The organism is Rhodococcus sp. NPDC003382, from assembly GCF_053589135.1.
Map to the genome: position 1 here is coordinate 57,385 of NZ_JBSFRH010000012.1, position 57,305 is coordinate 114,689.

The 57,305-nt window shown below is 70.1% G+C and carries 54 protein-coding genes (2 of these 54 only partly in view); 38 read left to right on the top strand and 16 right to left on the bottom strand.

Going from position 1 to position 57,305, the window contains the following annotated elements; translation table 11 throughout:
* The 9 genes from ACWDUD_RS10910 to ACWDUD_RS10950 all read left to right on the top strand — a co-directional run.
* Window positions 1–881 carry the 3' portion of a type VII secretion-associated protein gene (locus ACWDUD_RS10910; protein WP_450109314.1) on the top strand. The gene continues 580 nt to the left of window position 1, outside the view, so the window shows 881 of its 1,461 coding nt (coding positions 581–1,461); its start codon lies off the left edge, out of view; the stop codon is at window positions 879–881.
* A gap of 149 nt (window positions 882–1,030) precedes the next feature.
* Window positions 1,031–1,381, top strand: coding sequence for a WXG100 family type VII secretion target (locus ACWDUD_RS10915; protein ID WP_248676422.1), 351 nt, complete (start codon window positions 1,031–1,033; stop codon window positions 1,379–1,381).
* Window positions 1,382–1,449: 68 nt separating this feature from the next.
* Window positions 1,450–1,746, top strand: coding sequence for a WXG100 family type VII secretion target (locus tag ACWDUD_RS10920; protein WP_450109315.1), 297 nt, complete (start codon window positions 1,450–1,452; stop codon window positions 1,744–1,746).
* Window positions 1,747–2,008: 262 nt separating this feature from the next.
* Window positions 2,009–2,452 carry a 50S ribosomal protein L13 gene (gene rplM, locus ACWDUD_RS10925; RefSeq protein ID WP_197252551.1) on the top strand — a complete coding sequence of 148 codons (444 nt, stop codon included), beginning with the start codon at window positions 2,009–2,011 and terminating at the stop codon, window positions 2,450–2,452.
* 11 nt (window positions 2,453–2,463) lie between these two features.
* Window positions 2,464–2,943, top strand: coding sequence for a 30S ribosomal protein S9 (rpsI, locus tag ACWDUD_RS10930; protein WP_374068702.1), 480 nt, complete (start codon window positions 2,464–2,466; stop codon window positions 2,941–2,943).
* 169 nt (window positions 2,944–3,112) lie between these two features.
* Window positions 3,113–4,450: a phosphoglucosamine mutase gene (glmM, locus tag ACWDUD_RS10935; protein WP_450109316.1), complete on the top strand. Its 1,338-nt coding sequence runs from the start codon at window positions 3,113–3,115 to the stop codon at window positions 4,448–4,450.
* A gap of 94 nt (window positions 4,451–4,544) precedes the next feature.
* Window positions 4,545–4,892: a hypothetical protein gene (locus tag ACWDUD_RS10940; protein ID WP_450109317.1), complete on the top strand. Its 348-nt coding sequence runs from the start codon at window positions 4,545–4,547 to the stop codon at window positions 4,890–4,892.
* Window positions 4,889–6,244 carry a hypothetical protein gene (locus tag ACWDUD_RS10945; protein ID WP_450109318.1) on the top strand — a complete coding sequence of 452 codons (1,356 nt, stop codon included), beginning with the start codon at window positions 4,889–4,891 and terminating at the stop codon, window positions 6,242–6,244. Before ACWDUD_RS10940 ends, ACWDUD_RS10945 begins: the two co-directional genes overlap by 4 nt.
* Entirely contained in the window at window positions 6,241–6,423 is a 183-nt protein-coding gene (locus tag ACWDUD_RS10950) for a hypothetical protein (RefSeq protein ID WP_450109319.1), read from the top strand. Before ACWDUD_RS10945 ends, ACWDUD_RS10950 begins: the two co-directional genes overlap by 4 nt.
* On the opposite strand, the gene ACWDUD_RS10955 is transcribed toward ACWDUD_RS10950, so the two are convergent.
* Window positions 6,396–7,241, bottom strand: a complete 846-nt coding sequence (locus ACWDUD_RS10955; protein WP_248676420.1) for a dienelactone hydrolase family protein — start codon at window positions 7,239–7,241, stop codon at window positions 6,396–6,398. The two genes, ACWDUD_RS10950 and ACWDUD_RS10955, sit on opposite strands and share 28 nt — an antisense overlap.
* Window positions 7,242–7,355: 114 nt before the next feature.
* Here ACWDUD_RS10955 and glmS point away from each other — a divergent pair, with 114 nt between their 5' ends.
* The 8 genes from glmS (at window position 7,356) to tsaD (ending at window position 15,781) form a co-directional block, all read left to right on the top strand.
* Window positions 7,356–9,221 (top strand): glutamine--fructose-6-phosphate transaminase (isomerizing), encoded by a 1,866-nt coding sequence (gene glmS, locus ACWDUD_RS10960; RefSeq protein WP_197250656.1) that lies wholly within the window; start codon window positions 7,356–7,358, stop codon window positions 9,219–9,221.
* A 24-nt stretch (window positions 9,222–9,245) separates the two neighbouring features.
* Window positions 9,246–10,679 (top strand): NAD(P)H-hydrate dehydratase, encoded by a 1,434-nt coding sequence (locus tag ACWDUD_RS10965; RefSeq protein WP_450109320.1) that lies wholly within the window; start codon window positions 9,246–9,248, stop codon window positions 10,677–10,679.
* Between the two features lie 98 nt (window positions 10,680–10,777).
* Window positions 10,778–11,959, top strand: coding sequence for an alanine racemase (alr, locus tag ACWDUD_RS10970; protein WP_450109321.1), 1,182 nt, complete (start codon window positions 10,778–10,780; stop codon window positions 11,957–11,959).
* On the top strand, window positions 11,956–13,014 hold the full coding sequence (locus ACWDUD_RS10975; protein ID WP_450109322.1) for an alpha/beta fold hydrolase: 1,059 nt from the start codon (window positions 11,956–11,958) through the stop codon (window positions 13,012–13,014). Before alr ends, ACWDUD_RS10975 begins: the two co-directional genes overlap by 4 nt.
* Before the next feature lie 19 nt (window positions 13,015–13,033).
* Entirely contained in the window at window positions 13,034–13,519 is a 486-nt protein-coding gene (tsaE, locus tag ACWDUD_RS10980) for a tRNA (adenosine(37)-N6)-threonylcarbamoyltransferase complex ATPase subunit type 1 TsaE (RefSeq protein ID WP_248676417.1), read from the top strand.
* Window positions 13,520–13,548: 29 nt separating this feature from the next.
* Complete coding sequence (tsaB, locus tag ACWDUD_RS10985; RefSeq protein ID WP_450109323.1) at window positions 13,549–14,274, top strand: tRNA (adenosine(37)-N6)-threonylcarbamoyltransferase complex dimerization subunit type 1 TsaB; 726 nt, start codon at window positions 13,549–13,551, stop codon at window positions 14,272–14,274.
* On the top strand, window positions 14,271–14,750 hold the full coding sequence (gene rimI / locus ACWDUD_RS10990) for a ribosomal protein S18-alanine N-acetyltransferase (protein ID WP_248676415.1): 480 nt from the start codon (window positions 14,271–14,273) through the stop codon (window positions 14,748–14,750). Before tsaB ends, rimI begins: the two co-directional genes overlap by 4 nt.
* Window positions 14,747–15,781, top strand: coding sequence for a tRNA (adenosine(37)-N6)-threonylcarbamoyltransferase complex transferase subunit TsaD (gene tsaD, locus ACWDUD_RS10995; protein WP_450109324.1), 1,035 nt, complete (start codon window positions 14,747–14,749; stop codon window positions 15,779–15,781). The genes rimI and tsaD overlap by 4 nt, the downstream gene beginning before the upstream one ends.
* Window positions 15,782–15,788: 7 nt before the next feature.
* On the opposite strand, the gene ACWDUD_RS11000 is transcribed toward tsaD, so the two are convergent.
* A complete protein-coding gene (locus tag ACWDUD_RS11000) occupies window positions 15,789–17,378 on the bottom strand; it encodes an Hsp70 family protein (RefSeq protein WP_450109325.1) in 1,590 nt (529 codons plus the stop codon).
* A 307-nt stretch (window positions 17,379–17,685) separates the two neighbouring features.
* Between ACWDUD_RS11000 and groES the strand changes: the two genes are divergently transcribed.
* Together groES and groL are read left to right on the top strand one after the other, a co-directional pair.
* Window positions 17,686–17,988 (top strand): co-chaperone GroES, encoded by a 303-nt coding sequence (gene groES, locus ACWDUD_RS11005; protein WP_068154369.1) that lies wholly within the window; start codon window positions 17,686–17,688, stop codon window positions 17,986–17,988.
* A gap of 85 nt (window positions 17,989–18,073) precedes the next feature.
* The gene (gene groL / locus ACWDUD_RS11010; protein ID WP_450109326.1) at window positions 18,074–19,690 is read left to right on the top strand and encodes a chaperonin GroEL; all 1,617 of its coding nucleotides are present in this window, start codon (window positions 18,074–18,076) and stop codon (window positions 19,688–19,690) included.
* 83 nt (window positions 19,691–19,773) lie between these two features.
* Here groL and ACWDUD_RS11015 read toward each other — a convergent pair whose 3' ends face one another.
* Window positions 19,774–20,067, bottom strand: a complete 294-nt coding sequence (locus ACWDUD_RS11015; RefSeq protein ID WP_197250868.1) for a WhiB family transcriptional regulator — start codon at window positions 20,065–20,067, stop codon at window positions 19,774–19,776.
* 585 nt (window positions 20,068–20,652) lie between these two features.
* Here ACWDUD_RS11015 and ACWDUD_RS11020 point away from each other — a divergent pair.
* The 3 genes from ACWDUD_RS11020 (at window position 20,653) to ACWDUD_RS11030 (ending at window position 23,253) form a co-directional block, all read left to right on the top strand.
* Window positions 20,653–21,471: a hypothetical protein gene (locus ACWDUD_RS11020; RefSeq protein WP_450109364.1), complete on the top strand. Its 819-nt coding sequence runs from the start codon at window positions 20,653–20,655 to the stop codon at window positions 21,469–21,471.
* Window positions 21,472–21,590: 119 nt separating this feature from the next.
* Window positions 21,591–22,169: a sigma-70 family RNA polymerase sigma factor gene (locus tag ACWDUD_RS11025; protein WP_197250872.1), complete on the top strand. Its 579-nt coding sequence runs from the start codon at window positions 21,591–21,593 to the stop codon at window positions 22,167–22,169.
* Window positions 22,162–23,253, top strand: a complete 1,092-nt coding sequence (locus tag ACWDUD_RS11030) for an anti-sigma-D factor RsdA (protein ID WP_450109327.1) — start codon at window positions 22,162–22,164, stop codon at window positions 23,251–23,253. The genes ACWDUD_RS11025 and ACWDUD_RS11030 overlap by 8 nt, the downstream gene beginning before the upstream one ends.
* Before the next feature lie 81 nt (window positions 23,254–23,334).
* Here ACWDUD_RS11030 and ACWDUD_RS11035 read toward each other — a convergent pair whose 3' ends face one another.
* On the bottom strand, window positions 23,335–23,745 hold the full coding sequence (locus tag ACWDUD_RS11035; protein WP_197250866.1) for a DUF5319 domain-containing protein: 411 nt from the start codon (window positions 23,743–23,745) through the stop codon (window positions 23,335–23,337).
* A 361-nt stretch (window positions 23,746–24,106) separates the two neighbouring features.
* Between ACWDUD_RS11035 and guaB the strand changes: the two genes are divergently transcribed.
* From guaB to guaA, 4 genes are all read left to right on the top strand, one after another.
* Window positions 24,107–25,630 carry an IMP dehydrogenase gene (gene guaB / locus ACWDUD_RS11040; protein WP_197250865.1) on the top strand — a complete coding sequence of 508 codons (1,524 nt, stop codon included), beginning with the start codon at window positions 24,107–24,109 and terminating at the stop codon, window positions 25,628–25,630.
* An 81-nt stretch (window positions 25,631–25,711) separates the two neighbouring features.
* Window positions 25,712–26,854 (top strand): GuaB3 family IMP dehydrogenase-related protein, encoded by a 1,143-nt coding sequence (locus ACWDUD_RS11045; protein WP_197250864.1) that lies wholly within the window; start codon window positions 25,712–25,714, stop codon window positions 26,852–26,854.
* A gap of 233 nt (window positions 26,855–27,087) precedes the next feature.
* Complete coding sequence (locus ACWDUD_RS11050) at window positions 27,088–28,821, top strand: FAD-dependent oxidoreductase (RefSeq protein ID WP_450109328.1); 1,734 nt, start codon at window positions 27,088–27,090, stop codon at window positions 28,819–28,821.
* A gap of 41 nt (window positions 28,822–28,862) precedes the next feature.
* Window positions 28,863–30,434, top strand: a complete 1,572-nt coding sequence (gene guaA, locus ACWDUD_RS11055) for a glutamine-hydrolyzing GMP synthase (RefSeq protein ID WP_197250863.1) — start codon at window positions 28,863–28,865, stop codon at window positions 30,432–30,434.
* 74 nt (window positions 30,435–30,508) lie between these two features.
* On the opposite strand, the gene ACWDUD_RS11060 is transcribed toward guaA, so the two are convergent.
* On the bottom strand, window positions 30,509–30,769 hold the full coding sequence (locus ACWDUD_RS11060) for a hypothetical protein (RefSeq protein ID WP_197250862.1): 261 nt from the start codon (window positions 30,767–30,769) through the stop codon (window positions 30,509–30,511).
* The gene (locus ACWDUD_RS11065) at window positions 30,762–32,138 is read right to left on the bottom strand and encodes a PspC domain-containing protein (RefSeq protein ID WP_450109329.1); all 1,377 of its coding nucleotides are present in this window, start codon (window positions 32,136–32,138) and stop codon (window positions 30,762–30,764) included. The genes ACWDUD_RS11060 and ACWDUD_RS11065 overlap by 8 nt, the downstream gene beginning before the upstream one ends.
* Window positions 32,139–32,233: 95 nt before the next feature.
* On the opposite strand from ACWDUD_RS11065, the gene ACWDUD_RS11070 reads away from it, so the two are divergent.
* Window positions 32,234–33,541: an ATP-binding protein gene (locus ACWDUD_RS11070; protein WP_197250860.1), complete on the top strand. Its 1,308-nt coding sequence runs from the start codon at window positions 32,234–32,236 to the stop codon at window positions 33,539–33,541.
* Complete coding sequence (locus ACWDUD_RS11075; protein ID WP_197250859.1) at window positions 33,538–34,206, top strand: response regulator; 669 nt, start codon at window positions 33,538–33,540, stop codon at window positions 34,204–34,206. The genes ACWDUD_RS11070 and ACWDUD_RS11075 overlap by 4 nt, the downstream gene beginning before the upstream one ends.
* A gap of 7 nt (window positions 34,207–34,213) precedes the next feature.
* Here the strand turns inward: ACWDUD_RS11075 and ACWDUD_RS11080 are convergent, their stop codons facing one another.
* The gene (locus tag ACWDUD_RS11080; protein ID WP_248675425.1) at window positions 34,214–35,404 is read right to left on the bottom strand and encodes a serine/threonine-protein kinase; all 1,191 of its coding nucleotides are present in this window, start codon (window positions 35,402–35,404) and stop codon (window positions 34,214–34,216) included.
* Between the two features lie 172 nt (window positions 35,405–35,576).
* Here ACWDUD_RS11080 and ACWDUD_RS11085 point away from each other — a divergent pair, with 172 nt between their 5' ends.
* The 8 genes from ACWDUD_RS11085 to ACWDUD_RS11120 all read left to right on the top strand — a co-directional run bounded on the left by ACWDUD_RS11085 (window position 35,577) and on the right by ACWDUD_RS11120 (window position 43,624).
* Window positions 35,577–36,323: a hypothetical protein gene (locus ACWDUD_RS11085; protein ID WP_450109330.1), complete on the top strand. Its 747-nt coding sequence runs from the start codon at window positions 35,577–35,579 to the stop codon at window positions 36,321–36,323.
* Complete coding sequence (locus tag ACWDUD_RS11090; protein ID WP_450109331.1) at window positions 36,272–37,888, top strand: DNA polymerase Y family protein; 1,617 nt, start codon at window positions 36,272–36,274, stop codon at window positions 37,886–37,888. Before ACWDUD_RS11085 ends, ACWDUD_RS11090 begins: the two co-directional genes overlap by 52 nt.
* A gap of 9 nt (window positions 37,889–37,897) precedes the next feature.
* A complete protein-coding gene (locus ACWDUD_RS11095; RefSeq protein ID WP_450109332.1) occupies window positions 37,898–38,662 on the top strand; it encodes an alpha/beta fold hydrolase in 765 nt (254 codons plus the stop codon).
* Between the two features lie 2 nt (window positions 38,663–38,664).
* Window positions 38,665–39,579 (top strand): exodeoxyribonuclease III, encoded by a 915-nt coding sequence (locus ACWDUD_RS11100; protein ID WP_450109333.1) that lies wholly within the window; start codon window positions 38,665–38,667, stop codon window positions 39,577–39,579.
* Window positions 39,580–39,663: 84 nt separating this feature from the next.
* Window positions 39,664–40,383: an alpha/beta fold hydrolase gene (locus ACWDUD_RS11105; protein WP_450109334.1), complete on the top strand. Its 720-nt coding sequence runs from the start codon at window positions 39,664–39,666 to the stop codon at window positions 40,381–40,383.
* Window positions 40,384–40,503: 120 nt separating this feature from the next.
* Window positions 40,504–41,034, top strand: a complete 531-nt coding sequence (locus ACWDUD_RS11110) for a hypothetical protein (RefSeq protein WP_450109335.1) — start codon at window positions 40,504–40,506, stop codon at window positions 41,032–41,034.
* A 68-nt stretch (window positions 41,035–41,102) separates the two neighbouring features.
* A complete protein-coding gene (locus tag ACWDUD_RS11115; RefSeq protein WP_450109336.1) occupies window positions 41,103–41,993 on the top strand; it encodes a sucrase ferredoxin in 891 nt (296 codons plus the stop codon).
* Window positions 41,994–42,115: 122 nt separating this feature from the next.
* Window positions 42,116–43,624: an FUSC family protein gene (locus ACWDUD_RS11120; RefSeq protein WP_450109365.1), complete on the top strand. Its 1,509-nt coding sequence runs from the start codon at window positions 42,116–42,118 to the stop codon at window positions 43,622–43,624.
* Between the two features lie 10 nt (window positions 43,625–43,634).
* Here ACWDUD_RS11120 and ACWDUD_RS11125 read toward each other — a convergent pair whose 3' ends face one another.
* Window positions 43,635–44,882, bottom strand: a complete 1,248-nt coding sequence (locus ACWDUD_RS11125) for a low temperature requirement protein A (RefSeq protein ID WP_450109337.1) — start codon at window positions 44,880–44,882, stop codon at window positions 43,635–43,637.
* Between the two features lie 67 nt (window positions 44,883–44,949).
* Window positions 44,950–47,073 (bottom strand): MMPL family transporter, encoded by a 2,124-nt coding sequence (locus ACWDUD_RS11130; RefSeq protein ID WP_450109338.1) that lies wholly within the window; start codon window positions 47,071–47,073, stop codon window positions 44,950–44,952.
* Window positions 47,074–47,365: 292 nt separating this feature from the next.
* Between ACWDUD_RS11130 and ACWDUD_RS11135 the strand changes: the two genes are divergently transcribed.
* Window positions 47,366–48,286 carry a D-isomer specific 2-hydroxyacid dehydrogenase family protein gene (locus tag ACWDUD_RS11135; protein WP_197252666.1) on the top strand — a complete coding sequence of 307 codons (921 nt, stop codon included), beginning with the start codon at window positions 47,366–47,368 and terminating at the stop codon, window positions 48,284–48,286.
* Window positions 48,287–48,296: 10 nt separating this feature from the next.
* Here ACWDUD_RS11135 and ACWDUD_RS11140 read toward each other — a convergent pair whose 3' ends face one another.
* The 3 genes from ACWDUD_RS11140 to helR form a co-directional block, all read right to left on the bottom strand.
* On the bottom strand, window positions 48,297–49,808 hold the full coding sequence (locus ACWDUD_RS11140; RefSeq protein ID WP_450109339.1) for a DUF222 domain-containing protein: 1,512 nt from the start codon (window positions 49,806–49,808) through the stop codon (window positions 48,297–48,299).
* Between the two features lie 36 nt (window positions 49,809–49,844).
* The gene (locus ACWDUD_RS11145) at window positions 49,845–50,144 is read right to left on the bottom strand and encodes a DUF6191 domain-containing protein (protein WP_197252664.1); all 300 of its coding nucleotides are present in this window, start codon (window positions 50,142–50,144) and stop codon (window positions 49,845–49,847) included.
* Between the two features lie 61 nt (window positions 50,145–50,205).
* Window positions 50,206–52,425 (bottom strand): RNA polymerase recycling motor ATPase HelR, encoded by a 2,220-nt coding sequence (gene helR / locus ACWDUD_RS11150; RefSeq protein WP_450109340.1) that lies wholly within the window; start codon window positions 52,423–52,425, stop codon window positions 50,206–50,208.
* Window positions 52,426–52,609: 184 nt separating this feature from the next.
* Here helR and ACWDUD_RS11155 point away from each other — a divergent pair, with 184 nt between their 5' ends.
* Window positions 52,610–53,233 (top strand): class I SAM-dependent methyltransferase, encoded by a 624-nt coding sequence (locus ACWDUD_RS11155; protein WP_450109341.1) that lies wholly within the window; start codon window positions 52,610–52,612, stop codon window positions 53,231–53,233.
* 11 nt (window positions 53,234–53,244) lie between these two features.
* Here ACWDUD_RS11155 and ACWDUD_RS11160 read toward each other — a convergent pair whose 3' ends face one another.
* From ACWDUD_RS11160 to ACWDUD_RS11175, 4 genes are all read right to left on the bottom strand, one after another.
* Complete coding sequence (locus tag ACWDUD_RS11160; protein WP_450109342.1) at window positions 53,245–54,213, bottom strand: TIGR00341 family protein; 969 nt, start codon at window positions 54,211–54,213, stop codon at window positions 53,245–53,247.
* Window positions 54,214–55,125: a hypothetical protein gene (locus tag ACWDUD_RS11165; protein WP_197252662.1), complete on the bottom strand. Its 912-nt coding sequence runs from the start codon at window positions 55,123–55,125 to the stop codon at window positions 54,214–54,216.
* 95 nt (window positions 55,126–55,220) lie between these two features.
* Window positions 55,221–56,795, bottom strand: a complete 1,575-nt coding sequence (locus tag ACWDUD_RS11170) for a flotillin family protein (protein WP_450109343.1) — start codon at window positions 56,793–56,795, stop codon at window positions 55,221–55,223.
* 10 nt (window positions 56,796–56,805) lie between these two features.
* Window positions 56,806–57,305 carry the 3' portion of an NfeD family protein gene (locus ACWDUD_RS11175; protein WP_450109344.1) on the bottom strand. The gene runs 52 nt beyond the window's last position, so only the last 500 of its 552 coding nucleotides appear in the window; its start codon lies off the right edge, out of view; it ends in the stop codon at window positions 56,806–56,808.

Here is a 57,305-nt window from a genome sequence, read left to right on the forward strand (position 1 = left end):
AGGAACTGATCGGCTCCGTCGCCGGTCCCGTCGATCCGGACGTCCTGATCGTCGCGGGTGTTCCGGGTGAACCATCCGGCGCAGCGCTGTGCGAGCAGATCCGCGAGCGGCTCGGCCGCGGCATCCGGGTCGTGCCGGTCGCCGCGTCGGAGATGCTCGCCGCTCTCACGGCCCCGCCCGCCGCGACGGTCCCGGTGTGCACCGTCCCGACGACGGCGCAGTGGCTGGCCGATGTGCGCGCGGCGGAACCGCCACCGCGTCCGCCGGCGCGAGGGTGGTGGGTTCTCGCCGCCGTCGTCGCGACCGTCGCTGTGGCCTGTGGGGTGCTCCTCGGGCGCGACGCGGGAACGATCGCTCCACCGGAGACCGACGCGGTCGCGGAGGAGGCCGGGAGTGCGGTGCCGACCGCGGCGGTGCCGTCGACGCGCGCGCCGTCGACCCGATTCGAACTGGGTCCGGTGCGCATCGAGTTACCCGAGCAGTGGCGGCTCCGGGACATCGGCGACACCGGCGACACCGGCGGTGCACGCACCGGTGGCGGACGCAGCGAACTCGTTCCCGGCGGCGGTGAGGACCGGCGGATCGTGGTGGTGCACAGCCGACTCCGGGACGGCATGGACGAGGCCGCGGTCGCTGCCGTGCTCGAACGCCGGGCTGCCGAACGCGGCGGGATCATCCGCGACCTCGACGCCGACACCACCTTCGGGGACCGGTCGGTCATCGCCTACACCGAAGTGCCCGAAGAGTTCTCGACGGTGCGCTGGTTCGTGGTCGTCGACCGTGGATGGCAGGTCGCGGTGGGCTGCCAGTTCCTGGTGGGGGAGTGGGCCGGGATCGGCAAGGAATGCGAGCAGGCCGTCCACACACTCGCGGTCGAGTAGCGCCGGAACATCCGGCCCGACGAGTTTTCGGTTCGAGGGGAACCGATCGGACACAGGTGACGTCCAACCAGGTGTAGGGCGCAATCCGGCCCGGACCGCAGGGGAACCGGGTCCGGTCCCGGTGCGGAGAACGAGGAGGGGAAACGGAAATGTCCGATGTGCAGGACGGTGGGACGGGCGGTCAGCAGGTTGTCGCCGATGTCGCGGAGATGCTGGGCGCGGCCCAGCAGATCGACAACTCGCGCGAGGTGCTCGGCGACATTCTCGCCCAGCTCAAGACGATCGTCGGGCGGTCCGGCGACGTGTGGGGCGGCGACTCGCAGGAGATGTTCGGGATCGTGATGGCGGACTGGGACAAGGCTTCCCGGAACATGAACGATGCGCTCGAGGAGATCGCCGCCGGTATTCGGACCAACGGGCACTCGTACGAGCAGGCGGTCGAGGAGCAGGCACGCGCGATCGCCGACGTCGGCAGCACCCTCAAGGGCAGCTACACCTGATCGCCACCGCGCGCAGAGTTCGGATCGACAGGGCAGTTCGGATCAACTGAGGCAGGGAGAACAGGACCGTGGTCAAACAGATCAGGCAGGAATTCGCGGGTGTCCATCAGGTGTACAAGGACCTCACCGCGCTGCAGGGCGCGATGAACGACGAGCTCGACACCGTCGGCACGACGGCCGAGCGGTTCGTGCAGACCTGGGACGGCACCGCCCAGGAGGAGTACTACAAGTCGCAGACCAAGTGGAACACCGCTGCCTTCGAGCTGAACTTCATTTTCGGGCAGATCGGCGCGTCGGTCGCGACCGGCAACCGGAACATGGTCGATCTCGAAGACGGGCTCACCCGCCAGTGGGGTTCGAGGTGATGCCGCTGGCCGTGTGACACATCCGTGTGGGCTGCGACGTCCCGGTGGTGGAGAGGCCGCCGGGGCGTCGCGGTTCCGTGCGTCTGCCCGACGGGCTGTTTTGACCGCCCCGTGGCCGGACCGGTATCGTGTCCGTTTGGCGTGTCGTGCGCTGCCGTGGCCTCGTGCCCGGTGGACGTCGCTTCTCGGGTCTCAACTGGCCGCCGAGGGTGATCATCGGCGATGCGCGGGCCAGCAGCGAAACGATAGACGAGGAAGATCTGTGTCTACGTACACACCGAAGGCCGGCGACGTGACCCGCCAGTGGCACGTCATCGACGCCACTGACGTGGTGCTCGGCCGCCTCGCGGTGCAGGCGGCGAACCTGCTCCGCGGCAAGCACAAGCCCACTTTTGCTCCGCATGTCGACGGCGGTGACTTCGTCGTCATCATCAACGCCGACAAGGTTGCCATCTCCGGCAACAAGCGGACCGACAAGTTCCTCTACCACCACTCGGGCCACCCGGGTGGTCTCCGCGCGCGTTCGGTGGGCGAGGTTCTCGACAAGAACCCCGACCGCCTCGTGGAGAAGGCCGTCACCGGCATGCTCCCGAAGAACAAGCTCGGCCGCGCCATCGCGAAGAAGCTGAAGGTCTACGCGGGCCCGAACCACCCGCACGCCGCGCAGCAGCCGGTTCCGTTCGAGATCAAGCAGGTGGCCCAGTGACTGAGCAGAACGTGAACGAAGAGTACGGCGACGACTCGGTCGAGAACGTGGTCGAGGAGTACGCGGTCGACGAGGTCGCCGCTGCGCCCGCCCCGATCGTGCTCGACCGTCCGGTCCAGACCGTCGGCCGCCGCAAGGAGGCCGTCGTCCGCGTCCGCCTCGTGCCCGGCTCCGGCAACTTCGTGCTCAACGGCCGCACCATCGAGGACTACTTCCCGAACAAGGTGCACCAGCAGCTCGTGAAGTCCCCGCTGGTCACCGTCGAGCGCACCGAGTCGTTCGACATCCACGCGCGCCTCACCGGCGGCGGCCCGTCCGGCCAGGCCGGCGCGCTGCGTCTCGCCATCGCGCGTGCGCTGATCGAGGTCTCGCCCGAGGATCGTCCGGCTCTCAAGCGCGCCGGCTTCCTCACGCGTGACGCCCGCGCCACCGAGCGCAAGAAGTACGGCCTGAAGAAGGCCCGCAAGGCACCTCAGTACTCCAAGCGCTGATGTGTTGCCGACGCTGACCCCGTGGTCGGCCTCGGCACCTGTTCGACCACGAGAGCAGGCGCCGGTAGAGAACTCCTACCGGACGCCTGCTCTTGTGCATTCCCGCCCTGTTCGCTCGGGCGGTTCTCCCGGCGGGGGCTCGCCGGATCTACGACACGAGAGGTTGTCCATGGGGCGGTTGTTCGGTACCGACGGTGTTCGCGGTCTTGCGAACGCGAAGTTGACGGTGGAACTCGCCGTCCGGATCGCAGGTGCCGCGGCCGCGGTGCTCGCGGCCGGTACCGACGGGCGCAGACCGGTCGCGGTCGTGGGCCGGGACCCCCGCGCGAGCGGCGAGATGCTGGACGCGGCCGTGACCGCGGGCCTGACCGCCGCCGGTGTCGACGTGCTGTCGGTCGGGGTGCTGCCGACTCCCGCGGTCGCCTACCTGACGGACGCCTACGCCGCCGACCTCGGGGTGATGATCTCCGCGTCGCACAATCCCATGCCGGACAACGGCATCAAGATCTTCGCGGCCGGCGGCCACAAACTCGAAGACGCCGTCGAGGACCGTATCGAGGCGCTGCTGCACGGCGAGCAGACGCCCGAGCGGCCCACCGGTGCCGGCATCGGACGGGTCCGCGTCGCCACCGACGCGACCGCCCGCTACCTCGAGCATCTGGCCGGCGCGACCACGGCCCCGCTCGCGGGCCTGAAGGTCGTCGTCGACTGCGCCCACGGCGCGGCCTCCCGGGTCGCTCCTGCCGCCTACGCCGCCGCCGGTGCGACGGTCATCGCGATCGGTGCGGAACCGGACGGCCTCAACATCAACGACAACTGCGGATCCACGCACCTCGACGCGTTGCAGAAGGCCGTCGTCGAGCACGGCGCCGACCTCGGGCTCGCGCACGACGGGGACGCCGACCGCTGCCTGGCCGTCGACGCCGCCGGGTCGATCGTCGACGGTGACGCGATCATGGCGATCCTCGCGCTGGCGATGCGCGACAGCGGGGAACTGCACGAGAACACGCTGGTCGCGACGGTAATGAGCAACCTCGGTCTGCACCTGGCGATGCGGGAGGCCGGTATCACGGTCGTGACCGCCGGGGTCGGTGACCGTTACGTCCTCGAGGAACTGCGGCGCGGCTCGTTCAGCCTCGGCGGCGAACAGTCCGGCCACATCGTCTTCCCGTCCCACGGCACGACCGGTGACGGGGTGCTGACCGGTCTGCGTCTGATGGAGCGCATGGCGGTCACGGGCTCGGCCCTCACCGACCTCGCGTCGGTGATGCGGACCCTGCCTCAGGTGCTGATCAACGTGCCCGTCTCCGACAAGACGGCGGTCGCGGGCCACCCCGCCGTCGTCGAGGCTGTTGCCGCCGCCGAGCACGAACTCGGGGACACCGGCCGGGTGCTGCTGCGTCCGTCCGGTACCGAACAGCTCGTGCGCGTCATGGTCGAGGCGGCCGACGACACCGTGGCGCGGGTCCTCGCCGATCGTCTGGCCGACGCGGTCGCCGCAGTCTGAGTCGCTCCGGTCCGAGCGGAACCGACGACCCCGCGCCTGCGTCCAATCCCTACGACGGCCCTGCCACGGTGGCGGTGCCGCGGGGGAGGTGCGCGTGGGGCACGGGAGAACGAACGCCGACGGCGTGCGGGTGGACGTGTCGGAGGTACGTGCGATCGCGGCTGGTCTCGGTCGCGCGGTGGCCGGCACCGAGCGGCAGTGGCAGCGTGCGCTGGGGGGACTCTGCTTCGATGCGGGTGCCGCGGGCCCGGGTTATCGCGGTCGCGGGGATGCGGTGGACGCGGGCTACCGTCGGCTGCGCCGGGTGCTCGAGGCGTGGTCCGACGAAGCGACCGGCGTCGCCGACCTCCTGGGTCGTACCGCCGACGGCTACGGGTACGAGCTGGATCGGCAGGTGACTGCGCTCACCGGGATCGACGCCGACGTGCGAGGCCCGCGGTGAGCGGTCCCGCCGGTATCGACGACCTGCTCGACGCCGGTGCCGTCGGTCTCCGGTTCTTCGCCGAGTTCCTGCCGCGCGCACATCGGATCGGTGCGGCGTCGACCGTCACGATGTCCGATCTGACGGACCGATACGACGCGCAACGCGGACTCGACGTCACGCGGCTCGCGTCCGACGCCGACGCCGTGCGCACGGTGTGGTCGGTGCTCGGCACGGGCGTCGACGAGCAACGCGATCGGCTCGCGTCGGTGCCGGCGGTGTGGGAGGGCGGCGCGTCGTGCTCCGCGTCCGACCCCCTCGCCGCCCACCTCGAACGGTCACGACGGCTGCACGACACGGTCGGTGTCCTCGCGCATACGCTGGCCGCGGCGGCGAGCGCGATCGGCGCGATCGTCGACGAAAAATCGAGGGCTGCAGCGACATTCGCCGACCCGGTGATCGGTGGTCTGGGTCCGGCGGACGTCGACGCGGTTCTCGCCGGGTCATCGGGTGCGGGCACCGGCCCCACCGGCGAACAGCTCGCCCGCTGGTCCACCGGCCTCGCCGAAGGGGATTCCGCGGCGGTCGCGCAGTGGTGCAGCCGTTGGTTGCACGAGGTGTTCGTTCCGGGAGTCGAGACCGCGGCCGCCGTGTTCGGCGGCCTGTGCGACGACGCCGACCGCGCGATCGGTGCGGTGTTCGACGAACTGGCCCGCGCGTTCGACGATCTCGATGAGCACCGGTTCCCCGGAGTCGGCACGGACCTGTCGTCGGCCGGCCGCAGCGCCTCCGACGCCCGCGACGCCCACGAGACCCGCGACATCGTGCCTGCCTGGGGATCGCCCGGCGCTACACCGGCCGACATGCTGCGGGCCGGGGTGTCGCTGGTCGAATCGGGCCTCGAACTGGCCACGGCGGTCGGGGAGCTGACCGGGGCCGTCGTGGAGCTTGCAACGGCTGTCGTCGAGGCAGTGACAGAGAGGGCCGGGGCAGCGACCGACATGGTCGAGGCAGCTACGGGCGAAGTCCCGGACCACGCGGTGGTCGTGCCCGACCCGGCACCCGAACCGCAATCGGCAACAGTTCCGCCGACGGACCCCGCCCCGCCCGCCGAGGTGGTACCGCCGCCGGAACAGCCGACACCATCAGCGGTTCCTGCCACGCCCGCGGACGTCCTGCGCGCGGTCCCGGCCGCAGAAGAATCACCGGCGGCGACCACCGTCCCCGGACCCGGGGTGCCGGGTCGGGCCGGTGCCGTGGCCAGGGACGATCGTGAGGCTGCCGATCGTGAGGCTGCCGATCGCAGTCCCGCGGAATCCGCCGAGCAGGTGCCGGACGGCGGCGTGGTCCTTCCCGAGGCGGGTCCGCTGTGAACGCGGAGATCGAGCGGATCGTCGCCGCGTACCGCCGAGCGACCGGTCGTCGGCTCGGCGACCTCGAGGAGGTCCGCAGGCCACGGCAACTGCCGGCGCCACCGCCTCGGTCCCGAGAGGTGGAGCCGGAGCCGGAGAGCGAGGAGCCGTACTACCGCCCCAAGAGCTGGCTGATCTGAGTCACCGGATCGGATTCGATCAGCGACGGATCCGCGATCACTTCGGACCCCGGAATCTCCGCTTCCGGATCCGAGAAGCACGCGTAGGTCTTGTCGCCGGTCAGGCGATGCAGCAGGAAACCGGTGAGCAGCGCGCGGGTGCGTTGCTGCGTGCGGCGCTCACCTCCGCCGAGCCCGAGGAACGACAGCAGTTTGCGGCCCTCGACGAGGCCCTCGTCGGAGGCCTTGTGCACCGACCGCAACAGCACCTCGCCGCCCCATGCCTTCGCGACCGCGACCGCGTCGCTGTTCATCGATCCGAGGCTCTTCGCGCCGACGAGGACCAGACCGGGCGCATCGACCCGGGTCGCGACCGCCGCGGCGGACGGGGCGGTCGGGGCCGGGAACAGTGCCGCCACCGCCGCCACGTCACGACGGGACGCGGCCAGCACCGCCGCGCCCGCGCCCAGTCCGTGGCCCGCCAAGGCGACCCGGTCGGGGTGCACGCTGATCCGGCCCGTGCCCAGCCGGACGCTCGTGCAGATGTCGAGCACGGTGATGAGATCGGTGGACAGACCCAGCGCCGACGGAACCGGACCGCGCTCGGTGTTCGGTGCCGCGGCGACGATGCCCCACGACGCGAGATGTTCGAGCAGGCCCGAGTAGCTTGCGGTCCCGCTCAGCCAGCCGTGACCGAACGCCACCGCGGGCAGTCCGAATCCTTCGGCGGGGGTGTATACGACGCCTGGCTGACCCGCCAGCGCCAGGTCGCCACGCAGGACCGAATGGGGTCCGCGCCGGGAAAGCTGCTGAGCCAAGGATTTCGGGTTCGCCGCCACGGCGTGAACGTTAGCCGATCACCCGCCGACCCGGTACGGCACCGGCCGTGACCCGGGCCATTGCGTTCCCGACGAGTTGTCGGCGCCGGGTCGTCGACCAGTACCCTGCTAACCATGTGCGGAATCGTGGGTTATGTCGGGCACCGCAATGCTCTCGACGTCGTGGTGGAGGCACTGCGGCGTATGGAATACCGAGGTTACGACTCGGCGGGCATCGCAATCCTGGACGGTCGCGGCGGATTGGCCGTCGAACGGAAGGCCGGGCGGCTGGCGAACCTCGAAGCCGAGCTCGACGAGGTCGGCCGGGACCGCTTCGCGGGCACGGCCGGCATGGGCCACACCCGCTGGGCGACCCACGGACGCCCCACCGACCGCAACGCGCACCCGCACCGCGACAAGACCGGCTGCGTCGCGGTCGTCCACAACGGCATCATCGAGAACTTCGCGCCGCTGCGCGCCGAACTCGAGCACGCGGGCGTCGAACTGGCGTCCGACACCGACACCGAGGTCGCCGTGCACCTGGTGGCCCGCGCCTACGCCGAGGGGCCCACCGCCGGGGACTTCGTCGAGAGCGCCCGCAGCGTGCTGCGCCGGCTCGAGGGCGCCTTCACGCTCGTGTTCGCGCACGCCGATCAGCCCGGCACGATCGTCGCGGCCCGGCGATCCACGCCGCTGGTCGTCGGTGTCGGCGACGGCGAGATGTTCATCGCCTCCGACGTCGCGGCGTTCATCGAGTTCACCCGCGACGCCGTCGAGCTGGGCCAGGACCAGGTCGTCGTCATCACCAAGGACTCCTACGTGGTGACCGATTTCGACGGCAACACGGACGTGCCGACGCAGCCGTTCACGATCGACTGGGATCTCGCCGCCGCCGAGAAGGGCGGTCACGACTACTTCATGCTCAAGGAGATCGAGGAGCAGCCCGAAGCGGTCGCGGACACGCTGCGCGGGCACTTCGTCGACGGGCGCATCGTGCTCGACGAGCAGCGGCTGTCCGATCAGGAACTGCGTGAGATCGACAAGGTGTTCGTCGTCGCGTGCGGCAGTTCCTACCATTCCGGTCTCGTCGCCAAGTACGCCATCGAGCACTGGACCCGCCTGCCCGTGGAGGTGGAGCTGGCGTCCGAGTTCCGCTACCGCGACCCTGTGCTCGACCGATCGACGCTGGTCGTGGCGATCTCCCAGTCCGGTGAGACCGCCGACACCCTCGAAGCCGTCCGGCACGCGAAGGAGCAGAAGGCGCGGGTGCTCGCGGTGTGCAACACCAACGGCGCGCAGATCCCGCGGGAGGCCGACGCCGTGCTCTACACCCGCACCGGCCCGGAGATCGGCGTTGCGTCGACGAAGGCGTTTCTCGCGCAGATGGCGGCGAACCTGCTCGTCGGCCTGGCGCTGGCGCAGGCCCGCGGCACCAAGTACCCCGACGAGGTGGCCCGCGAGTACGAGGATCTCGCGGCGATGCCTCCGCGCATCGCGCAGCTGCTCACCACGATGGAACCGGTGCGTGAGCTCGCCCGGGAACTTTCGGCGTCTCCGGCGGTGCTGTTCCTGGGCCGTCACGTCGGCTATCCCGTCGCGCTCGAAGGTGCCCTCAAGCTCAAGGAACTCGCGTACATGCACGCGGAGGGCTTCGCGGCCGGTGAGCTCAAGCACGGCCCCATCGCGCTCATCGAGGACGGCCTGCCCGTCATCGTGGTGATGCCGTCCCCGAAGGGACGGGCCGTGCTGCACAGCAAGCTGCTCAGCAATATCCGGGAGATCCAGGCGCGCGGTGCCCGCACCGTCGTCATCGCCGAGGAGGGCGACGAAACCGTGCGCCCGTTCGCCGACCATCTCATCGAGATCCCGTCGTCGCCGTCGCTGCTGCAGCCGCTGCTGTCGACGGTTCCGTTGCAGGTCTTCGCCGCCGAGGTCGCGCAGGCACGCGGTTACGACGTGGACAAGCCCCGCAACCTGGCCAAGTCCGTGACGGTCGAATAGACCCGCGCTCCGATCGGAGGGGTGATGCGCAGCTACCACCCGTGTGACCGGGTCCGGGCCGCGGAGGCCCCGCTGCTCGCGTCGCTGCCCGAGGGCACGCTCATGCGCCGGGCCGCACACGGTCTCGCTCGCGTCGCCGCCGCGGAACTGCGGTCCCGCACCGGCGGGATCGCAGGGCGGCGCGTGGTCCTGCTCGTCGGGTCCGGCGACAACGGTGGTGACGCGCTGTGGGCGGGAACGTTCCTGCGCCGCCGCGGCGTCGCGGTGACCGCGCTGCTGCTCGCCCCCGACCGGGCCCACCCCGGCGGACTGTCCGCGTTGCGGACCGCCGGGGGACGTGTGGCCCCGGCGGTCCCGGAGTCCCTCGGCGACCCCGATCTGGTGCTCGACGGCATCGTCGGCATCTCCGGCCGCGGTCCGCTGCGTCCGGTGGCCGCGACGCTGGTCGACGCGATCACCGCCCCGATCGTCGCCGTCGACACCCCCAGTGGTGTCGACCCGGACACCGGCGCCGTCGACGGCCCGGCCGTCACCGCCGCGGTCACCGTCGCGTTCGGGGCCCTCAAACCGGTGCACTCGCTCGCCACGGCGCGGTGCGGCCGCGTCGAATTCGTCGACATCGGCCTGGACCTGCCGGTGTCGGACCTGGTCGCCGCCGAACCCTCCGAGATCGGCGCGATCTGGCCGGTGCCGGGGCCCGACGACGACAAGTACAGCCAGGGCGTCGTCGGCATCGTCGCAGGCAGCGCCACCTATCCGGGTGCCGGTGTGCTGTGCACCGGCGCCGCGGTCGCGGCGACCTCCGGCATGGTCCGGTACGCCGGGACCGCAGCGGATGCGGTCCTCGCCCGGTATCCCGAGGTCGTGGCGGCACCGTCGTTCGCCGCGGCCGGCCGCGCGCAGGCCTGGGTCGTCGGTCCGGGCGCCGGCACCGACGAGACGGCCGCGCGCACCCTGCGGGACGTGCTGGCCACCGACCTGCCCGTGCTCGTCGACGCGGACGGACTGACACTGATCGCGCGGGACCCCTCCGTGGTGCGCGACCGCCCGGCTCCGACCCTGCTCACCCCGCACGCGGGGGAGTTCGCCCGGCTGACCGGGTCGAGGCCGGAGCCGGACCGGGTGGCCGCTGTGCGAGCGCTCGCCGCGGACTGGCAGGTCCACGTGCTCCTCAAGGGCCGGGCCACGCTGATCGCCCGTCCGGACGGGCACGTGTTCGTCAACGACGCGGGTGGTTCGTGGGCGTCCACCGCGGGCGCAGGCGACGTGCTGTCCGGTCTGATCGGGGCACTCATGTCGGCGGGTATGGCACCGGATCTCGCCGCTGCGGCCGGTGCCCGGGCGCACTCGCTCGCCGCGAACCTCGCCGCCCGTGACGGAGTGGGCGCCGCCCCGGTGTCCGCGAGCGCGATCCTGTCGCAGGTCAGGGCCGCGGTGCGCACGCTGCGCCGGTATTGACGCCGGACCGGCGTGGTGGTCATATATGTCCGAATTGTGATCGGAACGCCACCACCAGCGCGCGGCGCGCGAATCGGGCAGTGGCAGGATCGAAGATCATGACCACCGCAGCACGCACCCAGGAACAGCACCGACACGCCCAGCCCCAGGCCGAGGCGGTGATCGACCTGGATGCGGTCGCGGACAACGTTCGCCTGCTGCGCGAATACGCGGGGAACGCCGCGGTGATGGCCGTGGTCAAGGCCGACGCCTACAACCACGGCGCTGTGCAGGTCGGGAAGGCGGCGCTCGCCGCCGGCGCGCGGGAACTCGGTGTCACGACCCTCGCCGAAGCTCTGGAGCTGCGCGCGGCGGGCATCGACGCGCCCATCCTGGCGTGGCTGCACACCGTCGACGCCGATTTCGCGCCCGCGATCGCCGCCGGCGTCGAGATCGGTGTGTCCTCGCCCCGTCATCTCGCCTCCGTCGCCGCCGCCGCCCGCGAGACCGGCATCACCGCGACGGTCACCGTCAAGATCGACACCGGACTCAACCGTGGTGGCGTCGCCCGCGACGAATGGCAGGACTTCCTGCGCGACCTCGGTCGCGTGCAGGCGGAAGGCGCGGTGCGGTTCCGGGGTGCGTTCTCCCATCTCGCACACGCCGACGAGCTCAACCACCCGGAGATCGACGCGCAGCGGGACCGGCTGATCGAGGCCGTCGCCGATCTGCGTCGGCAGGGCACCGCCCCGGAAGTGGTGCACCTGTCGAACTCCGCCGCCGCCGTCACCCGCCCCGACCTGCGATTCGACATGATTCGGCCCGGAATCGCGATGTACGGGTTGTCTCCGATTCCCGAGGTCGGTGACTACGGGTTCCGGCCCGTGATGACGCTGCGGACGAGGGTGGCGCTCGTGAAGAAGGTGACAGCAGGATCCGGGGTGTCCTACGGGCATCAATGGATCGCGCCGGTGGACACCACCGTGGCGGTGTTGCCCATGGGCTACGCGGACGGAATCCGGAGGAATCTCAGCGGCCGCTTCGAGGTGTTCCTCGGTGGCAGGCTCCGGCCGCAGGTCGGCCGCGTGTGCATGGACCAGATCGTGGTGGATCTGGGCTCGGACGGCGGTGGAGTAAGCGAAGGCGATCATGCGTTGTTCTTCGGTGACGGACGCCACGGAGAGCCCAACGCCCAGGACTGGGCGGACCTGCTGGACACGATCAACTACGAGGTCGTGACCGGCGTCGGCGGACGCACCGTACGGACCTACATCGGTGGTGAAGGAGGCGGGTCGGAATGAGCATGATGGGCAGGATGGGGCTTTTCGCCGCGAGTCTGGCCACCCTCGCCTCCGCGGCCGGCCTGTACGCGGTGCGATCCGCGGGCATGCCCGCCCCCGAGATCTACGCCGACGAGGACTTCGACGCGATGCTGGCCGCGCCCAAGCGCATCGTCACCACCGAGGACGGGGTCGAACTCGCCGTGCGCGAATTCGGATCCCCGCGTGCCCCGCTGACCGTCGTGTTCGTCCACGGATACTGCCTTCGCATGCAGTCCTGGCACCTGCAGCAGCGTTACCTCACCGAACGGTGGGGCCGCGACGTCCGGATGGTGTTCTACGACCAGCGCGGGCACGGCGAATCCGGTGCCGCCGGAGCGAAGTCCTGCACGATCGCGCAACTCGGTCGCGACCTCGGCCGCGTCATCGACGAGACCACCCCGGGCGGGCCCGTCGTGGTCGTCGGGCATTCGATGGGTGGCATGACCGCCATCGCGCTCGCCGCGCAGCGCCCCGACCTGTTCGACTCCCGGATCGTGGGTGTCGGGCTGCTCTCGACCACCGCGGCCGGCCTGAGCAAGACCGGGCTGGGCCGCAACCTGGAGAACCCGGTGATCGACGGGTTCCGTTATGCCGCCCGCACCGCCCCCGGGTTCGTGCAGTACACCCGCGGCACCGCGAAGGCGATCGTCTCGCCGATCCTGCGGGCCGCTTCGTACGGCACGGTCGTGAGCCCGCGGCTGGTGGAATTCTCCGACCGCATGCTCAACGAGACGTCGGTGCTGACCATCGTCAACTTCCTCCGCACCCTGGAACTGCACGACGAATCCGCCGCCCTGCCGACCGTCGGCAGGGTGCCGGTCCTGGTGCTGTGCGGTGATGCCGACATGGTGATCCCGTTCTCCGGCTCCGAGGAACTCGCCGCGAGTCTGCCGGACTGCGAGCTCAAGCGGGTGCGGGGCGCAGGGCACCTCGTCCAGCTCGAGTTCCCGGAGGTCGTGTGCAAGGCCTTGGACCGGCTGGTGCAGCGGGCCTTCGCATACGACGCGCGCAACCGGCGGGCCGTCGGTGTCTGAACACGTGAAGGATGATGCTGTGTCCGACCACGCCGTGTCCGATCACGCCGGCGAGCAGTACGCCGAGCTGCCGACCGTCGAGGACACCGAAGCGCTGGGCCGCCGGCTCGCCGCGGACCTGCAGGCGGGCGACCTGGTGGTGCTCGACGGGCCCCTCGGCGCCGGAAAGACTGCGCTGACCAGGGGTATCGCCGCAGGTCTCGGGGTGCAGGGGCGGGTCACCTCTCCGACATTCGTGATCGCCCGCGAGCACCGGCCGGGGGAGCGCCCCGGCGGGAAACCGGTAGGGCTTGTGCACGTGGACGCCTACCGGCTCGGCGACGGCCCGGACGCCCTGGACGAACTCGACGCCCTCGATCTCGACACCGACCTGACCGCCGCGGTCGTCGTCGTCGAATGGGGCGAGGGACTCGTGGAGAAGCTGACCGACCGGCATCTGCGGGTGCGGTTGCGTCGCGACCCCGAGTCCGATGTGCGCCGTGCCACCTGGGGCTGGGTCGGATAACGTCGTTACCGGCGGTACCCTGGGTAATCGTGCTCGTTCTCGCCGTCGATACCGCCACCCCCGCCGTGACCTCGGGGCTGGTCCGCCTCGGCGACGGCACGCCGCAGAATCTCGAGACCCTGTCGGTGCGGGTCTCCGACAATCCGCGGGGGCACGCCGAGATCCTCACGCCCCAGATCCTCGAATGCCTCGCCGAAGCGGGATGCGAATCGGCGGACCTCGACGCTGTCGTCGTCGGTGTGGGTCCCGGACCCTTCACGGGATTGCGCGTAGGGATGGCGACCGCCGCCGCGTTCGGTGACGCGCTGGGCATCCCGGTATACGGAGTGTGCACCCTCGATGCGCTTGCCGCGGACGTGTTCGCGGCCGATGTCACCGCCGCGGACGTGTTCGCGGCCGATGTCACCGCCGCGGACGTGTTCGCGGCCGATGAGAACGGCGCCGATCTGCTCGTCGTCACCGACGCCCGCCGCCGCGAGGTGTACTGGGCGCGGTACGCGGGCGGTCGCCGGGTGGAGGGCCCCGAGGTGCGCAAACCCGCCGAGGTGACCGCCGCGCCGTCGCAGCGGGTCGCGGGATCACCCGCCCACACCCCGCTGTTCGACCTGCCCGCCGTGCCGGTGCACACGCCGTCGCCGGCGGGGCTGGTCGCGGTCGCCGCGCCCGAGCTGCTCGCCGCGACCGCGCCGCAGCCGTTGGTGCCGCTGTACCTGCGTCGGCCGGACGCGGTGGAGACGGCGGCCCGGAAGAAATGACCGTGTCCATCGATGCGCTGCGCCCGGACGACGTCGAGCGTTGCGCGGAACTCGAACAGGTCCTGTTCCCCGGGGACGACCCGTGGAGTGCCGACGCGTTCCGGTCGGAACTGGCGTCCCCGCACAACCACTACGTGGCTGCCCGCGACGACGACGGTCGCCTGATCGGTTACGCCGGTCTGGCCCGGCTCGGTACCGGTGTGCACCCCGAATCGGAGGTGCACACGATCGGTGTCGACCCGGACCTGCGGCAACGCGGCATCGGAGGCGCGTTGCTCGACGAGTTGCTGCGTGTCGCCGACGCCTGGGGCGGCCCGGTGTTCCTCGAGGTGCGGACCGACAACGACGCGGCGATCGCGTTGTACCGGCGTGAGGGCTTCGAGATCGTGGGCACCAGGAAGCGTTATTACCAGCCGAGCGGCGCCGACGCGTACACCATGTGTCGGCCGGACCGGCGAGAGGAGCGAAAGCCGTGATCGTGATGGGCATCGAGAGCTCGTGCGACGAGACGGGTGTCGGGATCGTCCGGTGGGTCGGCGACGGCACGCTCGAACTGCTCGCCGACGAGGTGGCTTCGAGCGTCGACGAGCACGCCCGCTTCGGTGGCGTGGTGCCGGAGATCGCGTCCCGCGCGCATCTCGAGGCGATCGTCCCGACGATGCGCCGGGCGCTGGCGGCCGCCGGCATCGACAAGCCCGATGCCGTGTGTGTCACCATCGGCCCGGGCCTGGCCGGCGCGCTGCTCGTGGGGGTCGCCGCCGCGAAGGCGTACGCCGCGGCCTGGAATGTGCCGTTCTACGCGATCAACCACCTGGCCGGGCACGTCGCCGTGGACACGATCGAGAACGGTCCGATGCCGCCGTGCATCGCGCTGCTGGTTTCGGGCGGGCACACCCACCTGCTGCATGTCGAGGACCTCGGCAAGCCGATCGTCGAGCTCGGCACCACCGTCGACGACGCGGCCGGTGAAGCGTTCGACAAGGTGGCACGGCTGCTGGACCTCGGATATCCCGGTGGCCCCGTGCTGGACAAGCTGGCCCAGCAGGGCGATCCGACCGCTGTGGTCTTTCCGCGCGGCATGACCGGGCCGCGCGATGCGCGCCACGACTTCTCGTTCTCCGGTTTGAAGACCGCGGTCGCGCGGCATGTCGAAGCGCTGGAACGCGCCGGGCAGCCGGTTCCCGTCGCCGATGTCGCGGCCGGATTCCAGGAGGCGGTCGCCGACGTGCTCACCATGAAGGCGGTGCGCGCGGCTCAGGATGTCGGTGTCGACACGCTCGTGCTCGGTGGCGGCGCGACCGCGAATTCGCGGTTGCGTGCGCTCGCGCGGGAACGGTGCGAGGCCGCCGGCATCACGCTGCGGGTGCCGCGGCCGCGGTTGTGCACCGACAACGGCGTGATGATCGCGGCGCTCGGTGCGCACCTCATCGCCGGGGGCGCGCAGCCGTCGCTGCTGACCGCCGCCACCGATCCCGGCCTGCCGGTGTCCGTGAGCCAGGTGGTCTGAACCGGTCTCATCCGCCGTCGGTGGATCCGGCCGGCGGTAGTGCCGGTGCTTCCGGTGCCGGTGCTTCCGGTGTTGCGGGCGTGAGTGTCGGAGCACCCGCGTCCGGCCCGATCGGAGTCCGACCCGGCTGAGACGTCCCCGGCGCACCGGGTTCCGTCGTGACCGGCTCCTCCGGGTTCGGTTGCGGCGTCGTCGATCCGGTGTCGGGCACCGCCGTCGGGGGCACCGTCGTCGGCGGCAGCGGGGTCGTGGTCACCGGCGGGGTGGAGGTCGGCGGGGTCGGCTGCGGGGGCGTGGTTCCCGACGTGGTCGGGCCCGGAGGCTCGTCGTCATCGGGGCTCTGCGTGGTCGGCGATATCGGCGGGAGCAGCGACGTCGTGGTTTCCGGCACCGTCGTGGTCGGCATCGTCGTCCGGTCCTCGTCGTTGTCGGTGGTGACCCCGCCCGAGGGGAGCCGGGTGGGAACCGGATCGTAGGACGGGATGCGTGTCTCGGTCGGGGCGGTCGCGTCGGGCTCGACCGTGTCGGAGGTGATCGGCGGGACCGAGTCGCTGGATCCGGCGGGGGAGACGGGCCGGTCGGTGGTCGCCGGCTCGGCGATCTGATCGGTCGCGTAACCGGCGACGAGTGCCCCGGCGACCAGCGCGCCGACGAGCACCCCGGCGGTGCGGCCGGAGGAGCGGGACGCACCGGACTCGGTGCTCCCGGCGAGCGGGTAGCGGTCGAGGTGGGGGTGATCGTCCAGGTACGCGGCGCCGTGTGCCGGAACGGTCGCGGGTTCGTCGACGGTGACCGCGGGACCGTCGAACGCGGCGGTGACCGCTGCGGCCAGCGCCGGAAGGGACGATGCGCCGCCGACGAGCACGAGCGCCTGCGGGGTGGCCGGGGCCGCGGCGCAGGTCCGGGCGGTGAACTCCGCGGCCTCACCGACCAGATCCGCGATCAGCTCGTCGAGTTCGGTGCGGGTGACCGTGACGGACACGCCCGGTCCGGCCTCGCCGATCTCGATGTGGGCGGTATCGCCGGCGGTGAGGGCTTCGAGGGCACCCAAGCAGCGCGCGGAAAGCAGTTCGTTGTCGACCGGCATGCGGGTGCGGACACCGTCCGTGGATCGGTGGACGTGGTCGAAGAGCCGTCCGGTGATCGTCTCGCCGCCGACCGCGTCGATGCGGTCGGTGTGCAGGATCGTGCCGTCGGCCCGGTCGACGATCGACACACTCATCCCGGACGCGCCCACGTCGGCGATCGCGATCGCGCCGTCGGAGTCGGCGAGTCCGGTGGTGTGCAGGTAGGTGACGACCGCGGTCGTCTCCGGGATCAACCGGACGAGGCGGCCCTCCCGGTTCGCGGCGGCGCGGACGGAGTCGGCCTGTGCGGTGGTGCGGTAGGCGACCGTGACGACTTCGGGCGCCGGGATGTCGGCGATCTGCGTCGTCATCAGCGTGACCGCGTCGAAGACGAGGTCACCGAGGTCGCGATGATCGTGCGTGTCGGCTGTGAGTTCGCGGTATTCGGTGGTCCGGCCTTGCGGCGCGTCGATCACCAGCGCGGAACCCACCCCGGATGCTCCGGTGGAGATCCCCAGCGACGTGCGCATTGTTTACCTTCCGAGCGTGACCGGAGGCCAAGGAGCTCGTGTGCACCTCGATCGGTCACCGTATGGTCACGCTTCGTGTCTCTGTTATCCGAACGTAACAGAAGGACGGTACGACGCGCCGAGTACGAGTAAGCGCCCGGAAGCCTTGAGTGCTGGCACTCGCATGTATAGAGTGCTAGTGACACCGAGCGTCGGCCCGGCACCCGCGACGACGGGACCTCGCGCGGAGTCTGTGGTGACTGAACGAATCCGAGTCCGGGAGCACAAGTTTCCGGACCCAAGTACCCCTGAAAGTGGAGGGCTCATCGTGGCGAGCGTGAACATCAAGCCGCTCGAGGACAAGATCCTCGTCCAGGCCAACGAGGCCGAGACGACGACTGCCTCCGGCCTCGTCATTCCGGACACGGCGAAGGAGAAGCCCCAGGAGGGCACCGTCGTCGCCGTCGGCCCCGGCCGCTGGGACGAGGATGGCGACAAGCGCATCCCCCTGGATGTCAAGGAAGGCGACGTCGTCATCTACAGCAAGTACGGCGGAACCGAGATCAAGTACGCAGGCCAGGAGTACCTGATCCTGTCGGCTCGCGACGTGCTGGCCGTCGTCGCCAAGTAAGCCGCGTGCATTCCGCCCCGGAGTTCCTCAACGGACCCGGGGCGGAGTCCGTTCCGGAGAAATTCGACAGGAGTAGTCGGAGAACATGTCCAAGCAAATCGAGTTCAACGAGACCGCGCGGCGCGCGCTCGAGCGTGGCGTCGACCGCCTCGCCGACGCCGTCAAGGTCACGCTCGGCCCGCGCGGGCGGCACGTCGTGCTCGCCAAGGCGTTCGGCGGTCCGACCGTCACCAACGACGGTGTGAGCATCGCCCGCGAGATCGAGCTGGAGGATCCGTTCGAGAACCTCGGTGCCCAGCTCGTCAAGAGCGTCGCCACGAAGACCAACGACGTCGCCGGTGACGGCACCACCACCGCGACCGTCCTCGCCCAGGCCCTGGTCAAGGCCGGCCTGAGGAACGTCGCCGCGGGTGCCAACCCGATCGCGCTCGGCGCGGGTATCGCGAAGGGCGCCGACAAGGTCACGGAGGCGCTGCTCGCGCTCGCGACCCCGGTGCAGGGCAAGGAGGCCATTGCGCAGGTCGCGACGGTTTCGTCCCGCGACGAGGAGATCGGTGCGCTGGTCGGCGAGGCCCTCAGCACCGTCGGCGAGAACGGTGTCGTCACGGTCGAGGAATCCTCGACGCTGCACACCGAACTGGTCGTCACCGAGGGCGTTCAGTTCGACAAGGGCTACCTGTCGCCGTACTTCGTCACCGACGTCGACGCTCAGCAGGCCGTCCTCGAGGACGCGCTGGTGCTGCTCTACCGCGAGAAGATCAGCTCGCTGCCGGACTTCCTGCCGCTGCTCGAGAAGATCGCCGAGTCCGGCAAGCCGGTCCTGATCATCGCCGAGGACATCGAGGGCGAGGCACTGTCGACGCTGGTCGTCAACGCGATCCGCAAGACCCTCAAGGCCGTTGCCGTCAAGGCGCCGTACTTCGGCGACCGCCGCAAGGCGTTCCTGGAGGACCTCGCCGTCGTCACCGCGGGCACCGTCATCAATTCCGATCTCGGCCTGACCCTCAAGGAAGCCGGGCTCGAGCTGCTCGGTTCCGCCCGCCGTGTCGTGGTGAGCAAGGACAACACCACGATCGTCGACGGTGCCGGCACCCCCGAGGCCATCGAGGAGCGCGCCGCCCAGCTGCGCCGTGAAATCGAGGCCACGGACTCCGACTGGGATCGGGAGAAGCTCGAAGAGCGCCTGGCCAAGCTCGCCGGCGGCGTTGCCGTCATCAAGGTCGGCGCGGCCACCGAGACCGACCTCAAGGAGCGCAAGTTCCGGGTCGAGGACGCGGTGAACGCCGCCAAGGCCGCCGTCGAGGAGGGCATCGTCCCCGGTGGTGGTTCGGCACTGGTGCAGGCGTCGCTCGAGCTCGCCGAGCTCGAGGCGTCTCTGTCGGGTGACGAGGCCACCGGTGTCGCGGTTCTGCGGACGGCGCTGTCGGCTCCGCTGTTCTGGATCGCGGCCAATGCGGGGCTCGACGGCTCCGTCGTGATCTCCAAGGTCGCCGAGAGCCCGAAGGGTCACGGGTTCAACGCCGCGACGCTCACCTACGGCGACCTGCTCGCCGACGGTGTCGTCGACCCGGTCAAGGTGACGCGTTCGGCGGTTGTCAACGCCTCGTCCGTCGCCCGCATGGTGCTCACCACCGAGAGCGCGGTCGTCGACAAGCCCGAGGAAGCTGCCGACGCCGGCCACGGTCACGGTCACGCCCACTAGGGCCACCGACCGCAGGTCACGCGACAGACACGAAGCCCCGCCCGGGACTCCCGGGCGGGGCTTCGTCGTCTGGCTCGAAACAGTCAAACAGCGATCTTGCGGCGCCTGTGTCGCGCGTACATCTCGCGCTCGGTCTCGGACATTCCTCCCCAGATGCCGTATGGCTCGGCGACGTTGAGAGCATGCTCCCGGCACTGGGCGATCACCGGGCAGGCTCGGCACATCTCCTTGGCGCGGCTCTCCCGCTGGGCGCGAGCGCGTCCGCGCTCACCGTCCGGGTGGAAGAACATCGAGGAGTCCACGCCGCGACACAGGCCGTGCATCTGCCAATCCCAGATGTCCGCGTTGGGTCCGGGCAGGTGATGTGGTGCAGGCATGGTGGCACTCCTTTGCAGCATGCTCGCGTTGGTGCGAGCGGACCGTGGCCGGGAACCGCGTCCCGGCCGAGCATTCTTTCGAACACGGCCACCGTAAAAGCGCGGTGCAAATCACGTCAATACTTTCGTGACGTGGGAAATTACATATCGCTCATAGCGAGAATTAACCTGCGAAATGTTTACTTCGGGGTCGATTCATGATTGGCTGTCGTTCGGCTCTGGCCTGCTGCGATGTCCTGGATGACCCCGGCAATTCCTCCGATGCGCCGTTCACCTGCGGTTTTTTAGGGCGTCCCGTTCTTCCGGCCGCCGCTTCGGCCGCATCTTCCATGAAATCCCGAGTCCCGCAGCGTACATGCACCCTGTTTGAAATTAACGGACTGTAAACGGCCCGCGAATGGCGCACGAAGACCGGAATTCGCAGTCGATATATTTGCGCTCCCGGTGCTTGTTTCTCGCCGGTAGGGGACCGGGGATGTCCGGTCGCGACGATGATGCAATGATTTCGGCGTGTCCGCGACCGTTGCATCTGCGCGCCCGTCCGCTGTCCCTGCCGAGGACGCACTCTCCGCCGAGGATGCGGTCCTGACGGCTGCGGCGTTCGGGGACAGGCCGGGCACGAGTCCGCTGCCTGCCGCGACCGATCCTTACCGGCGATGGCTCCGCGCGGTCGCTCTGGGCGGCCAGGGCTTCTACAGCGGTGCCCGGGCGGAACTGGCGCGACTGCAGCGCGAGGTCACGGAAGGCCCCCTGGCGTCCCTCGCGGCGAGCACCGAGGCCTCGCTGTTACGTCAGCTCGGATGGCACCGGCAGGCCGCGACGCACGACGGTCGCGCGTTCGCGCTGGCCCGCGCGGCCGTTCCGCGGCTTCCGGAGGACACGACCCGCATCGTCGAAGCGCAGTGCGATGCCCTGACCGGCCTGGCCGCCGACGCGCTCGGGTGCGGCCGCCTCGACCTGTCGCGGCGGCTGCTCGCACAGTGCGCGGACCTGCTGGGGGCCGCCGGGGACGACGCCGCTGCCGGGACCTTCTGGAGGCAGCGGATCAGGCTGCACTGGGTGACGGCGGAAACCGCGCTGGCCTCCGGCGATTTCGCGACCGCGAAGCAGCACGCCGCGCAGGCCTCCGCCCTGGCCGACCGGAGCCCGTCCGTGCGGCACCGGGTGAAATCCGATCTGCTGCGCGCGGCGTCGGCGACCGGCGACCCCGACCTCGGGCCGGCGCGTGTGCTCGCCGCCGACGTGTCCGAGCGTTGCGCGGAACACGGCCTGGTGCCGCTGCGCTGGGCGGCGGCGATGCTGGCACACGGAATCGGTGCCGTGCCCGGCGCAGATCACGTGCGGGACGAATGTGCCCAGGTCGTGACCTGTCGCGGCGGGCGGTTCGCAACGATCCGAAACTAGTTCTGCCAGGGCGAATCGGAGTTGTCCGGGCATGTCGTTAGGCTGGTGGCGTTCCACCGTCAGTGGAAGCACTCCCGGGCGGGGACGTGCCACTTGTAACACCAGGACATACGCAATCGATGACTGTTATGGGTGAGGAGTTGGACTCGGCAGTCGCTGCGGCTTCGCAAGGCGATCGGGCTGCCCTCGCCCAGGTTCTCGCAAGCATCCGACCCCTGGTCGTGCGGTACTGCCGGGCAAGGGTCGGGTCTGCGGAGCGCGGCCAGCACTCCGCGGACGACGTGGCGCAGGAGGTATGCCTGGCTGTGATGACGGCGCTGCCGCGATACCAGGACCAAGGACGGCCCTTCATGGCGTTCGTCTACGGGATCGCAGCGCACAAGGTCGCCGACGCGCATCGGAGTACCGCCCGTAATCGGTCGGACCCGGTCGCTGACGTTCCCGAAGTGATGTCGCTGGAAGACAGCCCGGAAGAACATGCGCTCAACGCGGAGATGAGCCGGCAGATGAAAGACCTGCTCGGAACGCTCCCGGAGAAGCAACGCGAGATCCTGATCATGCGGTTGGTGGTGGGGTTGTCGGCGGAGGAGACGGCAGCCGCAGTTGGAAGTACGGCGGGGGCCGTTCGAGTGGCTCAACACCGAGCCATCGCCCGACTCAAGAAGGAAGTGACGAGAGCAGGTGAGAGGAATGGGTAGGAAGCGCGGTGACGACGACTTCCACGCTGATCTCGCCGACGACGGCACCCCGGTGGACATCGCGGCAGTGCGTCGTGATGATGCCCTCATCGACGCGATCTCCGGTGACGGTCCGGTAACGACGGAATCGGCCGAAGAGTACGAACTTGCCACGCTGCTGGCGGGATGGCGCGCGGAGATCCTCTCCGAGCCGTTACCGGCCGGCCCCGATCTCGACGAGATCGTCGCCGCGGTCCATCGTGAAATCGATGCCCGCGATGCCGAGACGGCCGGTCGAGCGCGCTCCCGCACCCAGCTTCGCCTGCTGCGTCCCATCGCCGGAGCCGCTGCCCTCGTCGCGATAGCTGTCGGCGGTGCGGCGGCCGTGTCCTACGGCGCCGAACCGGGTGACCCGCTCTGGGGCGTCAAGGAAGTCGTTTTCAGCGAGCAGGCGCAGAGCACCGTCGCGCGGATCGATACGACGTCGAGTCTCGAGCAGGCCGAGCGTGCGCTCGCCGCCGGCGACACCGAGGTCGCCAAGCAACTGCTCGAATCGGCGCAGGTCCGATCCAGCGATGTCGTCGACGCCGGTCAACGGGACGAACTGGGCGACTGGCTGCAGCGACTGTCGGACGAACTGAGCAAGCTCGTGCCGGTCCCGCTGCCGGGTCTGCCGGCACCGGCCCCGGCCCCGGTCCCCGCGCCGGTGCCACCGGCGACGGTCCCGCAGTCCGACGCCGCGGTGCCTCCGCAGACACCCGGCACGACAGGGGAGGGAACCCCGTCGGGCACCCCCTCGGACGCCGCGACGCAACCGTCCCCATCCCCGTCCTCGTCGCCCGATCCGACGATCCTGAACCAGCCGACGACGCAGCCGCCGGTGCCGACGGTCGAGCCGAGCACTCGCCCGACGACCACGCAGCCGCAGACGCAGCCGCCGCCGAGCACCCAGCCGAGCACGCAGCCGCAGACGCCGTCCACCACGAATCCGCCCACCACGACAGCGTCGGCCTCGGCATCGACGACGTCTCTCGAGCAGCAGTCGATCAGCGCGCCGGTGGGTACACCGGGTACGCGCTCGGAAGAGACCACGGAAGTGCCCTGACGGTCACCTCGACGTGAAACGCGGCGCCGGCACACTCTCGGGTGTGCCGGCGCCGCGTTTCGTCGTGTTCGGGTGACGTGCTCAGGAATCGAAGCCGTACGGGTCCGCGGGAAGCGCCTCGTTCATCGACGCATCCGCATACCCGCGGCAGTAGTCCCACGTCACGTACGCCTCGGGCGAGGGATCGTATGCGGGCTCGTGCGGCCGGACCGTCCCGTCCACGAGGAGCTGCAGCAGGTTCGCGCGCAGCATGTCCCAGTCGTGGTAGTGGTCCTGGTGGCAGTCCTCACAGCAGACGACGAGACCGCGGACCCCACGCGGGGCCAGCAGTGCCTCGTAGACGGCGAGGTCCGCAAGGTCCTCTTCGACCGCCAACCGCTCCGAGGGGTCCAGCGGCTGACCCGGCTCGATCGCGTCCAACGCGGCCGACGGGTCGTCGGGATCTCCGGCGAAGGGGTCCGGTGGAAGACCCGGAGGTAACTGATCACGCACGACACCCACGGTACGCAGTGCGGTGGGGTCTGCGCCAGCCGTAGCGGTGGACACGCCGACGAACAGGGCCCTGTGGTCCTCGTGGACCGGGGCCACCGGCCCCGGGCAAGGGTGCGGGCTGCGGCAGTGCGGATTGCGGCAAACGATACGATGGGGAGGTGAGCGTACCGGCTGCCTCGGACCGCCCGGGGAATATTCGTACCGCTCACGACATTGTTGGTCACGGCATTGCTGCTCACGACGCCGGCGCCTCGTCGCCGCTCCGTCGTCCGCGACAGCGTCGTTTCACGCTCAGAAACCTGTCGGGCCGGAAATCGTCCGGACCCGCACCGTATCGACTGGCATGGAGGGTCCGAACCGCATGAGTAGTACCGGAGGGCACGTGCACACCGGCGGCGACGACCCGAACAAGGTCGCGATGCTGGGCCTGACCTTCGACGACGTGCTGCTGCTCCCCGCGGCGTCCGATGTCGTCCCGAGCCAGGTGGACACGTCGAGCCAGTTGACGCGCGAGATCCGCCTGCGCATCCCGCTGGTCAGTTCCGCGATGGACACCGTCACAGAGTCGCGCATGGCGATCGCCATGGCCCGTGCCGGCGGGATGGGTGTGCTGCACCGCAACATGTCCGCAGAGGTCCAGGCCGCGCAGGTCGAGACCGTCAAGCGTTCCGAGGCCGGCATGGTCACCGATCCGGTCACCTGCAAGCCGACCGACACCCTCGCCGAGGTGGACGCCATGTGCGCCCGCTTCCGGATCTCGGGTCTGCCGGTCACCGACGACGACGGCCTGCTCGTCGGCATCATCACCAACCGCGACATGCGGTTCGAGGTCGACCAGAACCGGCCGGTCGCCGAGGTCATGACCAAGGCACCGCTCGTCACCGCACGCGAAGGTGTCAGTGCCGAGGCCGCGCTGGGGCTGCTGCGCCGTCACAAGATCGAGAAGCTCCCGATCGTCGACGGACAGGGCAAGCTCACCGGTCTCATCACCGTCAAGGACTTCGTCAAGACCGAGCAGCACCCGAACGCCACCAAGGACCGCGACGGCCGCCTGCTGGTCGGCGCGGCCGTCGGTGTCGGCGACGACTCGTGGACCCGCGCGATGCTGCTGACGGACGCCGGCGTCGACGTTCTCGTCGTCGACAGTGCCCACGGTCACTCGGCCGGCGTGCTGTCGATGATCTCCAAGCTCAAGGCGGAGGTCGGCGACCGCGTCCAGATCATCGGCGGCAACGTCGCGACCCGCGCCGGTGCGGCTGCCCTCATCGAGGCGGGCGTCGACGCGGTCAAGGTCGGTGTCGGACCCGGCTCGATCTGCACCACCCGTGTCATCGCCGGTGTCGGCGCACCCCAGATCACCGCGATCCTCGAGGCCACCGCCGCGGCAGCACCGCACGGCATCCCCGTGATTGCCGACGGTGGCCTGCAGTTCTCCGGCGACGTCGCGAAGGCCCTCGCGGCCGGTGCGTCGACGGCGATGCTCGGTTCGCTGCTCGCCGGCACGGCCGAGTCCCCCGGTGAGCTGATCCTCGTCAACGGCAAGCAGTTCAAGAGCTACCGCGGAATGGGTTCGCTGGGCGCGATGCAGTCGCGTGGCGAGGCCAAGTCGTATTCGAAGGACCGGTACTTCCAGGACGACGTCCTCTCCGAGGACAAGCTGGTCCCCGAGGGTATCGAGGGCCGGGTCCCGTTCCGTGGCCCGCTGCAGCAGGTCACCCACCAGCTCATCGGCGGCTTGCGGGCGGCGATGGGATACACCGGGGCGGCCACGATCGAGCAGCTGCAGTCGGCGCAGTTCGTGCAGATCACCGCTGCAGGGCTCAAGGAGAGCCACCCGCACGACATCACGATCACCGCGGAGGCACCGAACTACGCGGCCCGGTAGCCGCACGTTCGAATCACGCCGGTCGGTTCTCCCGTCTCGTCCGCGAGGGGAGAACCGGCCTCACACGAGAAAGGGGCGCGCGTGCGCGACCTCGTTGAAATCGGCATGGGCCGCACCGCCCGGCGCACCTACGAGCTGGACGACATCGACATCGTGCCGTCCCGCCGGACGCGGTCTTCCAAGGAGGTGTCGACGGCCTGGCAGATCGATGCCTACCGATTCGACATCCCGGTGCTCGCGCATCCCACCGACGCGCTGGTCTCGCCGAAGTTCGCCGTCGAGCTCGGCAAGGCCGGCGGTCTGGGCGTCATCAACGGTGAAGGTCTGTGGGGCCGGCACGAGGACGTCGAGTCGGAGATCACCAAGCTCGTCGAGCTCGCCGAGACGAACCCGGATCCCAGCGCCGCTGTGGCCTACCTGCAGAAGCTCCACGCGGCTCCGCTGCGCCCCGAGCTGCTCGCCGCGGCGGTCGGCGAGGTGCGGGACGCGGGCGTGACGACGGCGGTGCGGGTCAGCCCCCAGAATGCGCGTGCGCTGACCCCCGACCTGATCAAGGCGGGCATCGACCTGTTGGTCATCCAGGGCACGATCATCTCCGCCGAGCACGTCGCGCACGGCGAGGACGAGCCGCTCAACCTCAAGACGTTCATCTCCGAGCTGGACGTGCCGGTCGTGGCCGGCGGTGTGAGCGATCACCGCACGGCTCTGCACCTGATGCGTACCGGCGCGGCCGGTGTCATCGTCGGCTACGGCTCGACGGCCGGTGCCACGACGACCAGCAGCGCTCTCGGCATCGGGATCCCGATGGCCACCGCGATCGCGGACGCCGCCGCGGCCCGTCGCGACTACCTGGACGAAACCGGTGGCCGCTACGTGCACGTCATCGCGGACGGTGACATCGAGACCGCTGGTGACCTGGCGAAGGCCATCGCGTGCGGTGCCGACGCGGCCGTGCTCGGGGCGCCGCTGGCGGTGTCCGCAGAGGCGCCCGGTCGCGGCTGGTACTGGCCGTCCGTCGCGGCGCACCCGTCCATGCCGCGTGGGTCCGTGTTGCAGGTCGAGGTCGACGACGAGCGTCCCGGCCTGGACCGGGTGCTGGGCGGGCCGTCGGACGATCCGTACGGTTCGCTGAACCTCGTCGGCGGGCTGCGCCGGGCGATGGCGAAGTCCGGTTACTCGGACCTCAAGGAATTCCAGAAGGTGGGTCTGTCGGTTCGCGCCTGACAAGTTTCTCCGCTTCCGGTGGCCGGATGTCGGATCGGTTCGTGTGTCACGGGCCGACTCGACGTCCGGCCGTCGTCGTTCACGGGAACTGCTGTGGTCCACCGGGCAGCGCGGCCGCCGACCTGCGGTTTCCGCTACGCGCGGTAACAGTTAGGTAATCCTTGTGGCAGCTGTCACAGACCCGGGGTGCATACTGGCGAGTAACAACCAGTTTCTCGGGTGGAGGTACTCCGATGGGTAGGCAGCGCGCGACGGACTACGACGTCCTCATCGTCGGCTCGGGCTTCGGTGGCAGCGTCACGGCGCTGCGGCTCGTGGAGAAGGGCTACCGGGTCGGTGTTCTCGAAGCGGGCCGGCGGTACGCGGACGCGGACTTCGCCGAGACCAGCTGGGACCTCAAGCGTTTCCTGTGGGCCCCGAAGTTCGGGTGTTTCGGCATCCAGCGCGTGCACCTGCTGCGCGACTGCCTCATCCTCGCCGGCGCCGGCGTGGGCGGCGGATCCCTCAACTACGCGAACACCCTCTACAAGCCACCCGCCTCGTTCTTCGAGGACAGGCAGTGGGCGCACATCACCGACTGGCACGACGAACTCTCGCCCTACTACGACCAGGCCCGCCGGATCCTCGGCGTCGTCACGAACCCGCACATGACACCCGCCGACGAGGTGATCAAGTCCGTCGCCGAGGACATGGGCGTCGGCGACACGTTCATCCAGACGCCGGTCGGCGTCTACTTCGGCGACCCCGGCCGCACCGTCGCCGACCCCTACTTCGGTGGCGTCGGACCCGACCGCACCGGCTGCATCGAATGCGGCGAGTGCATGACCGGCTGCCGGCACGGCGCGAAGAACACCCTCGTGAAGAACTACCTGGGCCTCGCCGAGAAGGCCGGCGCCGAGATCGTCCCGATGACCACGGTCACCGACCTGCGGGAAACCCCGGACGGCAGCTGGGAGGTCGTCACCGAACGCACGGGAGCGTGGCGACGCAAGAACCGGCGCACCTACACCGCCGGGCACGTCGTGCTCGCCGCCGGCACCTGGGGCACCCAACACCTGCTGCACCATCTCAAGGACACCGGCGCGCTGCCGAAACTGTCGGACCGGCTCGGCGAACTGACCCGCACCAATTCCGAGTCGATCGTCGGCGCCGGGAAGTTGAAGGTCGACCCGAACATGGACTTGACCCGCGGTGTCGCGATCACCTCGTCCTTCCACCCGACCGCCGACACCCACATCGAACCGGTCCGCTACGGCAAGGGCTCGAACGCGATGGGTCTGCTGCAGACCCTCATGACCGACGGTGGCGGCCGCACCCCGCGGTGGGTGAAGTTCCTCCTCCAGGTCGCGAAGAACCCGGTGCAGATGGCGCGGATGCTGTCGGTCAAGGACTGGAGCGAGCGGACCATCATCGCGCTGGTCATGCAGAACCTCGACAACTCCATCACGACCTACACCAAGAAGGGCCTCTTCGGCCGCCGCAAGGTCACCAGCAAGCAGGGCCACGGCGAGCCGAATCCCACCTGGATTCCCGCGGGCAACGAGGCCACCCGACGCATCGCCGAGAAGATCGACGGCATCGCCGGCGGCACCTGGGGTGAGATCTTCAACATCCCGCTCACCGCGCACTTCCTGGGCGGCGCGGTCATCGGCAGCGACCGCGACCACGGCGTCATCGACCCCTACCACCGCGTCTACGGCTACCCGACGCTCAGCGTCGTCGACGGGGCGGCCGTCTCCGCGAACCTCGGCGTGAACCCGTCGCTGACGATCGCGGCGCAGGCCGAGCGGTCCGCGGCGCTGTGGCCGAACAAGGGCGAGGACGACGTGCGTCCCGCGCAGGGCGAGCCCTACCGTCGGCTGAACCCGATCGCCCCGAAGAACCCGGTGGTGCCGGCGGGTGCTCCCGGCGCGCTGTCGCTGCCGATCGTCGAGATCCGCAGCGGTTCGGATGCCGGCGTGGCCTGACCGGCGTTCGTGTGACGTGGACCGCCGCTTAGACTGTTCGGGTGTCGCAAACCCAGCAGTCCAAGCCGGTCCTCGTCATCGACTTCGGAGCCCAGTACGCGCAGCTGATCGCTCGCCGCGTCCGGGAAGCGAAGGTGTACTCGGAGGTCGTGCCGCACACGGCGACCGTCGAGGAGATCGCGGCCAAGGAGCCGCTCGCGGTCGTGCTGTCCGGCGGCCCGTCCAGCGTGTACGAGGAGGGCGCTCCCCAGCTCGACCCGAAGCTGTTCGACCTGGGCGTGCCGGTCTTCGGTATCTGCTACGGCTTCCAGGCGATGGCCCAGGCCCTCGGCGGCACGGTCGCACACACCGGCAGCCGTGAGTACGGCCGCACCGAGATGTCGGTGAGCGGCGGCGTCCTGCACGAAGGTCTGCCCGCGACGCAGCCCGTGTGGATGAGCCACGGCGACGGCGTGACCGCCGCACCCGAGGGCTTCGAGGTCACCGCGTCCAGCGCGGGCGCACCGGTCGCGGCCTTCGAGGACCGGGCCCGCCGGCTCGCCGGCGTCCAGTACCACCCGGAGGTTCTGCACTCGCCGCACGGCCAGCAGGTGCTCAGCCGCTTCCTGCACGAGATCGCCGGCATCCCCGGCGCGTGGACGGCCGCGAACATCGCCGAGTCGCTCATCGCGCAGGTCCGCGAGCAGGTCGGCGACGGCAAGGCCATCTGCGGTCTGTCCGGCGGTGTCGATTCCGCTGTCGCCGCCGCGCTCGTGCAGCGCGCGATCGGTGACCGCCTCACCTGCGTGTTCGTCGATCACGGCCTGATGCGCGCCGGTGAGCGCGAGCAGGTCGAGAAGGACTTCGTCGCGGCGACCGGCGCCCGGCTGGTGACGGTCGACGCCTCCGAGACGTTCCTGCGCGAACTGGCCGGAGTGTCCGACCCGGAAACCAAGCGTAAGATCATCGGCCGCGAGTTCATCCGCAGCTTCGAGGGTGCGGTCTCCGAGGTGCTCGGTGAGAGCGCCGCCCACGGCGAGACCATCGACTTCCTCGTGCAGGGCACGTTGTACCCGGACGTCGTCGAATCCGGTGGCGGCGCCGGCACCGCGAACATCAAGAGCCACCACAACGTCGGCGGTCTGCCGGAGGACCTGCAGTTCGAGCTCGTCGAGCCGCTGCGCCTGCTGTTCAAGGACGAGGTCCGCGCGGTCGGCCGCGAACTGGGTCTGCCCGAGGAGATCGTCGGACGCCAGCCGTTCCCCGGCCCGGGCCTGGGCATCCGCATCATCGGTGAGGTCACCCAGGAACGCCTCGAAATCCTGCGTCACGCGGATTCCATTGCGCGCGAAGAGCTCACGGCCGCGGGTCTCGACGGTCAGATCTGGCAGTGCCCGGTCGTGCTCCTCGCCGACGTGCGCAGCGTCGGTGTGCAGGGCGACGGACGCACCTACGGTCATCCGATCGTGTTGCGTCCGGTCTCGAGCGAGGACGCGATGACCGCGGACTGGACCCGCCTGCCGTACGAGACGCTCGAGCGCATCTCCACCCGCATCACCAACGAGGTCGCCGAGGTCAACCGCGTCGTCCTCGACGTGACCAGCAAGCCGCCGGGAACGATCGAGTGGGAGTGATCCTCCCGTAGCAGCGACTGTGCCCCTCGGGTCTAAACCCGAGGGGCACAGTGCTTTTCGTCGGCGCGGTGTGTTCAGTTCTTCCGGCGGGACCGTTTGCCGGGGGCGAACAGGAGGGCCGCGCCCACCGCCACGGCGACGGCCACGAACACCCAGCGGAACTCGACGTTCGCGATCGGGTCCAGGGAGAACGGGCCGATCAGTGCCCACCCGCTGACCGCCAGAGCGGCGATCGCGGCCAGGAGCAGCAGGATCGACGGGCCCCGCCGACGCGAGCAGGTCGCCTCGGTGTCGTCGGAGCCGGATCCGGTGTAGTCGGTGTCGAAGTCAGCCACGGTGCACCTCCGAGTTTCCGAAAGCGGTATCGATGTCGAGGGTCAGGACAGGTCCCTTGCGGCCGTCGGCGCCGGCGTCGAAGCCCTGCGTGGGGCACGGCGAGGACGCGCGTTCGGTGCACGTGATGTCGACGTCCAGGTTCGGCGGCAGGAGGATCCGGGAGTTGCCGAACCGGGTCTCCACCGCGACGGTGCGGTCCTCGGTGAGCGTGAGATTGCGCAGATCGAGCTCGAGCTCGCCCATCTGGACCGCGTACTCCGGCTGCAGCTCGGCGGCCGTGCGGGGGGCGTACTGTTGCGGACCCCACCGCGAGGTGTCGATCGGGCCGACCAGCGACGCGAGCACCACGAATCCGATGAGCGGACCGGTCACCACCAGCAGGCCGTGGCCGCGGTGCAGGAACGCGCCGAGCAGCAGTCCCAGCCCGATGACGGCGAGAGCGATCGCCCCGATCCGGGCCGGCGTCAACCATTCCATGCCGGTAGCGGCGGCGACCGCTGCGGCCGCGGCGGCGGCCAGCACCGCCAGACCCAGGATCGTCGTCGTCAACCGCGACCGCGGCTGCTTCCGATCCGGCACGGGTGTCCGGATCGGTGCCGGTTCGGGAAGATCCCACGCGAACGGGGCGACGCCGAGCGGATCCCAGGACGGAGGCGTTGCCGTCGCGCCGAACGGATCCGGGGCGGGCTGTGCGGGATCGGCGGGCGGTGCCGACTCGTTCGCGCTGCCGGTCGTCTCGGACGTCGAGGCGTCCTTCTTGATCCAGAAGTTCGGGTCCGCCGGTGCCGGTCCGGGAGTGGGAGCCGCCTCTGCGGCGAACGGTTGCTGCGCGAACGGGGCCTGTGTGAACTGGGACGGGGCATACGGCGCCTGCGGGACCGAGAAGTCCGGGAACGGATTCTGCTGGAAGGCCACCGATCCCGGCGGGGGCGGCAGGACCGGAGGTTCCGGCTTGCGCAGGTAGAGCAACCACAGACCCCCGAGCATCAGCATCAAGCTGAGGAATCCGGAACCGCCCAGGCCGGCGCCCACCGGGCCGAGCGCACTCGCGGCCACCGCAAGTGCCACCAGCAGGACGATCACCTTGGTGTTCGAGTCGGCGCTGTGGCCCCGCCCGACGAGAGACTCGACGGGGGAGACGGGATCGCCGTAGCGATTGAGCAGGACCCAGCACGCCAGGTACAGGACGATGCCCGCGCCACCGAAGATGGTGGAGACCACGAACGCGACCCGGATCAGTACCGGATCGACGCCGTACCGAACTCCGATGCCGGCGCACACGCCGGCGACGTGGCCCTGATCGGGCAGACGCACCGGACGGGTGCGCCACATGTCCGAAAGCTGCTCGGGGAAGCTGCGCGAGTTCATGGACTCATCCTGTCGCTCGCGCGGCGCCCGCACATCAGGGGCGAACCCTGATCTTCGAGCCCCGCAGCAGCCTCCGGGATCAGGGTCGGTCCCCGATGCCGGGGTGCCGAGCGCGTGCCAGTATCGAATATGTGCAACCGGTAGCCAACCTTCCCGTGCCCGTCCCCCGACTCGAACGCCGCGTCGCCGGCCGCGTCGTGGGCGGCGTGGCCGGTGGTCTCGCCGACCATCTCGGCGTGGACGTGATGAAAGTCCGGGTCGCGTTCGCGGTGCTCGCAGCGCTCGGGGTCGGCATCGTCGCGTACGGCCTGCTGTGGGCGTTCGTGCCGCAGGGTTCCGACACCGAGCCGCCGTCGCCCACCGAGCGTCGCCGCGCGCTGGGTCTGGCGGTCATCGGGCTGGCCCTGGGCGCCGGGCTGTCGTGGCTGCTGAACGGGGGCGCGGCGTCGGTGATCGCGCCGATCGTCGTGGTCGCGGTGGGTGCCGCCCTGGTGTGGCGGGAGTTCGACGTCGACGGGCCGCGGTCGGTCCTCGGGCTGCCGGCCAAACCCACCGTCCTGACATGGGCGCGGGTTCTCGGCGGCCTGACCCTGATCGTCACCGGACTCGGCGTCGTGTTTCTCGCCCAGGTCGACGTCGCTGCATTGCGGTCGTCCCTGCTCGCGGTGGTGGTGACCCTCGTCGGCGCCGGGCTGCTGTCGGTGCCGCTGTGGGTTCGCATGTGGCGAGCGCTCGAGCAGGAACGCGCAGCCCGCGTCCGCAACGAGGAACGCGAGGAGATCGCCTCGCACCTGCACGATTCGGTGCTGCAGACCTTGGCGCTCATCCAGAAGCAGGCCGGTGACGCGCAGGAAGTGGTGCGGCTGGCCCGCAGCCAGGAACGGGAACTGCGGCGCTGGCTGTTCGGCGGCGGGGAGAGTCCCCGCACCAGCCTCGCCGAGGCACTGCGCACCATCGCCGGTGAGGTGGAGGATCAGCACGGGGTGTCCGTCACGCCGGTGATCGTCGGGGACGTCGCACCCGGCGACGACGACGACCTGACCGCCGAGTCGTTCACCGCGGTGCTGGGGGCGACCCGCGAAGCACTCGTCAACGCCGCCAAGCACGCCGGAGTGGACAGCGTCGATCTGTTCGCCGAGGCCGAGCCGAACGAGGTGAGCGTGTTCGTCCGCGACCGCGGGACGGGCTTCGACCCGGATCTGGTCCCGGAGGACAGGCAGGGGCTGGCCAAGTCGATCCGGGCGCGGATCGAGCGGCGCGGCGGCCGGGTAGTGGTGAAGTCGGAGCTCGGCAAGGGCACCGAGATCCGGATCCACATGCCCCGCGGCGGTGCGGTGCCGGGGACGGGCTCGCCCCTAGAGTGGCAGGAGGCCGAACCCCAACCCGAGGAGCACACGCAGTGACGTCGAACGGCGCCCCAACTTCACAGTCCTTCCGTGTCTTTCTGGTCGACGACCACGCCGTGTTCCGTTCCGGGGTGCGTACCGAGCTGGGGCGCGAGGCGGACATGGAGATCGTGGGTGAGGCCGGCGGTGTCGCCGAGGCGGTCGCCGGAATCGATGCGACCCGCCCCGATGTCGTGCTGCTCGACGTGCACATGCCCGACGGGGGAGGCGTCGCGGTGCTCAGCCGCATCGCACCCGGGCCCGTGTGCCTGGCGTTGAGCGTGTCCGACGCGGCCGAGGACGTGATCGCGGTGATCCGGGCCGGCGCCCGCGGATACGTCACCAAGACGATCTCGGGCACCGAACTGGCGGATGCGGTGCGGCGGGTGGCCGGCGGCGACGCGGTGTTCAGCCCGCGCCTGGCGGGATTCGTGCTGGATTCGTTCACCGGACGGTCCAACGTCCCGGAGCCGCCGCTGGACCCTGAACTCGACTCGCTGACCCCGCGCGAGCTCGAGGTGCTGCGGCTGCTCGCGCGCGGTTACACCTATCGGGAGATCGCCGAGGAACTGGTGATCTCGGTCAAGACCGTCGAGACCCACGCGTCGAACGTGCTGCGCAAGACCCAGCAGTCGAACCGGAACGCGCTGACCCGCTGGGCGCACCATCGCCGGATCGACTGAAAGCTGTTCAGCCCACCGCCACGGCGATGATCACCGCGACCACGAGTGCGAACACGATCAGCGCTACCATCGCCGCCATCGCCAGCGGCGCGTATGCGACGAGCCGTTCCTTCGGGTCCTGCGGCACAGGCTCTTTCGGGAGCAGCCGGTCCCACAGTTCGGCGGGCCGGGGAATCCCACGCGAGGGCCCGCGCGAAGGTGACACCGGCGGAGGGGCCGGCCGGTCCACGAACGAGCTGCGGGACCGGGTTCCGGCGATCGGTGTGGACCGCTGGGCCCACACGGGAATCGAGCCGTCCTCGGCCAGGATCGGACGTCCGCGCAGCAGTGCGGGATTCGTGCCCGGACCGAGGACGACGGCGGCGAGCCGGTCGCGGGCCTGCGCCATCGTCGGACGGCGGGCGGGGTCGGGTTCGAGCATGGAGAGCAGGACGTCGGTGAGGGGGCCGGTCCGGGTCGGCGGGATGATCTCGGCGCGGGCGACGCGGTGCAGCAATGCGATCGAGTCGGCTTCGAAACCGAACGGGGGCTGGCCCTCGAGGATCGTGTAGAGGGTCGCGCCGAGGGAGAACACGTCGCTGGCTTCGGTGGGATCGTTGCCGCGCGCCACCTCGGGCGCGAAGTAGGCGGGGGTACCGGCGATCACACCGGACTGATCGGAGTCGCCGCTCGCCAGGGCGATGCCGAAGTCGCTGATCTTCACGATGCCGAGTTCGTGGCCGCGTTCGGCGACGAGGATGTTGCCGGGTTTGATGTCGCGGTGGATGATGCCCGCCGCGTGTGCAGCGGCCAGGGCGTCGGCCACGTCCGCCCCGATCTGCGCGACCTCGTACGGGGGCAGGGTCTCGACGGTGTTCAGCACCTGGGCGATGCTGCGGGAGGGCAGGTATTCCATGACCAGCCACGGTTCGCCGGCGTCGAGGGCCACGTCGTACATCCCGATGGCGTGCTCGTGCGCGAGCTGCGCGGCGATCCGCCCCTCGCGCAGTGTGCGGCGGCGTACCTCGTCGGCGGCCTCCGGCTGCAGGTCCACGGTGGAGACGACCTGTTTGACGGCGACATCGCGCCCGAGGCGCGTGTCGTGGGCGAGCCACACGGCGCCCATCCCGCCGCCGCCGAGCTTGGAATCGAGCCGGTAGCGACCGGCCACCAGGTGGTCCGGGCCGACAACCCTACCTACTCGTTCCTGTTTCGACACCTTCACGAGAGTAGTGGATGCGAGGGGTCTTTCTGCGCTTGACGGGCCGCCCCAAGATCATGTGTACTGGAAAGGTTCGAAAGTATGTTCGATAGTTGGTGACTGAACCACGTCTTCCCCGTGGTGTCGGTGGGCCGTGTTCCCGCGGCCGGCAGATGACGAAGGGGTGCATGTGGGTGAGCTCGCCGAGTTTCCGCTCGACGGTGTGGAAAGACCGTCCCGGCAGGAGCGGATCCAGTCGCTGCGCCGGCGGATGGCCGCGATACCCGCGCGCGGGGAGGTGGAACGGGCCGCCCCCGCCGACGTACCCGCCGACCGGTTGCTCCCGGTCCCGGAACCGCTCGCCGATGTGCTGCCCCAGGGTGGTCTGGTCCGTGGCTCCGTCGTATCCGTCTCCGGGGCTACGTCGTTGCTGATCGGTGTTCTCGCCTCGGTGACCGCTGCGGGAGGGCACGCCGCCGTGATCGGTCACCGCCGGCTGAGTCTGCTCGCCGCCGCGGAAATGGGAGCGCAGTTGCAGCGGGTGGCGGTGATTCCCGATCCCGGACCCGATCCGGTGGAGATCGCGGCCGTCCTGCTCGACGGCATGGACCTGGTGATCCTCGGTCTCGGCGGAATCGCGGTGCCGCCGTCGCGAACCCGGGCCGTGACCGCCCGCGCCCGCAGCAAGGGGGCGGTGCTGGTCGTCGTCGACGGCCGGTGGGAGGGGGCGCAGGTTCGGCTCGACGCGCAGGTCAGCGGCTACGAGGGACTCGGGGCGGGACGCGGCCGGTTGCGCGGCACCCGGCTGTCGGTGCGGGCCCAGGGCCGGGCCTTCCCGGCGCGGACCACCCGGATGGACGTATGTGCCACCCGCACCCGGACCGAATGGAAGCACGCGGACCGCGTCGATTCGCCGCGCCGACCGGTCGCGCTGTGAGCGCCCGCGAACCGGCGCGGGTGCTGGCCCTGTGGTGCCCGGACTGGCCCGCCGTCGCTGCGACCGCCGCGGCGGACCTGCCCGCGTCGGAACCGGTCGCGGTGGTCGCGGCGAACCGGGTGCTCGCGTGCTCGGCGACCGCCCGCGCCGCCGGGGTACGTCGCGGTCTGCGGCGTCGCGAGGCGCAGGCGAGATGCCCGGAACTGCATGTGCTGCAGGCTGATCCGAATCGTGATGCGCGGCTGTTCGAACCGGTGGTGGAGGCGGTCGACGCGACCGCCCCCGGTGTCGAGGTGCTCCGCCCCGGCCTGGTGGTGCTCGCCGCCCGCGGTGTCGTCCGCTGGTTCGGTTCGGAGGAGGCCGCCGCGGAACGATTGGTCGACGAGGTCGCCGCTCTCGGCGTCGAATGCCAGGTGGGGATCGCCGACGAACTGTCCACCGCGGTGCTCGCGGCGCGCCGCGGAACGCTGGTGCCTCCGGGGAAGGGAGCGGAATTCCTTGCGCCGCTGCCGATTTCCGATCTGGCTGTCGAGCCGTCCCTGGTGGCGCCGGAACGTGAGGAACTGGTCGATCTGTTGCGTCGCCTCGGATTGCGCACGATCGGGGCCTTCGCCGCGCTGTCGGCCGGGGACGTCGCCTCGCGTTTCGGGACCGACGCGGTCAGGGCGCACCGCACCGCATGCGGACACCCGGAGCGGCCCCCGTCCGGTCGGACGCCGCCCCCGGACCTGACCGTCGAGCAGCGCTGCGACCCGCCGCTCGAACGGGTGGACGCGGCCGCGTTCGCCGGCCGTGCCCTCGCCGAACTGCTGCACGTGCGGCTCGCGGCGGCAGGGGTCGCGTGCACCCGGTTGCTGGTGGCGGCACGCACCGAGGGCGGCGAGGAACTGGCCCGTACCTGGCGCTGCGCCGAACCGCTGACCCCCGACGGCACCGCCGACCGGGTGCGCTGGCAACTCGACGGCTGGCTCACCGGACGCAGCCGAGACCGGCCGACTGCCGGCATCGAGGTGCTGCGGCTCGAACCGGTGGAGGTGGTATCGGCCGGTGCCCTGCAACCGGGACTGTGGGGCGGCGTCGGCGACGAGGACGAACGAGCCCGCCGCGCGCTGGTGCGGGTGCAGGGCCTGCTCGGCGGTGAGGCCGTCCTCGTGGGGGTGCTCAGCGGCGGCCGGGGCCCGGCCGAACGCATCACCCTGGTGCCGGTCGGGGACGAGCGGGTCCCCGCGTCGGACCCGGAGGCGCCGTGGCCGGGTCGGCTCCCGCCACCCGCTCCGGCCATGGTGCTGACCGTTCCGCCGTCGATCGCGCTGCTCGACGACGCGGGCGCGGAGGTCGCGGTGACCGAGCGCGGGTTGCTGAGCGCGGCACCTGCACATCTGCGGTGGGGAAGCCGCGGATGGCAGGTGGTGGGCTGGGCCGGACCCTGGCCGGTCGACGAGTACTGGTGGGATCCGGCCGAGGCCCGGGCGGTGGCGCGGCTGCAGGTGCTGCTCGACGGGTCGCGGGCGCTGCTGGTGATCCACACCTCGGACGGCTGGAAAGTGGAGGGGGTCTACGACTGAGTAGGCTCGATGTCCGTGGAAACCGTGTTGACAGCCGAGCCGAACGGTGTGGCGATCGCCTACCGCGACTCGGCGCCGAGCGCTCGCACCCACCCCGTTCCGGTGGTGCTGGTGCACGGCATGGGCGGTGACAGCCGCACCTGGGACCGATTCGCCCGCACTCTCGTCACCGCCGGACGCCGGGTCGTCGCGATCGACCTGCGCGGGCACGGACGCAGCGCCCGGGCCCGGTCGTACCTGTTCGGCGAGTTCGCCGCCGACATCACCGGTTTGTGCGACCACCTGAACCTCGACACCGTCGACCTGGTCGGTCATTCGCTCGGCGGCCGCACCGGGTCGCTGATCGCCCAGGATCGCCCGGACCTGGTGCGCCGTCTCGTACTCGAGGAATCACCGCTGCCGCTGCGCGCCGGCGATCCCGTCCCGAAGATCCCGTCCCGCCGTCCGACGGTCGCGGAACTGTGGCACGCCACGAGCAGTCTGGTGCGCAACCCGCGCGCGACCGTCGCGTTCGACCGGAGCATGACCGCCTCGGCCATCGAACAGTTCCGCACCCCGGATCCGCGGTGGTGGCAGAGGCTGCCGGACCTCGCCGCGCCGACCCTGTTCCTGCGGGGCGCGCGGCCCGGCAGCATGGTCGATCCGCACCTGCTCGCCGAGGCTGCCGCGGCACTGCCGAATTGCACCCTCCGCGACATCGCGTGCGGGCACAGCATCCACCGGGACCGTTTCCGCGAATTCGAAGCGGCCGTGCTGCCGTTTCTCATGGACTGACCGTGCGGATCGCGACCTTCAACATCAACGGCATCCGCGCGGCGCAGCGGCGCGGATTCGAGGACTGGCTGCGCGAACGCGACCCCGACGTGGTCGCGTTGCAGGAGGTCCGTGCCCCGGCCGCCGCGATTCCGCCCGGCGTCTTCGGCAAGTACCACTTCGCCTACGACGAGGGCACTCTCGCCGGCCGCAACGGCGTCGGCATCCTGACCGCGCAGCCACCGGCCGCGGTGCGTACCTGGAGCGGCACCGCGTTGCTGCGTGCGCCCGGCGAGGAACACCTCGATCGGGTCGATCTCGAACGGGTGCCGTTGGCGCGCGGGCTGGGGGAGTTCGCCGGCCAGGGCCGGTACATCGAGGTCGATCTGGCCGACGCCCCGCTCACCGTCGCGTCGCTGTATCTGCCGAAGGGTGGTCTCCCGGCGCACCTGCAGAAGCCGGGGCGGATGCGGGAGGCGCCGGACGGCGGCGCCCGATACGAGCGCAAGATGCGGTTTCTCGCCGCATTCGCGCGGCAGCTGACGCGGTCGCGCCGCGCGGCGAAGGCGCAGGGCCGGGAACTGTTGCTGATGGGCGATCTCAACATCGCGCACACCCGGCACGACGTGCGGAACTGGCGGCGCAGCAATCAGGCCGAGGGGTTCCTTCCGGAGGAACGCGCATGGCTCGATTCGCTGCTCTCGCCCCGCACCCTCGTCGACGTCGTCCGCAGCCGGTATCCGGGCGTCGACGGCCCGTATTCGTGGTGGTCGTGGATGGGGGAGTCGTTCACCGACGACGTCGGGTGGCGGATCGACTACCACCTCGCGACTCCGGGTCTGGCGCGCACCGCGACCGTGGCGGGTACGGACCGGGAACCGTCGGCGGATCGCCGGATGAGCGATCACGCGCCGGTCGTCGTCGATTACGACATTTGACGCGAACCACCCATTTCCCGTCTGCCGAAGAACGTGGTATTCATCTTTTGGAACGGGATTCTGCCAGGGGGAAGCGGGTACGTGGTGGCGACATTTGTTCTGGTACACGGCGGTGGGCACGGCGGGTGGTGCTGGGGGCGCTTGGCGCCGCTGCTGCGCGCCGCGGGCCACGACGTCCACACCCCGACGCTGACCGGTCTCGGTGACCGTGCCCATCTGGTGCGTCCGGGTATCGATCTCGATCACCACATCTCCGATATCCTCGCGGTTCTCGAATTCGAGGGTTTGAGCGACGTCATCCTCGTCGGTCACAGCTACGGCGGCATGGTGATCACCGGAGTCGCGGACCGGGCGCCGGGACGGATCCGTCACCTCGTCTATCTCGACGCCGCGAGCCCCGCCGACGGGCAGTCCCTCACCGACATCGCCCCGGCCCTCATGGAATTCGCGCGCAGCACCATCCGTGAGGTCGACGGTGCCGAACTCGTGTTGTGGCCGGTACCCGAGATGGGGCGGCTGTACGGGGTCACCGACCCCGACGATCTCGAGTGGATGCAGAATCGGCTCACGCCGCATCCGCTCGAGACCTTCGTCCAACCGCTGCTGTTGATCAACGAGGCCGCGATGCGGAAGATCCCACGAACCGACGTCGTGTGCATCTCCGAGTTGAGCGCCATCGAGGGCGCGAAAGAGGGTAGATCTGATGGTGCGCAACGGGTCTGGGAGATCGAAACCGGGCACGACCTGATGATCACCGAGCCGAAGGCCGTCGCCGAGATGCTGCTGAAGGTCGCTGAACTCTGAGCGAGTCGCCCGCCGCCCGCAGCCGCCGATGAGGCGGACAGTCGCGCGCTGCCGGTCGTCGGCGGCTGTCATCCGAGCGCGCGGATTTCGACGAGCTGGGTGGTCGGTAGCATCGTGCGCATGGCTCTCACCGCATCGGATCGTCGGCTCCTCGGCTCGGCCGCGGTGTTCGTGGTCTCCCAGGCCAACGTTGCCCGCGTCCTCGGGTCCACGGCCCCGACCGTGGGCGCGATCCAGACCACCTTCTCGGCGGACAAGTACCGGAAGATCCTCGACAATCTCCAGCCTGAGGACCTACAGCGCTACCGGCAGCACTACTACTGGGACATGGTGCATCCCTTGACCTTTGCGGTCGCATTGCGGGCCGGAGTGCGGTCGCTGGCCGAGCATCATCCGGTGTCGCCGGGCACCCGCCGTACCCTCGCCGTGGCGTCGGTGGCCGCGGCGGCGAGCGACTACGTCGAGAACATCGCCGGGCTGTATCTGCTCGACCACCGCGACCGCATCGACGACACCACGGTTCGTGCCGTATCGACGATCAGCGTCACCAAGTGGACGCTGGCGTTCGGCTGCTTCGCCTATCTGTCCCAAGGATTCCTGCGCGTGTGGACCCGCGCCGGGTTGCGACGTCTGCGCGGTGAGAAGGGCTGAGAAGTTCGTCCGGCAACTCACCGAGGGCCGACGCTGCCACGGATGACCGCACCGGCGACAATAGCCGGGTGACCATCGCCGCCCCGATCTGCTCCGCGCCGTCCGTCCCCGAGGAGCCGCTGCCCGGCACCGCCGCCACGGCAGCGGGATATGTGTGCCTCGAGGTTCCCTCCGGGTGGGGTCGCGACGTGCTCGACGGCACCGCCCTCGGAACCGAGCTCGCCACCGAGCTGTCCGCCCGCGCCGACGCGGCGGGGGTACGCATCCAGTTCATCCGCCGTCCCGGCCGCGACGTGGAGCGCCCGACCCGCACCGTGCTGATCGCCCGCACCGAACCCGGCAATACGTGGTGCGAACGCCTCGAGGTCACCGAACCGGCCGAGCTGCTCGACATCGTGCCCCGGGTCGTCACCGGACCGGCGCCTCTTCTCGGCGCCGCGGTGACCGACCCGATCGTGCTGGTGTGCGCGCACGGCAAACGCGACCAGTGCTGCGCGGTGCAGGGCCGCCCGATCGCGGCCGCCCTCGCGCAACAGTTCGGCGACACCGTGTGGGAGTGCTCGCACACGGGTGGGCACCGCTTCGCACCGTCGATGATCCTGCTGCCCACCGGCTACACCTACGGTCGGCTCGACGCCGCGCACAGCGCCGACGCGGTGCGTGCCGCGGCCGCCGGTGAGGTGTACCTGCCGGGGCTGCGGGGACGCAGCACGTGGGCCGCGGCCGGGCAGGTCGCGGAGATCGCGGTGCGCGAACTCGACGCCGCTGCCGGTATCGCCGCTGCCGGTATCGATGCCCTCACCGTCGACGAAGCACCCTCACCGATCGTGCGTCACCGCGACGGCCGCGCCTGGCGCGTCGACGTCGAGCTGCACGAACTGCCGGCGCGACCGGCGAGCTGCGGTGCCGCGCCGAAGCCGGTGCGCCCGACCGTCGCGTCGAAGATCACCGCGCTGTAGCGGGTGAGATGCGCCTCACCCGAGGCTTCGGATTCGGGAGCGGGACCGCGATCCTCCTAATCTGAATGGTCGTGCCACGAGTAGACCTGCCGATTCCTGCCCCTGCTGCCCCGTGGCCGGCGATGGTGGGAGTACCGAGGCTGGGACGCAAGTGGCCCGGGGTCGCCCGCGCGGCCGTGACCGTCGCGGTGCCAGGACTTGCCGGTGTCCTCGCCGGTGCCGGACCGGTGTCCGCGATCGCGACGCTCGGCGCGTTCGCCGTCGTCTACGGCGAGACCCGTCCGTATCGGGTGCGGTGGCGGGCCGTGGGGATCGTCGGATGCGTGCTCGTCGCTCTGGCCGGTCTCGGAGCCGCCGTCGGGTCGGTGGTGCACAGCGCCGTCGCGGCCGGCGGATCCGCATGGTGGCCGATGCTCGTGGTGCTCACCATGACGGTGGTGGTGGCGTCGTGTGCGTTCGTCGTCGACGCCCTGCGGCTCGGTGCGCCCGGAGCGTTCCTGATGTTGTTGACCCTCGAGATCGCGTCGTCGCTGCCCGTGGCCGGGGTACCCGTGGCGACGATCGTGGGATGGACGGCGATCGGGGCGGTCGCCGCGCTGGCGGTCGCGATGTCGGGTGCGATCGTCCGGCCGCGCACCGCCGAGCGGACCGCGGTCGCCGCCGCGGTCGCCGCGGTCGAGGCCGTATGCGAGGAGAACTCGGCGGCGCACCGTCGCGCTGCGGTGCACGATCTGCACGCGGCGTGGCAGTGCCTGCACGACGCCGGGCTCGTCGGATCGGCGCATCCGCTGGTCCGGGCGCTGCAGAGCGCGCACGCCCGGTGCGCGACCGTGCTGCACGGCGTCGATCACCACGAAGCCGACCCCGAGGACGACCTCCGTCCGCAGGTTCCACTGCGCCGGCCGTCGGTCCGCTACCGGCTCGCGCGTGCGGCGCATCCGGGCGGTCGATCCGTGACGGTGGTGCTGCGGCTGCTCGTCGCCGGCCCTGTGGCCGGGGGAGTCGCGGTCGCGGCGGGACTGGGGCGGCCGGACTGGGCGGTCATCACCGCGGCGATGATCCTGCACCAGGGACCGGACCGCATCCTCGGCAGCTACCGTGCGGCGCATCGATTCGTGGGGACCGTGCTCGGGCTGGCGCTGCTCGCGGGACTGTCGCTGTTCGACGTGCGCGGGGCCGCGCTCGTGCTGGTCTGCGCCGCGATGATGGCCGGCATCGAGGCGTATCTGGTGCGCAACTACGGGCTCGCGATGGTGTTCATCACCCCGCTCGCGCTGATCCTCGGAGCACTCGGCACACCGGCGGATCTGGTCCTGGTCTCACGGGAACGTCTCGTCGAAACCGTCATCGGTGTGGTCGTCGCATTCGCCGTGATGTGGGGTGTGCTGCCGCGGGCGCACCGCCGGATCCTCGTCGACGCGGACGACCAGGTCGCCGGAACGATCGACCGGATCGTCGCAGCCGACGCCCGCGAGCTTGCCGAACTGCGCCGCGACCTCGAATTCGACCTGCACGCCTCGACCGCCGCGGCGATCACCGCTGCCCACACCGAGCCTGCCTGGACCGCGCGGAGATGGGCGGAACACCGTCGCCTGCACGAGCGCGGCTACCGGATCCTGGCCGGCCGCTGATCACCGCAGCTCAGGACGCGCGCAGACGGGCCAGTGCCGCCTCACGCCGCTTCCACAGCACGGTCTCGTCCGCCACGACGATCACCACCGGCGCTGCTGCCACGATCAGCAGGCAGACGGGGACCGGAACACCCAGCGCACCCGCCGTGACGGCCGCGCCGAGGACCACCAGCGCGGCGACGGTCGTCCCGGCGACTCCGAGGTCGACGCCGACGAGCCGGCTGTACAGGGCGGCAAGCGCCACCAGGTACACCGCGACGGGAATTGCGACGGTCGCGAGCACCGTCATCGTCGAGACGTGCGACTCGTGTTCGAGGTGATAGCCGGCCACGTGCAGTCCCGCGCCGACCGCGGCCAGCGCCGCGAACACGACGATGTGCCCGTATCCCCAACCGAACGAGCGCGACCTGTGATGGTGTAGCGCGTCGCCGAACGGGTACTGGAAGTACACCCACCACAGCCCGAACGTCAGCCCCACCCCGGCCAGACCTGTGACGGCGGCCGTGACGTCCCATCCCTGCAGGTCGACGACCGCCCCGAGCGACGCGACGGTTCCGACGATCACCTCACCGAGCGCGATGATCGTGAGCAGGCTGTACCGCTCCGCGATGTGGTGCGGATGCCACGGTGTCCGTGCGGTGCGCTCACCGAGAACCGGCCCGAGCAACTCGAGCACGATCAGCGGAACGGTCAGCAGGAACGTCTCCCACACCGGGACGTCGACGAAGATCAGAGTGATCCAGCCGAGCTGCGCGATCGACACGAACCCCGCATAGGTCAGCGCCGTGCGGCGCAGCGTCTCGTTCTGCTTCGCCACGCGCAGCCACTGACCCACCAGTCCGACGCGCATCACGACGTACCCCAACACCACGATCCGGTTGTCCAGATAGTCGCCCTCGTCGATCGACGCGAACATCGCCGGCAAGCCCAACGCCAGGATGAGCACGCCGAGCATCTGCAGCATCGTCGCGATGCGATACAACCAGTCGTCCGTGTCGAACGCGGAGGCGAACCAGGCGAAGTTCACCCACGCCCAGCACACCGCCCACATCGCGAAGCCGAACGCGGCGATTCCCGAAGCCATATGGCCCTCGGCGATCAGGTGGGCAGCCTGATTCCCGGCGACACCGAACGCGATGACGAACGTCAGGTCGAGCAGCAACTCGAGCGGGCTGGCGACGCGGAACGACTCGCCGGGATCACGACCACCCATCCGCCGGATGCCGTGCGGGGAACGGGGAGAGGGCGGCGTGTCCAAGAGATCTCCCGGGTGAGGGGGAAGGGGCGTGCCGATGATAAGCGTCGGCAACGCTCCCTTCGCCGGATCAGTGCCCGATGCCGACCTTCTCGTGCACCCGCTTCATCCACGCCGGCGCCCACCAGTTGGCGTCGCCCATCAGCTTCACGAGCGACGGCACCAGCAGCATCCGCACCACCGTCGCGTCGATGATCAGCGCGAGGATCATGCCGACACCGAGGAACCGCATGATCGACAGCCCGGAGATGGTGAACGCCCCGGTGACCACGATCAGCAGCAGTGCCGCCGCCGTCACGACGCGGCCGGTGCGTTCGGTTCCGAACTTCACCGCCTCCTCGGTGGTCGCCCCGGCGGCGCGGGCCTCGACCATCCGGGACATGAGGAACACCTCGTAGTCGGTGGACAGACCGAACACCACCGCCAGGATCAACACCACGAACGACGGTTCGAGCGGGCTCGCGGTCACCCCGAGCAGTTCCGCACCGTGACCGAGCTGGAACACCCAGGTCAGAACACCGAACGTTGCGGCCAGGCTCAACGCCGCCATCGCGACGGCCTTCAGCGGCAGCACCACCGACCCGAACGCCAGGAACAACAGCACCAGCGTCGAGACCACCATGATCGCGAGCATCACCGGCAGCCACCGCGAGATGGCGACGTTGCCGTCGTCGACCATCGCCCGGCCGCCACCGACGAGCAGTTCGGTGCCGGCCGGCGCATCGACCGCCCGCAACTCGTGGACGATGTCGCCGGCCCGGGCGGTGCCGTCGACACCCTGCGAATACAGGGCCTGCACCACCGTCACGTCGCCGTTCGAGGCGACCGTCAACGCCTGGGCGATGCCGTCCACCCGGGCCGCCGCGCGGGACACCTCGCCGACCGCGGTCGTGGACGGCGGGCCACCGTCGCTTCCTCGCACCAGGAGCGTGGCGCCGTTACCGGTAGACGGGAAGTCGTCGAGCAACGCCTGGGTCGCCACGCGCGCCGGGGCGTTCTCCGGAAGAGCCGTGTACTCGACCTCCCCGAACGAGGCGCGCAGCACCGGGAACGCCAGCACGAGCAGACCCGCGACGATCGCGACGGCGATGACCGCGGGCCTCCGCATCACCCCGACGACCACCGAACCCCAGAAACGCCGGGCCCGCGCCTCACCGCGATGAGCGGCGTTCTTGCTCCACGTCAGCGAGTTGATCCGTGGCCCGAGGATGGCGAGCAGCGCGGGGATCGCGGTCAGCGCGAGCACAGCCGCACTCAGGACCGCTGCGATCGCGCCGAGACCGAGGGATCGCAGCACCGCCTGCGGGAACACGAGCATCCCGGCGAACGCGCAGATCAGCAGCAGCCCGGAGAACATGACCGTTCGGCCCGCGGTGAGGACGGTGCGTCGGGTCGCCGCCGCCGTGTCGGCGCCGCCCTCGAGTTCCTCGCGGAATCGGCTGACGATGAACAGTCCGTAGTCGATGGCCAGGCCGAGACCGATCAGAGAGGTGACGTTCAGGGCGAACGAGCTCACATCGGTGACCATCGTGAGCAGGCGCAGCGTCGCGAGCGCGCTGAGCACGGCGAGGACACCCACGAACACCGGGACGGCGGCGGCGGTGAGGCCACCGAAGATGATCACCAGCAGGACGAGGGTGATCGGGATCGCGATCGCTTCGGCGCGCAGCAGGTCGTGCTCGAGCGTCGACGTGAAGGCCACGGCGACGACCGAGTTCCCCGCGAACTGCGACTCGACGCCGGGAACCTCGAGCTTCGGCAACAACGAATCGAACGTGGCGACGGAGACACCCGAGTCGGGGGACAGGGTGATCGACGCGGCGACGCTGCGACCGTCCTTGGACAGCAGGAGCTGGTTCGCCGGGGGCGCCGTGGACCAATAGGTGTTGATCGCGTGAGTGGGCACCTCCGCGGCGAACCGGTCCAGCACCGCGGTGACGTCCGGTTCGATGTCGTCGACGGTCCGGCCCTCGGGGGCCGTGTACATCGCGATGATGTCGGCGGTCTGCGGACCGAAGTTCTCCTCGACGATCTCCGCGACCTTGTAGGACTCGCTGTTCGGGTCGTAGAACCCGGCCGACGACAGATTTCCGAACACGCCGGTGCCCCACGCTCCGGCCACCACCACGATCAGGACGGCGAGTCCGAGAACCCACCATCGCCGGGCGACCACGGTCGTGGCCCAGCGGTTCATGCGCGCTCCATTCGGTCGAGGTGCCGACACCCCGGCCGGGCGTCGTGCCTCCGCGACTGTAGTAGGCCGCACGGATTCGCCGTCGTGGCGGTGGAACGCGGTCGAAACGACCGTGAAGTAGGGGACCGGCACGCCCGATCGCCTCTCGGCGAAAGGCGCAACGCGGCTCCAGCCGAACGGTATTCCACGAGGGCAAATTGTTTTGAGCCCGGGGGATACGTGACGTGCCGATCCGAACGGGGTCAACGCATCGGACCGCGCAGGTATTCCCGGCGGTCGATAGGGTGCGCGTATGCGCGTTCATCTCGGACCGGACCACGACGAACACCTCGCCGCCGCCATCGTCGAGGGCGGCGGCACACTCGTCCCGCTCCACGAGGCCGAGGCGCTGGTGTGGCACGGCGACGTCGACGGTTTCCCCGAGCTCCCGGCGGGGGTGCGCTGGGTGCAGCTCGCGTTCGCGGGCATCGAGCCGTTCTTCCGGGCCGGGATCATCGACCCCGACCGGATGTGGACCAACGCGTCCGGGGTGTACGCCGACAACGTCGCCGAATATGCCGTCGGGGCGCTGCTCGTCGGACTGCGGCAGTTCCACGGTTCGATCGCGGCCGCAGCCCGGCCGGTGCAGCGGTGGCAGAAGCCGGTGCTGGACCCGCAGGTGCGGATGCTGCACGGTTCGACCGTCGCGATCGTCGGATGCGGCGGTATCGGCCGCGCGATGATCCCGCGACTGCGTGCGCTCGGCGTCGACGTGGTCGCCGTGAACTATTCCGGTCGCCCCGTGGAGGGAGCATCGGTGACGTTTCCGGCGAGCCGCACCGCCGAGGTGTGGACGATGGCCGATCACTTCGTGGTCGCGGCACCGGCGACCGCGGACACCGACCGGCTCGTGAACGCCGAGGCGCTCGACGCGATGCCCGACACCGCGTGGCTCGTCAATGTCGCGCGCGGCAACCTCGTCGACTCCGACGCGCTCGTCGATGCGCTGCGTGGCGGGAAGATCGCCGGTGCCGTCCTCGACGTCACCGACCCCGAGCCACTGCCCGACGACCATCCGCTGTGGACGTTCGACAACGTCGTGATCACCCCGCACATCGCGAACACCCGCACCGGGCTGAACGCGACGCTCGCGCCGACGGTGCGTGAGAACGTCGCCCGGTTCATCGCGGGGGAGCAGCTGATCGCACTCGTCGATCCCGCGGCGGGCTACTGACGCTCCGGGGTTACGGACCGTCACCGTCACCCGTATCTCCGGTCGGCTCCCGCAGCCACCGACGCCGGTGCTCGCGCAGCTCGTCTTCGCGGCGGGCACGGTAGTGCGTCAACGCCGCCGACAACAGATCCCCGAGATGATGCCGGTGATTGACCCGAGGCTTCTGCTCCGGGTCGATGTGCGGCGGCGGGATCCACTCCGTGCGACCCGGGTGCTCGGAGTTGGCCGACGCGACGCGCGTTTGCCAGCCGCCGGGCCCGTCGTGCACCAGTGCGTGGCAGGCATCGCAGGCCAGGTCCTCGTTGCCGATGTCGGTGAGCCCGCCGTCCTTCCACTCTCTGATGTGATGCACCGCCGTGAGTGTCGCCGGTGCATCGCAGCCCGGGCGGGTGCAGCCGCCGGACGCGGCGATCAACGCCAGCCGCTGATCGGCCGAGGCGAGTCGTTTCGCGCGACCGAGATGCAACGGCCGGCCGTGGTGATCGAAAATCGCCAGCACCGGATGCGCGGTCTCGGCCATCCGCAGCGCGTCGCGGATCGGCACCAGCCCACCGGAGGCGGTGGTCACGATGCCGGTCGATTCCTCGAGTTGCCTGACGGTCATGGTCAGGATCGCGGTCACCGGCAATCCCCGGTGGCTGCCCAGCACACCCGACGACAACAACTGCCGCAGGGCGACTTTCAGTCCGTCGTGGTTGCGTTGCACCGCGGTGCGGGTGTCGCGGGCCGCGGCCTTGGCGAGGGCATCGCGGTCCAGGGTCTCGGATTCGACATCCCCGGAAGGTGATTCGGGGTCGTCCGGGTTGTTCATGCCGGGGCGGGCGAGTTTCGCCAGGACCGGTTCGAGCAGCGCCCGGGTCTCGGGATCGATCAGTCCGGAGATCGGGGTCATGAGATCGGTGCCCTGTTTGCCGATCCGCAGACCTCGACGACGTTTGCGTTCCTTCTCGTCCGGCACGTCCCCGTCCGGATTCAGGTAGGCGAGCAGATGCGCGCCGAGTTTCACGAGATCGTCGGGCGTGACCGAGCAGGCCGCGTCCGCGAGGATCTGCTCGGCGACGGTGATCTCGTCGAATCCGACAGTGCGCGGGACCTTCCGCATGGTCTTCGCGACGGCCGCGACATGGTCGGGTCCGATCGTCCCGTCCCGCACCGCGGCCGCGGTGGCGGGCAGGTCCGGCTCGAGGCCGCCGCCGTCGACGGCGTGCCACACCCCCACCTTCCTCGCGCCCTTGACGCGGCGCGCTGCGTCGGCGCCGGAGATCCGCAGCGTGCCGACCAGGAAGTCGTTGATCGAGCGGCACCCGAGGTCTTCCGGGACCCGCCGTTCGACGGCCTCGACGATCGCCCGATGGCCGACGGCAGTGGCCCTGCGCAGGACGGTTTCGAAGCGCTGGAGGAACTCGACCAGGTCGTCGTTCGACAGGCCGGTCAGGTCGTCCTCGAGCAGGCCGTCCACCGCGGCGTCGAGGGCGGCCAGCCGCGTCCCGACGACCTCCCCTTCGACGCTGTTCGAAAGCATGTTCGAACTATAGCGAGACCCACCGACATCTCGGGATCAGTCGTCCGGGCTGTGCAGTCGCACCGTTCCGCCGTCGAGGTCGACGCCCAGCGGATCGGCACCGGTGCCCTGGTTGTGCCGCGAGGTGCGCTGCCGCTGCTGTTCCTCGGCGACGTGGCGGTACGACGGTGACAACAGAGTCTGAATCTCGCCGAACGCTCCCATGACCGCCCCGCCGTTCACCGGCGGCTTGCGTTTGCGCCAGTAGATCCAGCCGCGACGCTCGGCGAACAGGGCGGCGCGGTCCAGAATCACGCCGGCCAGGACGACGATTGCGAGCCAGACAACTGCGGACATGCGGCCTCCGGATGCCGTTCTCCGTTCGGGGCGATCGGGGTATGAGATCGGAGAGTACCGCTCAGGGGCGCATACCCGCTGCGACGTCGTGCTCGGAGCCCGACGACGAAGAGATATCGACGAGACCGGACAGCGCCGGCGGCAGCGGCGTCCGGTGGAGGACGCCGAGCCGCTGTGTGGCGCGGGTGAGCGCGACGTACAGCTCGGCCGCGCCGCGCGGACCGTCGGCGAGAATCCGGTCCGGATCGACCACCAGCACGGTGTCGAACTCGAGGCCCTTCGTTTCGGCCGCCGCGACCGCACCGGGTACATCGGGCGGACCGATCACGACGCTGGTGCCCTCGCGTCCGGACTCGTCGCGGACGAATTCTTCGATCGCCGAGGCGATGTCGTCGTCGCCGACGTGCCGGGACCACGGGGCGACTCCACATGCGCGCACCGACTCCGGTGGCGTTGTGTCGGGCGAGAACTCGGCGAGCAACGCGGCTGCGACGGTCATGATCTCCGTGGGGGTGCGGTAGTTGACCGAGAGCGACCGGTACATCCAGCGGCCGGGCACGTACGGTTCGAGCATCACGTCCCAGGACGACGTTCCCGCCGGTGACCGGCGTTGTGCGAGATCGCCCACCACCGTGAACGATCGGCTGGGGCAGCGTCGCATCAGCACCCGCCAGTCCATTTCGGACAATTCCTGCGCCTCGTCGACCACGACGTGCCCGTATGTCCAATCCCGATCCGCGGCGGCACGTTCGGCGAGGTCTCGGGCGTCGCGTTCGACGAAGCGGTCCGCGAGCTCCTCGGCGTAGAGCAGGTCGGTGGCGAACAGGTGGTCCTCGTCGTCCATGTGATCCTCACGGTTCGTCATGAGGTCGAGAACCCCGGCAGCGTAGGCGGTTTCCCTCTTTCGCTCGGACTCGGCCGCGTCGACGGTGTCGACCGTGCCGAGGAGGTCGACGAGTTCGTCGAGCAGTGGCACGTCGGACACGGTCCACGCGTCGCCGTGCTCGCGCAGGAGCGCGTCGTCACCGCCGGCCGCCCGCAGCCGGGCGGGTGACGAGAACAGCTCCGACAACAGTGTTTCCGGTGTCAGAACCGGCCACAGGTCGTCGAGAACTCGGGTGAAGACATCGTTCTCGGCGAGTTCGCCGCGCAGGTCCTTGCGCAGGTTCTCCCACGCCGCGCGGTCGTCGCGGGACAGCCAGCCCCGGCCGATACGAGCGATCGCCCGTTCCGTCAGCGCCCATGTCACGACGTCGGTGAACACGGCCCGGGCCTGGTTGTGCGGAAGACCGCTCGCGCCGGCCTCGTCCCGTGCCCACCGAGCGATCTCGGCGTCGAGTCGCACGGTGACGTCCGTGAGTTCGACGAGCACCGGGTCCTGCGGCAGGCGCTGACGGTCCGCGATCGCGGCGGTCAGCACCTCCAGGATGGCCACCGAACCCTTCGATCGCGCGGCCTCGGCGGTGTCCTCGGCGGTGACGTGAAGGCCGGGCACGAGATCGCCGGTGGTCGCGAACACCACGTTCGTCTCGCCGAGCGACGGCAGGACGTGGGCGATGTGGTCCAGGAACGTCGGGTTCGGTCCGACGACGAGCACCCCGTGACGCTGCATCCGTTCGCGCTGCGTGTAGAGCAGGTATGCGACGCGATGCAGGGCGACGGCGGTCTTGCCGGTGCCGGGTCCGCCCTCGATGACCAGCACGCCCGGATGGTCGAGGCGGATGATCGCGTCCTGTTCGGCCTGGATGGTCGCGACGATGTCGCGCATGCCCTGCCCTCGCGGCGCGTTCACCGCCGCGAGCAGCGCGGCATCACCCCGGCCGCCGCGGTCACGACCGTCGGGGCGGCCGAGGACTTCGTCGGTGAACTCGACGACCTCGCGTCCACGGGTGTGGAACTGTCGGCGCCGCCGCATGCCTTCCGGGTGGGAGCCGGTCGCGACGTAGAACGGGCGTGCCGCCGGGGCGCGCCAGTCGAGCAGCAGTGGTTCGTATTCGTTCGTCCGGTCGAACATGCCGATCCGGCCGATGTAGGAGACTTCGCCGGTCGGCGTGTCGAGCCGGCCGAAGCACAGCCCGCCTTCCGCGACGTTCAGCCGCTGCACCTCCCGGGCCAGCGTGCGCACCTCGACCTCGCGATCCACGAGCGTCCCGCCGCTGCCCCGCAACGCGGCCGCATACCGCGCCTTCGCCTCCGCCCGCTCGGCATCGAGCCGCGCGTACAGGCCGGCTACACAACTGCGCTCGGACCGGAGCTCGTCCTCATACCCTCGGATCGACATGTGCGCCTCACTTCCCTCACCGCTGCGATCATGGGTTTCCGCTACGGCCAGCGATTGTGCGGCACGAGCGGGGCCTTGCCGCAAGACCCCGGGTGCGCTATACGTTGAAAGTGAGAGAGGCGCAGCGCCTCTCTTCTTCGTATTCGGGGGTTCGCGTCCGAGAGTCTTCCGGGACGGTCCGGTGATGGATCAGCCCGGATACGACGCGGTTGCCGACCTCTACGCCGATACCTTTCCCGCCACGTACACGACTCCCCTCGAGCGTGCGGTGGTCGCAGCGTTCGCCGAATCGGTGCGCGACGGTCCGGCCGACGGTCTCGTGGTCGACGTGGGCTGCGGCGTCGGCCACGTCACCGCCGATCTCTCGAGCAGGGGACTGGACGTCGTCGGCGTCGATCCGAGCCGGGAGATGCTCCGGATCGCGCGGGATCTGTACCCGGGCCTCCGTTTCGAACGGGACGACGCGCACCTCGCCTCCACCGATCTCGGCGGCCGCGGTATCGCGGCGATCATCGCCCGGTTCAGCCTGATCCACGTGCCACCCAGCGGAATTCTCGACGTGCTCGCCGGCTGGGCATCCAGGACCTCCCCCGGTGCGGTGGTCGCGGTCGCGGCACAATCCACCGACGAAGCGGGAGAGGTCGTCGAGTTCGATCACGCCGTCGCACCGGCCTGGCGGTGGCACCCGGACCGGCTCGCCGAGTCACTCGCCGCCGCCGGATTCGACGAGATGTGGCGGACGGTCAGCCGTCCCGACACCGGGTACCACCGGTTTCCCGAGGTGCATCTCGTTGCTCGTCGCCGCTGACGGGACCGCCACTACTCCGGCTCGACGCGAGACCCGACGGTGTGAACGACCTGGAGTTCGGGATCCCACGGGAAGAGCCCGTCGACGGCATCTTCCAACTCGCTCAACGGGGGTAGTTCGGCGGGACCGAGTACGGACACGGTGACGGTGTCGCCCTGCCACGCCACGTCCGTGACCTCGGCTCCGGGCGTCGAGCCGAGCCACTGCTGCGTCACGTTGGAAACCTGCCGCGCCCACAGCGACGCGAGGGAGTTGACGACCATCGGCACCGCGACGACGACCAGCGCGATCGTGAGGATCACGTACGCACGCCGTCGCCCGGTCCTGAGACTGTCCTCCGCGGAGTAACCGGCGGCGACGAGAACGACGGTCGCGGTGATGATCATCGCGATCACGTTGGAGGCGAAGAGGATGAACGCCCCTGCTGCCAGAGCCCCGGCTCCCGAGCCCAGGCAGACTCCGACGACGGCAAGTGGCGGAACGAGGGAGATCGCGATGGCGACGCCCGGCAGGACGTCGCCGACGTCGCGGCGTGTAATCGCGACCGCCCCGACGAGGCCGGTCGCGAGAGCGGCGGTCAGATCCATCAGGGTGGGGGAGGTACGCCCGAGAACCTGCGAGTTGCTCAGCACGGAAGCCGGATTCGCGAGTACCTGAGCGAATACGACGCCGAGCAGGACGACCAGCACGATGCCGGCGGCGATGTACAGCAGGCTGCGAACGATCAGGGATCCGCGCCCGACGGTGATGCCTAGGCCCACACCGAGTATCGGCGTGGACAGCGGTGCCACGATCATCGCGCCGATCACGGTTGCGGTCGAGTCGCTCACCACGCCCGCCACCGCGATCACGGCGGACAGTGTCAGCATCACCCAGAATGCCGAACGTTTCGCCCCGGCATCACCGACGGACAGGTCCAGGCGGTCTTCGAGTTCGCCGAGGTCACGACGTTGGCTCGAGGGAATCACCAGGTGCAGCATTCACGACCTCCCGTCGGAGCCATCGCTTTCGGTTCCTGCCGAGTCGTTCGCCCCGGGAGGACGGTCGGACGACCGCGAATCCGACGTGGCGGTGGGCACAGAGTACGCCGGAACGCGGTCCGTCATCGAAGCTTCGGCAATCACCGGTGCGGCCACGAGCACCACCGCGAAGACGAACAGCCAGCCGATCCCGCTGAACACGATTCCGAGTACGCCGAAGTGCGCATACGAGTCTGCGATCACCCGCGGCATCACGATGCGGCTCGCTGCATCGAGCCCGGTGAGCAACGTCGCCGTGATCATCCCGGTGATCCACAGGACCCGGCCGGAGACGAACCCCACCGTCAGCAGGTAGGGGCATCCCGCCCACACGCACGTCCACAGGCACCACTGGCCGACCAGGATCAGGATCGGAATCTCCGACAGCTGGATCAGCGCGACGAGCGGAATCGAGCCGGCCACGACGAACAGGACCGCGAACCACCGCCAGGCATCGGGCAACCCGAGGCTCGGTGTGTGCCATACCTTTCCGTACATGCGGCCGAGAGCGCGCGCGAACGACGTCCCGCCGATCACGACCATGATCACGCCCACCACCCCGAACGCGGCGGTCTGCGGGATCATCGGCAGGGCGTCGCCGGGGTAAAGGAGCGAGGTGTCGATGCGGTAGCGGTCCTGCACGGTGCGTCGCACCACGGTCGTGTCGGCGACGATCGACGCGGCCATGAGCACCGGCAGTACGGACGTGAACAGCTGAGCGGCCAGTGTCATCGCCCGGTCCACCAGCTCGATCTGTGCCAGTCCCACCAGGGTCCGCTCGACGACGCGACCGACGGGATTCGACGACAGGCGAGCCTCGAGAGCGAGGATCGCGGCGTTCTTCGGCCGAGGTTGCTCTGTGGGTCGAGCCATGCCGGAATCCTTCCGTCATCCCACGGGCCGAAGCCGAGGGCACGCCGCGCAGCGCGTCTTTCGGGCCGCTCGCGCAGTCCGAAAGACGCACCTACCTAACTGCTGCCATTGTGCGCGGCATCGACCTTCGCGATCGGTGCAGCGGAGACGGGGGCGGTGGCCGCAGCCGTTGCGGGGCGTTTTCCGACGGACCCGAGCATGCCGCTGATGTCGATACCGGAGGCTTCGAGTGTCTCGATCACGCCGGCGATGGTCGACGGGCTGATCCCGAGGATCGAACCCACCGACCCGGACACGCCGTCGGCGCCCCCGACGATCGAGATGCGGTCGATCTCGCCGACCGGCTTCGCGGCCGCGGCCGTCGCTTCAACCAGGGCCGCGAGGACGTCCGGCAGCATGAGCAGTTGCGCAGCGGCCGGGCTGTACGCGTTGAGTGCCGCCGCGATCTCCTGCTTACCGCTCGCCTCGGCTTCGAGCCGGGCGCGCAGACCGTCGGCCTCGGCCTGCTGCTCGGCCCGCAGTGCGTCGGCGGCGGCCTTGCGACCCTCGGCCTCGGCTTCGAGGCGGGCCTTGATGCCGTCGGCTTCGGCGAGCTGCTCGGTGCGCACCGCGGCGGCGGCGAGCTTGCGGGCATCCGCGTCGGCGGCGCCCGATCGGCGGGCCGCCTCGGCAGACGCGTCGGCTCGCAGGATGGTCGCCTGCTTCTCACCCTCGGCGCGAGCGACCGCCGCCTGCCGTTCCGCTTCCGCGGGGGCGATCACGTCGGCTTCCAGTGCCGCCTTGGCCTGTTCGGCGCGACGTTGCTCGACCTCGATGCGGGCCTGGACCTGCGCGGCTTCGGCCTGCTCCTGCGCGATCCGGACGGCCTTCTCGGCGGTCGCGCGGGCCAGAGGCCCGGCCTGATCGGCTTCGGCGTTCTCCGCTTCGGTCCGGGCTCGCAGCTTCGCCAGTTCGACGTCGCGGGCCTGGTTCGCGGCGGCGATTGCGGTGTCGGCCTCGGCCTGCGCGACCGCGCCTTCCTGCCGGGCCTTCGCGGACTGGATCTGGGCGTCGCGCTGGGCGTTCGCGGTACCGACCGCGGCATCTCGCTTGACCTCGGCGATCCGGCGCTGACCGAGGGACTCGAGATAGCCGTTGTTGTCGCTGATCCCGGCGATCTTGAGAACGTCGACCTCCATGCCGATCCGGGCGAGGTCGCCGCCGGCCTCGTCGACGACGCTGCGCGCGAGGGTCTCGCGGTTCGAGTTGAGGTCCTCGACGGTCATCGTGGCGGTGATCCCGCGCAGTGAGCCGGCGAGAATCTCGTTGATCTGCCGGCGCAGTTCGTCGAGGTCGGAGGTGAGGAAGCGTTGGACGGCGGTCTGCACGGCCTCGTCCGCAGACCCGATGCGGACCAGGCCGACCGCCTCGACGTTCACCGGCACACCGTCGTTCGACAGGGCGTTCTGGAGGTTGATGCTCACATTGAACGGCTCGAGCGACATGATGTCCACCCGCTCGATTCCGGGGATCTTGAAACGGGCCCCGCCCCGCACCACCTTCGGCTTCCCACGACCCGTGAAAACCGCGACCTCGTTCGGCGGGACCTTGATGTAGTTCCGGACATAGACGAGTGGCACTCCGACGAACACCACCAGTGCCACCACGACGGCGACCGCGACAACGATCATGTAGTCATCCTCAGTTCGATTCGGGCAGATGCAGATTGGTGCGGGGATCGTCCGGGATCGAGACGACGTGCAGCACGTCGCCCTCGACGTCGCCGATGTAGACGCGGGAATTTGCGGGCAGGGCGGTCTCTTCCGCGGTGACGGCACGGGACCGCACTCGGTTGCCCTCCGTGTCGGTGAACGCGATCTCACCCCAGCCGTCGGGTTCGATCGACAGGGTGACGACGCCGGTGAGCCCGATGTACGAGAGGCGTCCCGTGTGGGAGTTGCCCTGCTGCCGTAACAGATACGGCAGCAGGACACCTCGGGTCACGGCGACCAGGACGAGCGCCGTGCACGCTGCGGTGACCGCGGCGGCGGTGGTGCCGAAACCGAGAAGTGTTGCGGCGCCGCCTCCCACCCCGATTCCGAGGAATGCCGTGGCGACGGTGGTCAGGTTCAGGAACGGAAGCCCGTCACCTCCGCCTGTGTTCCCGAGTTCCGATCCGACTTCGCCGACGACGAGGGTCC

Bases quoted from the DNA above. Each gene is read 5' to 3' on its own strand.
- helR (WP_450109340.1), bottom strand. From the start codon at position 52,425: ATGTCGATCCGAGGGTATGAGGACGAGCTCCGGTCCGAGCGCAGTTGT.
- ACWDUD_RS11025 (WP_197250872.1), top strand. From the start codon at position 21,591: ATGACTGTTATGGGTGAGGAGTTGGACTCGGCAGTCGCTGCGGCTTCG.
- glmM (WP_450109316.1), top strand. From the start codon at position 3,113: ATGGGGCGGTTGTTCGGTACCGACGGTGTTCGCGGTCTTGCGAACGCG.
- ACWDUD_RS11065 (WP_450109329.1), bottom strand. From the start codon at position 32,138: ATGAACTCGCGCAGCTTCCCCGAGCAGCTTTCGGACATGTGGCGCACC.
- ACWDUD_RS10975 (WP_450109322.1), top strand. From the start codon at position 11,956: ATGAGCATGATGGGCAGGATGGGGCTTTTCGCCGCGAGTCTGGCCACC.
- groL (WP_450109326.1), top strand. From the start codon at position 18,074: ATGTCCAAGCAAATCGAGTTCAACGAGACCGCGCGGCGCGCGCTCGAG.
- ACWDUD_RS11155 (WP_450109341.1), top strand. From the start codon at position 52,610: ATGGATCAGCCCGGATACGACGCGGTTGCCGACCTCTACGCCGATACC.
- ACWDUD_RS11170 (WP_450109343.1), bottom strand. From the start codon at position 56,795: ATGATCGTTGTCGCGGTCGCCGTCGTGGTGGCACTGGTGGTGTTCGTC.
- ACWDUD_RS11095 (WP_450109332.1), top strand. From the start codon at position 37,898: ATGTCCGTGGAAACCGTGTTGACAGCCGAGCCGAACGGTGTGGCGATC.
- ACWDUD_RS10965 (WP_450109320.1), top strand. From the start codon at position 9,246: ATGCGCAGCTACCACCCGTGTGACCGGGTCCGGGCCGCGGAGGCCCCG.
- ACWDUD_RS11015 (WP_197250868.1), bottom strand. From the start codon at position 20,067: ATGCCTGCACCACATCACCTGCCCGGACCCAACGCGGACATCTGGGAT.
- ACWDUD_RS11140 (WP_450109339.1), bottom strand. From the start codon at position 49,808: ATGCTTTCGAACAGCGTCGAAGGGGAGGTCGTCGGGACGCGGCTGGCC.
- alr (WP_450109321.1), top strand. From the start codon at position 10,778: ATGACCACCGCAGCACGCACCCAGGAACAGCACCGACACGCCCAGCCC.
- ACWDUD_RS11030 (WP_450109327.1), top strand. From the start codon at position 22,162: ATGGGTAGGAAGCGCGGTGACGACGACTTCCACGCTGATCTCGCCGAC.
- ACWDUD_RS11000 (WP_450109325.1), bottom strand. From the start codon at position 17,378: ATGCGCACGTCGCTGGGGATCTCCACCGGAGCATCCGGGGTGGGTTCC.
- ACWDUD_RS11050 (WP_450109328.1), top strand. From the start codon at position 27,088: ATGGGTAGGCAGCGCGCGACGGACTACGACGTCCTCATCGTCGGCTCG.
- glmS (WP_197250656.1), top strand. From the start codon at position 7,356: ATGTGCGGAATCGTGGGTTATGTCGGGCACCGCAATGCTCTCGACGTC.
- ACWDUD_RS11165 (WP_197252662.1), bottom strand. From the start codon at position 55,125: ATGGCTCGACCCACAGAGCAACCTCGGCCGAAGAACGCCGCGATCCTC.
- ACWDUD_RS11070 (WP_197250860.1), top strand. From the start codon at position 32,234: ATGCCGGGGTGCCGAGCGCGTGCCAGTATCGAATATGTGCAACCGGTA.
- ACWDUD_RS10915 (WP_248676422.1), top strand. From the start codon at position 1,031: ATGTCCGATGTGCAGGACGGTGGGACGGGCGGTCAGCAGGTTGTCGCC.
- ACWDUD_RS11145 (WP_197252664.1), bottom strand. From the start codon at position 50,144: ATGTCCGCAGTTGTCTGGCTCGCAATCGTCGTCCTGGCCGGCGTGATT.
- ACWDUD_RS11090 (WP_450109331.1), top strand. From the start codon at position 36,272: ATGGAAGCACGCGGACCGCGTCGATTCGCCGCGCCGACCGGTCGCGCT.
- rimI (WP_248676415.1), top strand. From the start codon at position 14,271: ATGACCGTGTCCATCGATGCGCTGCGCCCGGACGACGTCGAGCGTTGC.
- ACWDUD_RS11120 (WP_450109365.1), top strand. From the start codon at position 42,116: ATGGTGGGAGTACCGAGGCTGGGACGCAAGTGGCCCGGGGTCGCCCGC.
- ACWDUD_RS11130 (WP_450109338.1), bottom strand. From the start codon at position 47,073: ATGAACCGCTGGGCCACGACCGTGGTCGCCCGGCGATGGTGGGTTCTC.
- ACWDUD_RS11110 (WP_450109335.1), top strand. From the start codon at position 40,504: ATGGCTCTCACCGCATCGGATCGTCGGCTCCTCGGCTCGGCCGCGGTG.
- guaB (WP_197250865.1), top strand. From the start codon at position 24,107: ATGAGTAGTACCGGAGGGCACGTGCACACCGGCGGCGACGACCCGAAC.
- ACWDUD_RS11135 (WP_197252666.1), top strand. From the start codon at position 47,366: ATGCGCGTTCATCTCGGACCGGACCACGACGAACACCTCGCCGCCGCC.
- ACWDUD_RS11160 (WP_450109342.1), bottom strand. From the start codon at position 54,213: ATGCTGCACCTGGTGATTCCCTCGAGCCAACGTCGTGACCTCGGCGAA.